The following is a 56075-nucleotide window of genomic DNA, read 5'->3' as shown; positions in this document are numbered from 1 at the left end:
GCCATCGAGACGCCATCCCAGACGCAATCGCCGGCCCGCCGCATGCGCCCGCCCTTCCGACCGGGGCGCGGCCCGGAGGCGCCGCCTTGCAACACCCATAGACGGAGACCCAATGAAGCGCTTTCCCTCCCCCATCCGCGCCCTGCTGATGCTTGCCGTGCCCGCGACGCTGCTCGCCGCCGCCCTGCCTGCCGCCGCCGACACCTACCCCAGCCAGCCGGTGCGGCTGGTGGTGCCCTTCCCGCCGGCCGGTGGCACCGATGTCATGGCGCGCCTGGTGTTCAACAAGGTGGGCATGAGCACGCACTGGAACGTGGTGGTGGAAAACCGCGCCGGCGCGGGCGGCAATATCGGCATGGACGCCGTGGCCAAGGCGCGCCCGGACGGCTATACCCTGGGCATGGGCCAGACCGCCAACCTGGCGATCAACCCCACGCTGTATCCCAAGATGCCGTATGACGCGGTCAAGGACTTCACCCCGGTGGCACTGGTTTCCGCCCAGCCGCTGGTGCTGATCGTGCGCAAGGACGCGCCATACAAGAACCTGGCCGACCTCGTCGCCGCGGGCAAGGCCAGGCAGCTGTCGATGGCCTCGGCCGGCACCGGCACCGTGGGCCACCTGACCGGCGAGATGTTCGCGCGCCGCACCGGCATCAAGATGCTGCATGTGCCGTACAAGGGCGCCTCGCCGGCGCTGACCGACCTGCTGGGCGGCCAGACCGATTTCTACTTCGCCACGCCGCCGATCGCGCTGCCGATGATCAAGGCCGGCAAGCTGCGCGCGCTGGCGGTGACCTCGTCCAAGCGCCTGCCGCTGGTGGCCGACGTGCCCACCGTGATCGAAGGCGGCTACGCCGGCTTCCAGGCCGAAGACTGGAAGGCGCTGGTGGCGCCCGCCGGTACGCCGGCCGACGTGATCAAGCGCGTCAACGAGGAAATCAACAAGGCCATCGCCCAGCCCGATACCATCGCCAAGATGCGCGAGGAAGGCAGCGAGCCGCGCGGCGGCACCCCCGCCGAACTGGCTGCCTTCATCAAGGCCGAGAACACCCGCTGGGGCACCATCGTGCGCCAGTCGGGCGCCAAGGTAGAGTAAGAGGGGCGATTGCGCCGCCGTGCGCGGCGGCTCGCAGCCCCCGGCTCCCTTTTGCTTCAACGAGATCACGCACCATGCAAAAACCGCTACGCCATATCCGCGTGCTCGACCTCACCAATGTGCTGGCCGGGCCGTTCTGCTGTCACCAACTGGCCCATATGGGCGCCGAGGTCATCAAGGTGGAAACACCGGGCACCGGCGACCTGGCGCGCCAGCTCGGCGCGGATGCCGAACTCAACCGCCGGCTGATGGGCGTGTCCTTCCTGGCGCAGAACCCGGGCAAGCGCTCCATCACCGTCAATCTCAAGCATGCGCGCGGCAAGGAAGTGTTCCGCAAGCTGGTGGCCAGCGCCGACGTGCTGGTGGAGAACTTCCGCCCCGGCGTGATGGAACGCCTGGGCCTGGGCTTCGAGGCGCTCAAGCAGGTCAACCCGAAGCTGATCTACTGCGGCATCTCCGGCTTCGGCCAGGACGGCCCGCTGTCCGACCTGCCGGCCTATGACCAGATCATCCAGGGCATGTCCGGGGTGATGAGCATCACCGGCGATCCGCAGACCGCGCCCTACCGCGTGGGCTACCCGGTCTCCGACACCATCGGCGGCATCACCGCGGCCTTTGCCGTGGCCGCCGCGCTGGCGGACCACCAGCGCACCGAGGGCTATTTCATCGATGTGTCCATGCTGGAGGCCACCCTCGCCACCATGGGCTGGGTGGTGTCCAACTACCTGATCGCCGGCAAGACCCCGTCCCCCATGGGCAACGAGAACATGACGGCGAGCCCGTCCGGCGCCTTCCATACCGGCGCGGGGCTGCTCAATATCGCCGCCAACAAGCAGGAACAGTTCGAGGCGGTGTGCCGCGTAGTGGGCCGCCCCGAGCTCGCCACCGATGCGCGCTTTGCCGAGCGCCAGTCGCGCCTGGCCAACCGCGCGGCGCTGACGCGCGAGCTGGAAGCCGAGCTGGCGAAGAAATCCGCCGACGAATGGTGGGCGCTGCTCAACGAAGCCGGCGTGCCCGCCGGCCCGGTCTACAGCGTGCCGCAGACGCTGGACCACCCGCAGATCAGCGGGCGCGGCATGATCGGCGACTTTGCCGACGTCCCCGGCGTGGGCCGCGACATCCGCCTGGTGCGCACCGGCTTCAAACTCAACGGCGAAGCGCCCTCGGTGGATACGCCGCCGCCGGAGCTCGGCCAGCACACCCGCGAGATCCTCGCCCAGCTGGGCTATGGCGAGGCCGATATCGAAACCCTGCAACAGGAGCGCGCAGTATGAGCGACCCCATCAAGCAAGCTGCCGGCGACACCGGCGATCAGGCCGGCATCAACGAAGGCCAGCGCCTGTCCCAGGACTGGTGGCGCACCGAGATCATCGACATGCAGCCCGGCGAGATCCGCTACCGCGGCTACCCCATCGAGCAGCTGATCGGGCAGGTCTCGTTCGCGCAGATGATCTGGCTGATGCTGCGCGGCGAGCTGCCAAGCCGCAAGCAGGGCGAGCTGCTGGATGCCGCGCTGATGTCCGCGGTGGACCACGGCCCGCAGGCGCCCAGCATCGCCATCGCGCGCATGGCCGCCACCTGCGGCGTGGGCCTGAACAATGCGATGGCCTCGGCCGTCAACGTGCTCGGCGACGTGCACGGCGGCGCCGGCGAGCAGGCGGTGGAGCTGTACCAGGACGTGGCGCGGCGCATCGACGGCGGCCTGCCCCAGGCCGAAGCGGTCAAGGCGGCGCTGGCCGACTACCGCGACGCGCACGGCAAGTTCGTCTCGGGCTTCGGCCACCGCTTCCATCCGCTCGATCCGCGCGCGCCGCGCCTGCTGGCCCTGGTGGACCAGGCCGCGCAAGACGGTGTGGTGCCGGGGCGCTTCGCGACCATCGCGCGCGCGGTGGAGGCCGAGCTCGGCGCGGGCCGCAGCAAGCCCATCCCCATGAACATCGACGGCGCCACCGCGGTCATCTACGCCGAGCTGGGCTTCCCGGCGCCGCTGGCGCGCGGGCTGTTCTGCCTGTCCCGCTCGGTGGGCATCCTGGCGCATGCATGGGAGCAGACCCAGCAAGGCGGGCGCAACAAAGGCCCGATCCCGCGCCAGTACATCTGGACCTATGACGGGCACCCGCAACGGGATGTACCGCCGAGGCAGGACTGACTGCGGGTGAGCGCCTGGCGCCTAGCGGCTCGGCACGGGGGAGGAATCGCCCACGTCGCCGGGCACCGGGCGCGTGACCGGCGCCATCCACGACGCCAGCGCGTAGCGATCGCGGCCGAATTCCTTGGCCGCGTACAGCGCACGGTCGGCCGCCGCGAACAAGGCGCGCCACAGGCCTTCCACGCCCGCCGCCCCGCCGCGCAGTTCGGCCACGCCGATGCTGACGCTGGCGAACGCGGCTGGCGCGCCGGGCAAGGGAATCGTGCGGACTTTCTTCAGGATGCGGTTGGCCAGCGCGGTGGCCTGGCTTTCATCGGTATGCGGGCAGAGGATGCAGAATTCCTCCCCGCCGTAGCGGCCGGCCACATCGGAGGCGCGCCGCGAGTTGTCGATGGCCTCGGCGATCAGCTTTAGCACGGTATCGCCTGCGTGGTGGCCGTTGCGGTCGTTGACCTGCTTGAAGTGGTCCACATCGATCACCAGGCAGGACAAGGGCTGGCCGTGCCGCTCCCATGCCGCCACCAGGCTGGTGGCCGCCTTGTCGAGCGCGCCCCGGTTGAGCAGCCGTGTCAGCGCGTCGAGCCGGGCGCCGTTCTCGTTGACGGCAATGACCTGCTCCATCGCCATCAGCGTGAAGCCGAACAAGCCCAGCAGGGTTGCCACCATGGGCGAGAGCAGCAGCATGGCGCTGGCATTGCTGGCGTAGAACGGACCGGAAAACACCATGCCGCCCAGTCCGGCGGCAAGGCCGGTCAGCTGGGTCACCAGGTGGATCAGGGTGGCCACCAGCACCAGTGGCGTGCCGACACTGCGGCGCCCGCCATGGGAATGCAACAAGGTGATTGCCGTCAGCGTCGCCACCAGGGCCAGGCAGCCATAGCCAATCACATGCAGGCGCGCATAGCTGTTGGCCATGCCGGCGGCACCGAGCAGGGCCAGTCCGGCCAGCGACACGCCCAGCGCCAGCGTGCGGTCCCACGACACCAGCCCGTAGTAGACGCGCACGCCGCGATAGATCAGCAGCCGCCCGGCAATAAAGACGGCCGCGCCGCCGGCGCTCACATAGACTTGCCGGTCCGAGGCATTGAGGGCCAGCACCAGCCCGGCGGCGGACAGCAGCAGGTGCCCTGCCGCCCACAGCCGCCCGGCCTCGCTCGGCCGCAGCGCGACCAGCAGGCCCAGCGATATGGCCAGTGTGCTGGCGTACACCACCACCATGACAACAACTACCGCTTGCTGGTCTAACTGCACGGGAGTCCTTTGAAGATGCCGTGTTGCCGTTGACGTTGACGACGTTGGCAGCGCTCCCGTCACGGCGGGCGCAGTCCCGGCTGCGTGGGCCAACTTCGCAAACGCGCGTGATAACGTTACCGGCCCTTAGCTGGCACCCCCGACAAGCCGGGCATGGGATGATTCCGACATCGATATTGACCCGCCGCAAACCGGCGGCTGTCCGCCAGCGTCCTAGGGGTTGACCCGGATGGCCCCCCGCGAGCGGATCCTGCGAAGCCCCGGATTCCGTCAGGCAGCCGGGCGCATGCCGCGCTCAGACGGCATAGGGAAAGGTGCCGCCCAGCGCGAGCGTCAGGTCGCGTGCGGCAAGCAACACATGCGGGCGGAAACCCTCGTCGAAGCGCGGCGTCGGGCAGGTCAGGGTCAGCGCGCCCTTCAGTTCGCCGTCCGGCCCGAACACCGGCGAGGAGACGCCGGCGATATCCGCCACGCGGTCACCGACCATCGCGGCCACGCCTTCGTCGCGGATCTTCTGGTAAAGCTCGCCGCGCGCGCCGCTGAACGCGCGCAGCACACGCCCGCCGGCGCCGCGGTTGCGCGGCAGCAGGTCGCCCGCCTTGGCATGATCGCGCACCGGCTGCGGCGAATCGATACGGTACAGGCAGAGACGATGCTCGCCCTGATCGATATGGAAGGCCGCGCTTTCGCGCGTGGCCTGCACCAGCTGGCGCAGTACGGGCATCACCACCAGCTCCAGCGAAAACGAAGCGGAATAGACCGCGTGCAGGCGCGCGACCTCGGGCCCCAGGCCATAGCGGCCATCGCTCTGGCGCTGCACCAGGCGGGCATGCTCGAGCGAGGCCAGCAGGCGCAGCAGCGTGCTCTTGTACAGGCCCGAGCGCTGCGCCAGCTCGACCAGGCTTAGCGTGGTGTCGCCCAGCCGGAAGGCGGACAACACGAACAAGGCGCGGTCCACGGCGACGGCACCGCCCTCGGCGGCATGCTTGTCGGCTTCGGAGAGTTGGGCGGCTTTACGGGGCATCGGTCGGACAGTGGGCAGGGAGGAAGCAGGGAAGAAGCAGGAAGGAAAGCTGGCGCCAGGGACCGGATGGCACTGGCCCTTTTTGCATTGCGGTTCCACGGTATAGAACGGCATTGCTATTGTCAATGCGGCCATGCCGGCCGTTGCGCGCCGGCGGACCTCTCTTTTGTTGCGGATGCACATGACGGCAAGCCCGCCGCCCCGCCCTTGCATTGTCCCCTGAGTGATCTAGAGTGATGTGATGCATCAATTCGCCCCGGCCGCGGGGGCCAGCCAGGCCACGGTGTGTACGCGATGCACTACGTCTCGACGGAGTGATCCAGCAATGGTTGGATTGAACGCACTGATCCGGGCTCGCCTTCAGCTTGCGCAAATCAAAGTCCTCCACCTCCTCCGCCATGCCAGCCGCGCCTGCCCCGCCAGAGCCAGCGGCAGTATCCGGCAGTACGACATTCCTGGCGCCGCCCGCTCGCCGCGCCTGCCGCGCAGCCATCGGCGGCGCATGGGCCTGGGCCGCGAACCCTAGTCAGAGGCCGCCTTTCCAGGCCCGCTTCCGAACCCGCTTCGGAGCCCGCTTCGGAGCCCGCTCCCGGCGAAGACGACCGACAACACCGGCAACCGCCTGCGAGCGGATGCCCGGCGCCGCCGGTTGCCGCCTGGACGACTGTCGCGCGGCCGATCCGGCCGCCCGGCCACCGCCGTGGCTCTTGCCTGCCGATGCCCGGACGCTGGCGCACGTGGGTCCTCATTCTGCCAGCCGACCCCAGCCAACCCTAACGAACCCGAGGTTTCCTCATGCGCAACGAGCGGATTCCATTTCGTTATCCCGGCGCTGCGGCGATTGCCGCCCTCATTGCGGCATGCGGGCAGAAGCCGGCGGCGCCGCCGCCGCCGCCGCTCGAGGTGGGCGTGGTGACGGTCAGGACCAGCACCGTGCCCGTGACGGTGGAACTGCCCGGGCGCACGAGCGCCTTCCTGGTGGCGCAGGTGCGCGCGCGCGTGGACGGCATCGTGCTGCGGCGCGAGTTCACCGAAGGCGCCGACGTCAAGGCCGGCGAACGCCTCTACAAGATCGATCCGGCCCCCTATATCGCCACACTCAACAATGCCAAGGCCGCGCTCGCCAAGGCCCAGGCCAACGTCGCCACGCAGAACGCGCTGGCCAGCCGCTACAAGGTGCTGGTGGCCGCCAACGCGGTCAGCAGGCAGGACTATGACAACGCCGTGGCCGCGCTGGGCCAGGCCGTGGCCGACGTGGCCGCCGGCAAGGCCAGCGTGGAGACCGCCCAGATCAACCTCGGCTATACCGACGTGATCTCGCCCATCACCGGCCGCAGCGGCCTCTCGCAGGTCACGCCGGGTGCCTACGTGCAGGCCAGCCAGGCAACCCTGCTCACCACCGTGCAGCAGCTCGACCCGGTCTACGTCAACCTGACGCAATCGAGCGTGGAAGGCCTGCGGCTGCGCCGCCAGATCCAGGAAGGCAAGCTGCAGACCAGCGGCATCCACGCCGCCAAGGTCACGCTTCTGCTGGAGGACGGCCGGACCTACTCCGAGCCCGGCCGGCTCCAGTTCTCCGACGTAAGCGTGGACCAGACCACGGGGTCGGTCACGGTGCGCGCGATCTTCCCCAACAAGGACCGGGTGCTGCTGCCGGGCATGTTCGTGCGCGCGCGCATCGACGAAGGCGTCAACGACAGGGCCATGGTGGTGCCGCAGATCGGCATCACCCACGACCAGAAGGGCCAGCCCGTGGCGCTTGTCATCGGCCCCGACAACAAGGTGGCGCTGCGCCAGCTCGTCACCGCCGGCACCTACGGCAATGGCTGGGTGGTGGAAAGCGGCCTGCAGCCGGGCGACCGGGTGATCGTCAACGGCGTGGAGAAAGCCAAGCCGGGCGCGACCGTGAAGCCGGTCGAGACCAAGGTGCCCGCGCCAGCGGCCTCGGACGCACAGGCGCAGCCACCGCAGGCACCGCAGCCAACTCAGGCACCGGCCTCCGCGCCGCCGGCCCCGCCCGCCTCCGCGCCGGCACCTGCCGCGGCATCCGCGCCCGCCGCGCAATAAAAGGGAGCCGGCGCCATGGCAAAGTTCTTCATCGACCGGCCGATCTTCGCCTGGGTGATCGCCATCATCCTGATGCTGTCGGGCCTGGCGGCGACGGTGACGCTGCCGATCGCCCAGTACCCGACCATCGCGCCGCCGGCCATCCAGATCAGCGCGACCTACCCCGGCGCATCGGCCAAGACGGTGGAGGACACCGTCACGCAGGTGATCGAGCAACAGATGAGCGGCCTGGACCACCTGCTCTACCTGGCCTCCACCAGCGACGATTCGGGCACCGCCACCATCACCCTGACCTTCGCCGCCGGCACCAACCCCGACATCGCGCAGGTGCAGGTCCAGAACAAGCTGCAGCTCGCCACGCCGTTGCTGCCGCAGGTGGTGCAGCAGCTCGGCACCAAGGTGACGAAATCGAGCAGCAGCTTCCTGCTGATCCTGGCCTTCGTGTCGCAGGACGGCAGCATGAACCGCTACGACCTGACCAACTACGTGGCCTCGAAGATACTGGACCCGATCAGCCGCATCGACGGCGTGGGCACGGTAACGCTGTTCGGCTCGCAGTTCGCCATGCGGGTCTGGCTCGATGCCACCAAGCTCAACAACTACAGCCTGACCCCGCTCGACGTGAAGGCCGCCGTGCTTGCGCAGAACGTGCAGGTGGCCGGCGGCAGCCTGGGCGGCACGCCTTCCGTGCCCGGGCAGATGCTGCAGGCCACCATCACCGAAGCCACGCTGCTGCAGACGCCGGACCAGTTCGGCAACATCCTGCTCAAGGTCAACACCGACGGCTCCCAGGTGCGCCTCAAGGATGTGGCCCGCATCGAGCTGGGCGGCGAGACCTATAACTTCGACACCAAGTACAACGGGCAACCGACCGCGGCCTTCGGCATCCAGCTGGCCACCGGCGCCAACGCGCTGAATACCGCCAAGTCCATACGCGCCAAGATTGCCGAGCTGCAGCGCTACGCCCCGAACGGGCTGGCGGTGGAATACCCGTACGACATCACGCCGTTCGTCACGCTGTCCATCGAGGAAGTGATCAAGACGCTGATCGAGGGCATCGTGCTGGTGTTCCTGGTCATGTACCTGTTCCTGCAGAACCTGCGCGCCACGCTGATCCCCACCATTGCCGTGCCGGTGGTGCTGCTGGGCACGTTCGCGGTGATGTCGGTGGTGGGCTTCTCGATCAACACGCTGTCCATGTTCGGCCTGGTGCTGGCCATCGGCCTGCTGGTCGACGATGCCATCGTGGTGGTGGAAAACGTCGAGCGGGTGATGGCCGAAGAAGGACTGTCCCCGCGCGACGCCACGCGCAAGGCCATGGACCAGATCACCGGCGCGCTGGTGGGCGTGGCCCTGGTGCTGTCCGCGGTGTTCGTGCCGGTGGCGTTCTCGGGCGGTTCGGTGGGCGCCATCTACCGGCAGTTCTCGCTGACCATCGTGGCCGCCATGATCCTGTCCGTGCTGGTCGCCCTGATCCTCACACCGGCGCTGTGCGCCACCATGCTCGAACCGATTCCCAAGGGCCATCATGACGAGAAGACCGGCTTCTTCGGCTGGTTCAACCGTAATTTCGCCAGGGGCCAGCAGAAGTACCACGGCGGCGTGATCCATGTGATCCGGCGCTCCGGGCGCTGGCTGGTCATCTACGTGCTGGTGATCGTGGCGGTGGGCTACCTGTTCCTGCGCCTGCCCAAGGCCTTCCTGCCCGAGGAAGACCAGGGCACGATGTTCGTGCTGGTGCAGGCACCGGTGGGCTCCACGCAGGAACGGACCGCCAAGGTACTGGCGGACGTGCAGGACTACCTGCTGACGCAGGAGAAGGACGTGGTGGAGGCGGTGCTGACCGTCAACGGCTTCAGCTTCGCGGGCCGCGGCCAGAACTCCGGCCTGGTGTTCGTGCGCATGAGAGACTTCAAGGAACGCGAATCCGCCAACCTGAAGGCGCCGGCGCTGGTGGGCCGCATCTTCGGGCACTTCGCGTCCTACAAGGACGCCAATATCTTCCCGCTGAATCCGCCCTCGATCCCGGAGCTCGGCACCGCAGCCGGCTTCGACTTCGAGTTGCAGGACCGCGCCGGCGTCGGCCACGAGAAGCTGATGGAAGCGCGCAACATGCTGCTCGGGATGGCGGCCAAGGATCCGTTGCTGGCGCAGGTACGCCCCAACGGCCTGAACGACACGCCGCAGTTCAAGGTCAGTATCGACCGCGAGAAGGCCAATGCGCTGGGCATCGACGCCATCAACATCGACCAGACCTTTTCCACGGCCTGGGCCTCGCAGTACATCAACAACTTCCTCGATGTCGACAACCGCATCAAGAAGGTCTACATCCAGGGCGAAGCACGCTTTCGCATGAATCCCGAGGACCTCGGCGCCTGGTATATCCGCAACCAGTCCGGCGGCATGGTGCCGTTTGGCGCGTTCGCCACCGGCAAGTGGATCTACGGCTCGCCCAAGCTGGAACGCTACAACGGCATTCCGGCCGTCGAGATCCAGGGCGCCGCCGCGCACGGCAAGTCGACCGGCCAGGCCATGCAGGCCATCGAAGCCATCGCCGCCAAGCTGCCGGCCGGCATCGGCTACGAATGGACCGGCCTGTCCTACCAGGAAATCCAGTCCGGCTCGCAGGCGCCGATCCTGTACGGCATTTCCATCCTCTTTGTGTTCCTGTGCCTGGCGGCGCTGTATGAAAGCTGGTCGATCCCGTTCTCCGTGATCATGGTGGTGCCGCTCGGCGTGCTTGGCGCATTGCTGGCGGCCACCCTGCGCGGGCTGGAAAACGACGTGTTCTTCCAGGTCGGCCTGCTGACCACCGTAGGCTTGTCGGCCAAGAACGCCATCCTGATCGTGGAGTTCGCGCGCGACCTGCGCGACCAGGGCATGAGCACGCTGGATGCCGCGGTGGAAGCCGCGCGCCAGCGGCTGCGCCCGATCCTGATGACCTCGCTGGCGTTCATCCTCGGCGTGATGCCGCTGGCCGTGAGCAACGGCGCCGGCTCGGGCAGCCAGCACGCCATCGGCACCGGCGTGATCGGCGGCATGGTGACCGCCACCTTCCTGGCCATCTTCATGATCCCGATGTTCTTCGTGGTGATCGGCAAGTTCAGCAAGGTGAAGGCGAAGCCCGGTTCGCACCCCGCGGCCCCGGCGGCGCCGGACGACCCGGGCGGCGGCAGCGACGGCGGCGGCGCGCCGCGGGAGGGCCACTGACATGCGCAGGCACGCACTGATGACGGCCGCCGCGGCCATCCTGGCCGCCGGCTGCACGCTCGCGCCGAAGTACGAGCGCCCCGCGGCGCCGGTGGCGCCCGCCTTCCCCAGCGGGGGCGTCTACGACCAGCAGCCAGGCCCGGCGCAGGACAGCACCGGCGGCACCGTGAGCGCGGGCGCCACGCCGGCGCCGGAGATCGGCTGGCGCGACTTCTTCGCCGATACGCGCCTGCAGCGCATCCTCGAACTGGCGCTGAAGAACAACCGCGACCTGCGCGTCTCGGTGCTCAATATGGAAGCCGCGCGCGCCCAGTACCAGATCACGCGCGCCGCCCTGTTCCCCGCGCTGGACGCGGTGGCCTCGGGCAGCCGTGCGCGCACGCCCGAGAATCTTTCCATCGCCGGCAGGACCATCAGCAGCGAATATTCGGTCGGGCTGAGCGCGTCGTGGGAGATCGATTTCTTCGGCCGCATCCGCAGCCTCAAGGACCAGGCGCTGGCGCAATACCTGGCGCTGGCGCAAACCCGCAAGGCGGCGGAGATCGCGCTGCTGTCGTCGGTCGCGGACCAGTACCTCGCCATGCTTGCCTTCGACGACGCGCTCACCGTCACGCGCAATACGCTGGTGAGCGCGCAGGAGTCGTTCCGCATCACCAAGCTACAGTTCGAGGTCGGTACCGGCTCGGAGCTGGACCTGCGCCAGGCCGAAGGCGTGGTCGAACAGGCCAGCGCCAACCTGGAGTCGCAAAGCCGCCTGCGCGCGCAGGCGGAAAATGCCCTGGTGCTGCTGGTGGGCGAACCGCTGCCGGGCGACCTTCCTCCCGGCCTGCCGCTCAACAGTCAGGCCTTGCTGACGGATATCCCCGCGGGGCTGCCGTCGGACCTGCTGACACGGCGCCCCGACATCGCCGCCGCCGAACAATCGCTGCTGGCCGCCAACGCCAATATCGGCGCGGCGCGCGCGGCCTTCTTTCCGCGGGTCGTGCTCACCGGCAGCGCCGGCACGCTCTCGCCCACGCTGGGCGGCCTGTTCAAGCCCGGCTCCGGCGCCTGGTCGTTCGCCCCGCAGATCACCCTGCCGATCTTCGAAGGCGGCCGCAACATCGCCAACCTCGACCTGGCCCAGGTGCAGAAGCGCATCGAGATCGCCAACTACGAGAAGGCCATCCAGAGCGCCTTCCGCGAAGTCTCCGACGGCCTGGCGGCGCGCGGCACCTTCGACAGGCAGATCCGCTCGCTGGAGCGCTTCACCGGCTCGCAGGAACGCCGGCTGGCATTGTCCGACCTGCGCTACCGCAACGGCGTCGACAGCTACCTGGCCGTGCTGACCGCGCAGACCGACCTCTACAACGCGCAGCAGTTGCTGATTACCGCGCGCCTGCAGCGGCTGACCAACCTGGTGGACCTGTACCAGTTTCTCGGCGGCGGGTGGATCGAACGGGCCGGCGACGCGCCACGGCCAGCGGATGCGCCGGCGGACTACAGCAGCGCGCAGGCGCAGGGGACGTCCACAGCGCCTTAGAAGCGGGGAAGATGTCCGTGCCGGTCCGCGCGCCGCGGGCTTTGAGGCTCCGGGGCCGCGCCTGCCGCAGACCTAGAGGCGCTGGCAGCTATAGGCCTCGGTCCGGTACGGAAAGGCCACGCTGGCCTTGCCGGCCAGTGCCGGGCTGCCGTCGATCACGGCCTGCAGCCGCGCCCGCACCGCGTCCTGTCCGGCGGCGGGCAGCGAGGCGATGAAACTGACCGACATCACCCGGTCGATGATCACTTGCTGCGCCGGCCCGACATGCTCGTAAGGCAGGCTGGCCAGGCCCAGTTCGCCAAACCCTGGGGCGGGAAACACCGCCTTCCAGTCGCCTTTGTAGAAGCGCGGGGCGTCGCCCTCGTAAGGCGTCATGATGGCGGTCAGCTGCGCCACCCAGTCGACCGACTCATCGCGCACGTTCCACACCAGGCCAAGCTTGCCGCCCGGCCGCAGGACGCGTGCGATCTCGGCCATGGCGGCGTGGTTGGCGAACCAGTGGAAGGCCTGCGCGCAGACCACGGCGTCGACGCTGGAATCCGGCAGCGGGATGGCCTCGGCGGTGCCCTCGAGCGCCTGCACGGCCGGCAGCGCGGCGCTGAGCTGGGCGCGCATGGCGGCAACCGGCTCGACGGCGACGACCGTGGCCCCGGTGGCCTGCAGCAGACGGCTGAACTTGCCGGTGCCGGCGCCCAGGTCCAGCACGGTCCTGCCTGCGCGCAAGCCGAGTTCCTGGTCCAGCCAGCCCGCCAGCGCGGGCGGATAGTCCGGGCGTCCGCGGGCGTAGGTATCGGCCTGGCTGGAAAAGCCCTGGGCGGCGGCGTGGTGGATGTCGGTCATGGGTGCGCGGTCTCCGGATGCGGGGAAATGGGCGCTCCGGGCCGAATGCGCTGCGAGGACGGCCCGGGAAGCGGCGGCGCCGGGCGGCGCGCGGTCAAAACCCGGGGAGTCTTGCCGTCGCGGCGGCGGCAAGCCGAGAAATTACGCCGTTCAGGCCGCAATCGCAAGGGCCGGCCGGGTTTTGCGGCGCGCGCATCTCGTGCTACCGTAGCGCAGACTGCATCGGAAGCCCGTGGCTGACCGCCCCCAATTGGACCTCGACAACCTGTTCTTCATTGGTTTCATGGCAGCCGGCAAGTCCACCATCGGCAGGAAGGTGGCGCGCCGGCTCGGACGGCCTTTTTTCGATTGCGACCACGAAATCGAAGCACGCTGCGGCGTGCGCATCGCGACGATCTTCGAGCTGGAGGGCGAGGAAGGCTTCCGCGAGCGCGAAACCCGCATGCTCGACGAGCTGACCCGGCACCGGGGCATCGTGCTGGCCACCGGCGGCGGCGCGGTGCTGCGCGCGGAAAACCGCGCGATGCTGCGCTCGCGCGGCTGCGTGGTCTACCTCAGCGCCTCGTCCGCCGAACTATGGCATCGCGCGCGCCGCAACCAGAACCGGCCGCTGTTGCGAGGCGCCAATCCGCGCGCCACGCTCGAAGCCCTTTACCTGCTGCGCGACCCGCTCTATCGCGAGACGGCGCACCTGGTCATGCCTTCTCACGGCGATAGCGTGGCGAATGCAGCCACCAGGGTGATCGAGCGGCTCGGGCTCGGGCTCGACGGCCAGGCCGGATTGCCGCACACGGATCCGGAGCCAGGCTGACCCGCCGGCGCCGGCGCCGGGAGAGGCCGCCCCGGGGGCATCCATCAATGCTGCATGCCCCAGCGCCGCACCGTCACGCGCTCGAGCGTGCGGAACACCAGGTTCTCCACCAGCAGGCCGATCAGGATCACCATGGCCAGGCCGGCGAAGACGCGGTCGGTGTACAGCTCGTTGCGGTTCTGGAAGATGTACCAGCCCAGCCCGCCCTTGCCCGACGACGCGCCGAACACCAGTTCCGCCGCGATCAGCGTGCGCCAGGCGAAGGCCCAGCCGATCTTCAGGCCCGACAGGATGGCCGGCAGCGCCGCCGGCACCAGGATCAGCAGCACGTAGCGCAACCCGCGCAGGCCGTAGTTGCGCCCGGCCATGCGCAGCGTGGCCGGCACGCCGCGAAAGCCCGCATAGGTATTGAGAGCGAGCGGCCACAGCACCGAGTGGATCAGCACGAACACCAGGCTCTTGCTGCCGAGCCCGAACCACAGCAGCGCCAGCGGCAGCAGCGCGATGGCCGGCAACGGATTGAACATGGACGTGAGGGTATCCAGTACATCGCGGCCAAGCTCGGTGGAAACGGCCGCCGTGGTCAGCACGAAGGCCAGCACGATGCCGCCGGCATAGCCCTGCAGCAACACGGAGAGCGACACGCCCGCCTTGGACAGCAGCTCCCCGTTGCCGATGCCTTCGGCAAACGCGCGCGCGGTGGCAAGGAAGGTGGGCAGCAGCAGGTCGTTGTCCTGCACGCGGGCGATGGCCTCCCACAGGCAGGCCAGCACCACCAGGATCAGGGTCTTGCGCAGCCAGCCCTGCTGCCACAGGCGCTGCGGCCAGGGCAAGGCGCGCGCCACCGGCAAGGCGGTGAAGGGTTCGAGCTTGCGCTCGTATTCGGGGCGCACCACGGTGGTGGCGGCGAGGCTTGGGGTCGCTTGGCTCATGATCGGTCCTGGCGGGCGCTCAGCGCGCCTGCGCGGTGCGTGCCGGCGCGCTCGCCGCATGCGGCGCTTCGTCGAACAGCAGGTGGTGGATGCGCTGGGCGGTGGCCTGGAATTCCGCGCCGCCCTGGCTGGCGAGGTCGTACTGGTGGCTGTTCAGCTCGGCCCGCACGCGGCCCGGATGCGGCGACAGCAGCAGGATGCGGCTGCCCACCACCAGCGCTTCCTCGATGGAGTGGGTGACGAACAGCAGCGTGAAGGCCGCGTCCTGCCACAGCGCCAGCAACTCTTCCTGCATGCGCCGGCGCGTGAGCGCGTCGAGCGCGGCGAAGGGCTCGTCCATCAGCAGTACCTTGGGCCGCATTGCCAGCGCGCGCGCGATGGCCACGCGCTGCTTCATGCCGCCCGACAAGGTATGCGGGTAGGCATCGGCAAACTGCGCCAGCCCTACCTTCTCGAGAAAATGCAGCGCGCATTCCGAGGCCTCGCGGCGCGACATGCCGCGCGAACGCACCAGCGGGAACATTACGTTCTGCCGCACGGTCTTCCACGGCGGCAACTGGTCGAACTCCTGGAACACCACGATGCGGTCCGGGCCCGGCGCGCGCACCGGCACGCCGTCGAGCCGGATCTCGCCCTCGCACGGCGGCACGAAGCCGGCCACCGCCTTGAGCAGCGTCGACTTGCCGCAGCCCGACGGGCCCAGCAGCACGAAGCGGTCCGCCGCGTGCACGTCGAAGCTGACCTGGTGGGTGGCGCGCACCACGCGCTCGGGGGTGCGGTACTCGAGCGAGACACCGTCGACCTGCAACAGCGGCGCGGCGCCCGTGGTCGCGCGGGTGGAAACCACGCGCAGAGGCTGCACGGACATATCAGCTACCTTGTGCGGTGACCGGATCCTGGAAGAAATAGTCCTGCCAGGATTTCGGCTGATTGCGGATGGCGCCTACGCGGTGCATGAACTCGGCCAGCGCGAAGGTGTTCTGCGGCGCCACCTTGAACTGCACCTGCGGGTTCTTCAGGATCCTGACCAGCAGCGCGCGGTCGATCTTGGCCTTGTTGACGCGGATATACAGGTCGGCCGCCGCTTCCGGATTGGCGGTGGCGAACTTCGCGGCTTCGGCCAGCGCGTCGACGAAGGCGCGGTAGGTCTTGGGGTTGTCGTTACGGAATTTCTCGGTGGCGTACAGCACCGTGGCCGAGCTCGGGCCGCCCAGCACGTCGTACGAATTCAGCACGATGCGCGCGTTGGGATTGCCGGCCAGTTCCTGTTCCTGGAACGGCGGGTTGCCGAAGTGGCCGCTGATCTCGGTACCGCCGGCGATGATGGCGGCAGCCGCGTCCGGGTGCGGCACGGCCACCGTCCATTTGTCCAGGCGATTGAATTCCTTGTCGCCCCACTGCTTGGCCGCGGCCAGTTGCAGTACGCGCGACTGCACCGAGACCGACACCGCCGGCAGCGCGATGCGGTCCTTGTCGGTAAAGTCCGCGATGGTCTTCACCTTGGGATTGTTGCTGACCAGGTAGTAGGGAAAGTTGCCCAGCGACGCCACGCCCTTCACGTTCTGCTTGCCGTGCGTGCGGTCCCACACCGTCAGCAGGGGCCCCACGCCGGCGCCGGCGATGTCGATGGCGCCCGACAGCAGCGCATCGTTGATGGCCGCGCCGCCCGAGAGCTGGGTCCACTCCACCTTGATGTCCACGCCCTGCTGCTTGCCGTGCTTCTCGATCAGTTGCTGGTCGCGCGCCACGTTGAGCAGCAGGTAGACCACGCCGAACTGCTCGGCGACGCGGATCTTGCCTTCGGCATGGGCCGCGCCCGTGACCGCCATGCCGGTGGCCAGCGCCAGCGCGACGGCGCCGCGCTGCCAGCGGGCGGGAAAGAAGCGGGAACGAAACAGGGACATGCGGGACACTCCGTTGGATTCTGGACAGGAAGACCGGGTAAGGAAGACGACGGCGCCGCCTGGGCGCCGGCATCGGGGAAAGGCTCAGACCGGCAGGTCGCCCTCGATGGTGGTGCGGTACATCACGCGGCGCATCTCCGGCGGGCAGCCGGCGGCCAGGTGCAGCAGCGAGCGGTTGTCCCAGAACACCAGGTCGTGCGCCTGCCATTGATGGCGGTAGATATGCTCGGGCTTCACGCTGTGCGCGAACAGTTGCGCCAGCAGGTCGCGGCTTTCATCTTCCGGCAAACCTGCGATGCGCGTGGTGAAGTGCTCGCTGACAAAGAGCGCGCGGCGGCCGGTTTCCGGATGCGTGCGCACCACCGGCTGCAGCACCGGCGCCACCTGCGCGATCTGCTCCGGCGTCAGGTTGGGCCGCCACGGGCTGCGCTGCTGCAGCTCGGCGTACTTGGCCAGGTAAGTGTGCTCGGCCTTGCGCCCTTCCACCGCCGTCTTCAGGTGCGCGGGCAGGGTGTCCCACGCCACATGCATATTGGCAAACAAGGTATCGCCGCCTTCGGCGGGCAGTTCCTGCGCATGCAGCAGCGAGCCGAGGCTCGGCTTCTCCTTGTACGAGAGATCGGAATGCCAGAAATGCCCCGCATCACCCAGGCCGATCGGCTTGCCGTCCTTGAGCACGTTGGAGACGATCAGGATTTCCGGATGTCCGGCCAGCTGGAACTGATGCAGCACATGGATCTGCAGCGGGCCGAAGCGGCGGCTGAAGGCGATCTGCTGGTCGGGCGTGATGCGCTGGTCGCGAAACACCACCACGTGGTAGTCGAGATGCGCGCGATGGATGCGTGCGAAGTCCTCGGCCGAGAGCGGCGCGGACAGGTCCAGGCCGACGATCTCGGCGCCCAGCGGGGCATCGAAGGGACGGATCTCGAAAGTGCCGGGGCGGGCTGAAAGCGCTGCGCTGGCTGGCGTGCTCGGCGCGGTGTGGGTTCCAATCGTCATGACGGGCTCGGGGGTACGAAAGTGCGGTCTGATCTATGCGGATCTATGCGGATCTATGCGGACCGGTAGGTGCGGTGCCATGCTCCGGCAAAAGGAGTGCCCCGCACTGCTTGGTTTCAAGCCTTGCACTTTAGTGACCACCGGGTAGTGCGGTCAACGAAGGATAGTGGCGGGTCTTATCTGTTTATCGCATATCGCCTGGCCGATACGCTCAGGATCCCCCGACCTTGCCGTCCACCACGAAGCCATCGCGATTGGGCATGCGCACGCGCGGCAACGAGCGCGCGTCCAGCACGGCGTCGCCCCGCACGATCCCGTTCAGGTAGAGCAGGTAGGCCGTCACCGAATAGACTTCCTCCGGCTTCAGGCTCTGCGGCGCGTTGTAGGGCATGGCCCGGTTGATGAAATCGAACACCGTGGTCGCATACGGCCAGAAGCTGCCGATGGTCTTCAGTGGCGGCTTGCCTCCCTCCTGCGCGTTGTTCAGCGTCCCCTGCCCGCCGACCAGCGCGTCTGCCGGCTTGCCTTCTCCCTTGAGGCCGTGGCACGCGGCGCACTGGCTCTCGTACACCTGCTTGCCGCGCAGGACCGTGCCGCTGCCGGGCGGCAGTCCGGCGCCGTCCGGGGTGACATCGATATTCCAGGCCGCCAGGTCATGCGCGCTGGCGGGCTTGCCGAGATTGTAGGTTTGCGCGTGCGCGCCGCAAGCGGCGAGCGCGAGCAGCCACGCGGCGAGCCGCGGGTGCGATGACTCAGGCGCGTGCATTGGCGACCCTCCCGTCGGCGGACACGCGCCAGGCCTGGATCGCGTTGTAGTGATAGGTGGACTCGTAGCCGCGCTGCGCGACCAGTTGATCGGGCAAGGGCTGCACGTTGCCGGCCTCGTCGACGGCGCGGCTCTGCAGCACCGCGGGGCCGCCATCCCAATGCCACGGCAGGCGAAAGCGCGTGAGCGCGCGGTCCAGCACGGGATCCTGCAATTGCGCCTGGCTCCAGCTGCGCCCGCCGTCGACGCTGACATCGACGCGCTTCACGCGGCCGTGGCCGCTCCACGCCAGGCCGGAGATCTCGTAGAAGCCCTTGTCGCGCAATTGATGGTCGGGTGCGGGAAAGGTGATGACGGACTTGACGTCCATCAGGAAGGTGAACTGGCGCGCGCTGCCGTCGGGCAGCGAATCGGTGTACTTGGAGGTCTCCTCGCGCGTCATGAACGGCGCGCGGCCCAGCTTCAGGCGGCGCAGCCACTTGATGCTCATATTGCCTTCGAAGCCGGGCAGGAACAGCCGCAGCGGATAGCCATGCTCGGGCCGCAGCATCTCGCCGTTCTGCGCGTAGACCAGCAGCGCATCCTGCTGCAGCTTGGCCAGCGGCACGCTGCGTGTCATGGACGCGGCATCCGCGCCTTCAGCCAGGACCCAGGCGGCCTCCGGCCGCACGCCCACTTCTTCCAGCACCACCGAGAGTGGCACGCCGGTCCATTCGCAGCATGACAACAGGCCATGGCTGAGCTGCACCGAGGAGGCGCTGGGCGCGCGCCACTCGCGGCCGGTATTACCCGAGCACTCCAGGAAATGGATGCGCGACACCGAAGGCAGGCGCACCAGGTCCTCCATGGTGAAGATGCGCGGCCGGTCGACCAGGCCATGCACGGCAAGCCGGTGCTGCGCCGGATCGATCAGCGGGATGCCGGCGTGGTGGCGCTCGAACACCAGCCCGGTCGGCGTGATGATGCCGCGCAGGTCCTGCAGCGGCGTCATCGACGAGTTGGCGCCGGGCATCGGTGCCGCGCCGCGGTTGCGGCGGATCACGTTTTTCTCGAAGTCCGAGGGCTGGCCGTAGGCGCGCCACAACACCGGCTCGCCGGGCGTGCGCGACCATGGCGGCACGCTCAACGCCTGCGCCTGCGCCTGCGCCGCCGCGGGCGCGCCGGCGGCAAGCGCGCCGGCGCCCAGGGCACCGGCCGCGCCAAGGCCTGCGCCGTGCCGCAGGAAGCGGCGCCGCGCGAGCTGCGGGGGCATTTTCTTGTTGTTCTCGTTGGTCATTGGCTTTGCTCTTGCGCGTGGGCTCGTGTCGGCGGCGCATCGGAAATGGCGCACTCTAAGCCAGCGCGCACCCGCGCGGAAGGAAGGAAAACGCATGCGCATATGCGCTGCGCCACCGCGCCGCGCCGCACCGGTGCATATGCGCGCAGCCGATAACCAAAGCCAAAAACATTCCTTCTGCCGCGCCGCGGGCGCCGCGTATCTTGGGAGCCGTCGATGAACTTCTCACTGCTTTGCACAGGAACCCGAACACAATGGCACTCACGCGACGAAGCCTGCTTAAACGCCTTGCCTGGTCCGGCCTCGGTGCCGCCGCCGCGTCCAGCCCGCTGAGCGTATTCAGCGCCACCGGCGCCGCCCGCCCGGAAGTGATCCGCATCGGCGTGGCGCAACCCGCCACCGGCACCCCGCCCAGCTTCGCCGGCAGCTCGATGGCCATCGCGCATGCGCGCGGCTGGCTGGAAGAAGCGTTCAAGCCAGCCGGCACGCGCGTCGAGTGGTTCTTCTTCAAGGGCGCGGGCCCGGCGGTGAATGAAGCGCTCAGCACGAAGCAACTGGATTTCGCCATGCAGGGCGACCTGCCCGCCATCGTGGCGCGCGCGGCGGGCCTGAAGACACGGCTGATACTGGCCACCGGCGTGCGCACCAATATCTATATCGGCGTGCCGCCGGACTCACCGCTCAAGACCGTGGCGGACCTGCGCGGCAAGCGCGTGTCGCTGTTCAAGGGCACCAATATGCATCTGCCGGCGCTGCGCCTGCTCGAGGCCAACGGCCTCGGCGAGAAGGACCTGCGCCTGCTCAACCTGGACACCGCCAGCTATCTCGCCGCGCTCACCACGCGCGACCTGGATGCCGCCATCGGCGCGATGGACATCCTGCGCCTGCGCGACAAGGGCGCGGTGCGCATCCTCTATTCGAGCAAGAACCAGTCACCCGTCTATACGCGCCAGAGCCATGTGCTGGTAACCGACGACTTCGCCGGCAAATACCCGGAGGCCACCCAGCACCTGGTCAAGGCCGCGGTGCAGGCCGCGCGCTGGTCCTCCGACGAGAAGAACCGCGAAGACGTGCTGCGCACCTGGGCACGCGCCGGCACGCCGTACGAACACTGGAAGGAAGACTATGAAGGCGAGCCGCTGCGCGTGCGCCTGAACCCCAATTTCGATCCCTTCCTGGTGGGCCGCTACAAGGATGCCACCGAGCAGGCCTACCGGCTGCGCCTGTCGCGCGCCAAGTTCGATGTGGACCAGTGGATCGACACGCGCTTCCTCAAGGCCGCGCTGGACGACCTGAGCCTGCAGAGCTACTGGCCGGTCTACCAGCCCAACGGCAAGATCCTCGGAGCCTGACGCAATGGCGGCCAACGAGACCCTGACGCTGCCCGGGCAGGCCGGCGCGGCCTCCGTAGCGGATATCGAGCCAGGGCGCGCCTGGCGCCCCGGGCGGCAACACCTGGCGTGGCTGCTGGCCTGGCCGTTGCCGCTGGCGCTGCTGCTGGCCTGGTACGTGGCGGCACGCTTCGAATGGATTCCCCCGCAGGTACTGCCCGCGCCCGACGCGGTGTGGCACACGCTGAGCGATCTCTACGCGAGCGGCGAGCTGCAGGCCAACCTGGCCGTGAGCGCGGTGCGCGTGGCCGGCGGCTTTGCCCTCGGCCTGGCCGGCGGCCTCGCGCTGGGCGTGGCGATGGGCCTGTCGCCGAACTTCCGCGACTACGTCTATCCCACCTTCAAGGCCTTCAGCCAGGTGCCGGTGCTGGGATGGCTGCCACTGCTGATGCTGCTGGTGGGCATCGACGAGGCGCTCAAGATCATCCTGATCGCCAAGGCCTCGCTGGTGCCGATCGCGCTCAATACCTACAAGGGCATCCAGAACGTGCCCACGCGCTATATCGAGGTGGCGCGCGTGCTGCGCTTCACGCGCTGGCAGATGTTGTCGCGCGTGGTGTTCCCCGCGGCCGCCGCGCCGATCTGGAACGGCATCCGCTACGGCCTCACGCATGCATGGCTGGCACTGGTGGTGGTGGAGCTGCTGGCCTCGTCCGAGGGGCTGGGCTACATGATCGTGTACGGCCGCCAGCTGTTCCAGCTCGACATGGTGATCGCCGCGGTGATCGTGGTGGGGGTGGTCGGCTTCGCGCTGGACAAGGCGCTGGCACTGGCCGAGGCGGCGGTGCTGCGCTGGCGCAAGCCCGGTCTCTGAAGCAACCGAAGCGAAGGACCCAAGATGACAGAATCGTTTGCGCGCACCCTGCGCACCCTGCGCATTCCCCGGCCGCTGCGCGGCTGGATCCTGCCGCTTGCCCTGGTGGTGCTGTGGTGGGCCGCGGTGCGCTTCGGCTGGAGCACCTCGCCGCTGCTGGTGCCGGTCTCCAAGGTATGGGACACGGCGGTGCAGCAGGTGCGCAGCGGCGCCCTGTTCGACGCGCTGCGCGCCAGCCTGTGGCGCGACCTCGCCGGCTTCGCGCTGGGCGCCAGCGTTGGCCTGCTGTTCGGCGCCGCGCTGGGGCTCTCGCGCCTGCTCGAGCAGGTGGCCGGGCCGACCTTCCACACCGTCAAGCAGATCTCGCTGTTCGCGTGGATCCCGCTGATCTCGGTGTGGTTCGGGCTTGGCGATACGGCCAAGGTCGTGTTCCTCTCGCTGGCGGCCTTCTTTCCGGTGGTGCTCAACACCTTCGAGGGCATCCGCGGCGTGCCGGCCGATCTGCTGGAAGTGGCGCGCGTGCTGAAGTACTCGCGCTGGCAGGTGCTGCTGCGCGTGGTGCTGCCGGCGGCCTCGCCGTCGATCTTCGCCGGCATCCACCTGGCGCTGATCTATGCGTGGCTGGCCACGCTCGGCGCCGAGTACCTGCTGGTGGCCGGCAAGGGCATCGGCAACACCATGGTCGACGGCCGCGAGAACTTCTGGATGGACCTGGTGCTGTTCGGCGTGATCGTGGTGGGGCTGGTCGGCTTCACGCTGAACTGGCTCGCCAGCCGCATCGAGGGTCGCCTGCTGGCATGGCGCGGCCGCTCCGTCGCGGCATTCTAGGAGGCACGATCAGAGAGATCCCGGAGGCGTTGCGCGGCCTTGCCGCACCCGCCTGCACTGTCAGCGGCCGCGCGCCTGGCCGGGCCCGCTTCGCTTCTCTCTGATCGCGCCGCCCACCCAATTCCTCTTCGCACTACCGAACACTTTTCCGGAGAACCACATGGCCCACGCCGGCACGCTCAGCATCGAGCACCTGCGCAAGCAATACCAGGTCAAGGGCGCGCCCCTGCCTGTTCTTGAGGACATCACGCTGTCGATCGCCCCGGGCGAGTTCGTCAGCATCGTCGGCGCCAGCGGCTGCGGCAAATCCACCCTGCTGCGGCTGGTGGTCGGCCTGGAGGAGGACTACAAGGGCGAGATCCTGCTCGACGGCAAGCGCGTGGCCGGCACCAGCCTGGACCGCGGCATCGTGTTCCAGGAGCACCGGCTGTTCCCGTGGCTGACGGTGGAGCAGAACATCCGCATGGCCCTGCTCAACGCCAACCTCACCGAGACCGACAAGCGCCGCACCGTGCGCGAGCATATCGAGCTGGTGGGCCTTGCCGGCTTCGAGACCGCCTTCCCGCACCAGCTCTCCGGCGGCATGTCGCAGCGCGTGGCGATCGCGCGCGCACTGGTCACGCGCCCCGAGATCCTGCTGCTCGACGAGCCGTTCGGCGCGCTCGACGCGCTCACCCGCGCCTATCTCCAGCAGGAGCTGCACCGCATCTGGCAGGCCGAGGGCATCACCATGATCCTGGTCACCCACGACGTGGAGGAAGCCATCTACCTGGGCGACCGCGTGGTGGTGATGGAGCCGCGCCCGGGCCGCATCCGGCGCATCCTGCCGGTGCCGCTGGCACACCCGCGCGACCGCGCCTCCGCGTCCTTCGCGCGCGTCAAGGACGATGTGCTGCAGGAGTTCACCGGGCGCCCGGCCGATCTCGCCGAAGCGCCGATCAAGCGCGAGCCGGATGTGGACGCCACCCGGCTGCCGCCCCATATCCGCTTCGCGATCTGACGTACCCGCCGCACGCAAGATACCCACAGGAGAATCTCATGACCCAGCAGCAAGCCGCAACGCAAGTCGAACTCGACATCCACCCGGTAGCCGGGCGCATCGGCGCGGAGATCCGCGGCCTGCGCCTGGCGCCGGATCTCGATTCCGCCACCTTCGGCGCCGTGCGCGCGGCCCTGCTGCGCCACAAGGTACTGTTCTTCCGCGGCCAGGATCACCTGGACGATGCCGCGCAGGAAGGCTTCGCCAGCCGCTTCGGCACGCCGGTGCCCCATCCCACCGTGCCTTCGCGCGACGGCACGCGCTTCCTGCTCGAACTCGATTCCGAGCACGGCGGGCGCGCCAACTCGTGGCATACCGACGTCACCTTCGACCTGGCCTATCCCCAGGTTTCGGTGCTGCGCGGCGTGACCATCCCGGCCGCCGGCGGCGACACCGTATGGGCCAACACGGCCGCCGCCTACCAAGATCTGCCCGAAAGCCTGCGCGAGCTGGCCGACCGCCTGTGGGCGCTCCACACCAACGACTACGACTACGCCGCCACCCGCAACACGGTCAGCACCGAAGCCATCAAGCGCTACCGCGAGGTCTTCACCTCGGCCATCTACGAAACCGAGCACCCGGTGGTGCGCGTGCACCCGGAAACCGGTGAACGCACGCTGGTGCTGGGGCACTTCGTCAAGAAGCTGCTGGGCTATTCGGCCTCCGACTCGCAACACCTGGTGGCCGTGCTGCAGGACCACGTGCACCGGCTGGAGAACACCGTGCGCTGGCGCTGGCGCGCGGGCGACGTGGCGATCTGGGACAACCGCGCCACCCAGCACTACGCCATCAACGACTACGGCGATGCCAAGCGCGTGGTGCGGCGGGTCACCATTGCCGGCGATGTGCCGGTCAGCGTGGACGGCCGGCACAGCATATCGGTCAAGTCGGGTGCCCCGAAGCACGGCGAATCCGCCAACCATGCGGGGGCCGCCCGCGCCGCTGCGTAAGCGGCCCGGACCGATCCCGGAGTCATCGATGAGCCAGACAACACCGCGGCGCCAGCTCAGCCTGGGCGCCTTCCTGCAAGCCACCGGCCACCACGTGGCCGGCTGGCGTCACCCCGGCGCCGAGCCCGATGCCGGGCAAAGCCTGGCCCACTATGTGCGGCTGGCACAGCGCGCCGAGGCCGCCGCCTTCGACACGATATTCCTGGCCGACGGCGTGGCGATCCGCACGCTCGACGACACCACCCTGCCGCGCAGCGCGCGTGCCGCCACCTTCGAGCCGCTCACGCTGCTGTCGGCGCTGGCGGCGGTGACGCAGCGCATCGGCCTGGTGGCGACCGTCTCCACCACCTACAACGAGCCCTTCCACGTGGCGCGCAAGTTCGCCTCGCTCGACCACCTCAGCGGCGGGCGCGCCGGCTGGAACGTGGTCACCTCGTGGTCCGACGCGGAAGCACGCAACTTCAGCCTCGACAAGCATCCCGAGCACGCCGACCGCTACGCGCGCGCCGAGGAATTCGTCGACGTGGTGACGGGCCTGTGGGACACGTGGGAAGACGACGCCTTTCTCTACGACAAGGACAGCGGCCTGCATTTCGACGCGGACAAGCTGCGCGCGCTCGATCACCATGGCAGGCACTTCCAGGTGCGCGGCCCGCTCAACGTCTCCCGCCCGCCGCAGGGCCATCCGGTGATCGTACAGGCCGGTTCGTCCGAGGCCGGCCAGGAACTGGCCGCGCGCACCGCCGAAGTCATCTTCACCGCGCAGCAATCACTCCAGGACGCGCGCGCGTTCTACCAAGGTCTCAAGGGCCGGATGGCGCGTTATGGCCGCTCGCCCGACCAGCTCAGGATCATGCCCGGCGTGTTCCCGGTGATCGGCCGCAGCGAGGCCGAGGCAAAGGAAAAGTTCGAGGAGCTGCAGAGCCTGATCCACCCGGCCGTCGGCCTCGCCCTGCTATCGCAGAACCTCGGCGGCGTGGATCTGTCAGGCTACCCGCTCGACGGCCCGCTACCCGACGACCTGCCCGAGCCCAACGGCGCCAAGAGCCGCTTCCAGCTGGTGACGGGCCTGGCCCGCAAGGAGGGGCTGACGATCCGACAGCTCTACCTGCGCGTGGCCACCGCGCGCGGGCACTGGTCCATCCACGGCACGCCGCAGAGCATCGCCGACCAGCTCCAGGCATGGTTCGAAGGCGGCGCCGCCGACGGCTTCAACATCATGCCGCCGTGGCTGCCGGGCGGACTCGATGACTTCATCGAACTGGTGTTGCCCGAACTGCGCCGCCGCGGGCTGTTCCGCGAGCGCTACGAAGGCACCACGCTGCGCGAGCACCTGGGGCTGGCGCGGCCGGTGCATCCGCGCGCGGCGGCGCAACAGCGGGCGGCGTAGGAGGCCGGTTCAAGAAGCGCCGGGCGTCGTTGCGCGGCCTTGCCTTGCCCGCTCTCCTGGCCGGGACCGCTTCGCTTCATCCAGGACAAGCTCCAAGGCAGGAAAGGCGGAAAAGCCGGAAAAGGCGGCGAACGCCGCCGTCCGTCCCCGGAAACGACAAAGGCGGCCCGCAGGCCGCCTTTGTCGCTACACCGGGAGGAAGACTCTCAGTGCACCATCATGTTGCTGTTCATGTTGTGCATGATCCACAGCGAACCGGCGACCACGATCACCAGGATCAGCGCGGTGAAGGCCAGGGCCATCACGTTCCAGCGCTGCTCCGAGGAGCGGTCCATGTGCAGGAAGTACACCAGGTGCACGACGATCTGCACCACGGCCAGGCCGAGGATGACGGCCAGCGTGGTGGCGCCGTCCAGCGTGCCGCCCATCACCAGCTTGAACGGGATGACGGTCAGGATGACCGCCAGCACGAAGCCGATGACATAGCCCTTGACGCTGCTGTGGCTGGCGCCGCCGGCGCTGGTGCCATGCGCGCCGTGGCCGGCGGTCGAGACGTTGCTGTGTTCCATTACATCGCTCCCATCAGGTAGACCACGGTGAACACGCCGATCCAGACGATGTCCAGAAAGTGCCAGAACAGCGCGAAGCAAGCCAGGCGCTTGTTCATGGTCGGCGTCAGGCCCTTGCGGGCGATCTGCCAGATCAGCACGGCCATCCACAGCAGGCCGCTGGCCACGTGCAGGCCGTGGGTGCCGACCAGCGTGAAGAACGACGACAGGAAAGCGCTGCGGCCAGGGCCCGCGCCTTCGGCGATCATGTGATGGAACTCGTTGATTTCCATGCCGATGAAGGCCACGCCGAACAGGAAGGTGATGGCCAGCCAGAACTGCAGGCGGGCCTTCTGGCCGTTGTGCAGGGCGACCATCGCCATGCCCGAGGTCAGGCTGGAGAACAGCAGCAGGAAGGTCTCGACCAGGACGTAGTTCAGTTCGAACAGTTCCTTGCCCGAGGGGCCGCCCGCCACTTCACCGCGCAGCACCGCGAAGGCGGCGAACAGACCGGCGAAGATGATGCAGTCGCTCATCAGGTAGACCCAGAAGCCGAACACGGTGTTGGCGCTGGTGTCGTGATGGGCGTGGTCGTGCGAATGGTCATGGGCATGCGCCGGGGCGGCATGCGCGGAATGACGGTCTAGGACTTGTGTAGACATAGGTTTCAGGCCTGCGACGCGACGCGCTGGAAGTGAGTCTTTTCGACTGCCTCGACTTCGCGTGCGGGCACGTAGTAGTCGATATGGTCGTCGTTGCTGCGGAAGATGAAGGACACGATCATGCCCACCAGGCCCACGACGGCCAGCCACCAGATATGCCACGTGGCCGCGAAGCCCAGCACGAAGCTGAACGCGCCCATGTAGAAGCCGGCGCCGGTGTTCTTCGGCATGTGGATCTGCTCGTAGTGCGCTTCCTGCTTGGGCAGCTCGCCACGGGCCTTCATGTCGGCGAAGGCGTCCAGGTCACGCACCACCGGGGTGTGCGCGAAGTTGTAGAACGGCGGCGGCGACGAAGTGGCCCACTCGAGCGTGCGGCCATCCCACGGGTCGCCCGTGACGTCGGCCAGCGCCTTGCGGTTACGCACGCTCACCACGATCTGCAGCACCTGGAACACGATGCCCAGGCCGATCAGCGCGGCGCCGGCCACGGCCGTGTACAGGAACGGGTTCCAGGCCGGGTTGTCGGTGTGGTTCAGGCGACGGGTCATGCCCATGAAGCCGAGCACGTACAGCGGCATGAAGGCCACGTAGAAGCCCACCAGCCAGCACCAGAAGGCGCACTTGCCCAGGCGCTCGTCGAGCTTGAAGCCGAAGGCCTTCGGGAACCAGTAGGTGATGCCGGCCAGGTAGCCGAACAGCACGCCGCCGATGATCACATTGTGGAAGTGGGCGATCAGGAACAGGCTGTTGTGCAGCACGAAGTCGGCTGCGGGCACGGCCATCAGCACGCCGGTCATGCCGCCGATCACGAAGGTGACCATGAAGCCCAGCGTCCACAGCACCGGCGTGGTCATGCGTACGCGGCCGCGGTACATGGTGAACAGCCAGTTGAAGATCTTCACCCCGGTCGGGATGGAGATGATCATGGTGGTGATGCCGAAGAACGCGTTCACGCTGGCGCCGGAGCCCATCGTGAAGAAGTGGTGCAGCCAGACCAGGAACGACAGCACCATGATGGCCGCGGTCGCGTACACCATGCCCTTGTAGCCGAACAGCTTCTTGCCGGAGAACGTCGAGATGATCTCGGAGAAGATACCGAACGCCGGCAGGATCAGGATGTACACCTCGGGGTGGCCCCAGATCCAGATCAGGTTCACGTACATCATGGCGTTGCCGCCCATCTCGTTCGTGAAGAAGTGCATGCCGAGATAGCGGTCAAGACCCAGCAGGCCCAGCGAGACGGTCAGCACCGGGAAGGCGGCGATGATCAGCACGTTGGTGCACAGCGCGGTCCAGGTAAACACCGGCATGCGCATCAGGGTCATGCCCGGGGCGCGCATCTTGAGGATGGTGACCAGGAAGTTCACGCCGGTGAGCAAGGTGCCCAGGCCCGAGATCTGCAAGCTCCACAGGTAGTAGTCCACCCCCACGCCAGGGCTGAACTGCAGGCCCGACAGCGGCGGATAGGCCAGCCAGCCGGTGCGCGCGAACTCGCCGACGCCCAGCGAGACGTTGACCAGCATGGCGCCGGCCACGAACAGCCAGAAGCTCAGCGTGTTGAGGAACGGGAAGGCCACGTCGCGCGCGCCGATCTGCAGCGGCACGACCAGGTTCATCAGGCCCGTCATCAGCGGCATGGCCACGAAGAAGATCATGATCACGCCGTGGGCGGTGAAGATCTGGTCGTAGTGCTCGGGCGGCAGGATGCCCGGCGAGCCGTTGGTGGACAGCGCCAGTTGCGTGCGCATCATGATGGCGTCGGCAAAGCCGCGCAGCAGCATGATCATCGCCACGGCGGAATACATGATGCCGATCTTCTTGTGGTCGACCGAGGTGAACCATTCATTCCACAACCAACCCCACTTGCGGGTATAGGTAATCAGCGCGAACAGCGCCAGACCACCCAGTGCCACCATCGACAACGTGCCCATGACGATGGGCTCGTGGAACGGAATGGCATCCAAACTCAATTTGCCAAACATCTTTACTCCTAGGAATTCGAGCCCGGCGCCGGCAGGGCGGGCGCGGCCATGGACACCTGGCTGGTGCCGAGGGTGTTGCGCGAGGTGCAGACAGGACCGAACGAGGTACCGTTTCCGGCGATGGCGCCGCCGGTGCCGTCCATGTACTTGTGCAGGATGCCGTGGAACAGCTGCGGATCGACCTTGGCGAACATCGCCACGGGTTCCTTCTCGCTGGGCTTGGCCAGTTGTTCGTAGTCAGCCAGGGTCAGCTCGCGCGACGAGGCGCGTACCTGCTTGACCCATTGCTCGAAGTCGAAGTTCGACACGGCCTTGGCCTTGAACTTCATGCCCGAGAAGCCGCCGCCGCTGTAGTTGGCGGACATGCCGTCGTAGGTGCCGGCTGCGTTGGCGATCAGGTGCAGCTTGGTCTCCATCCCGGCCATCGCGTAGATCTGGCTGCCCAGTTGCGGGATGAAGAACGAGTTCATGATCGAATCGGACGTGATCTTGAAGTTCACCGGCGTATTGACCGGGAACGCGATCTCGTTGACGGTGGCGATATGCAGTTCGGGGTAGATGAACAGCCACTTCCAGTTCAGCGCCACGGCCTCGATGGTGATCGGCTTGACGTCGGATTCGATGGGCTTGTACGGGTCCAGGTCGTGCGAGGACTTCCACGTGATGATGCCCAGCACCAGGATGATCAGGCACGGGATCAGCCACACCACCACCTCGATACCGGTGGAGTGGGACCAGTTCGGTTCGTAGCGGGCGTTCTTGTTGCTGGCCCGGTATTTCCAGGCGAAGGTGAATACCAGGACGATCACCGGCACCACCACCAGCAGCATCAGCCAGGTCGCGATCAGGATGATGGATTTCTCGTCGGCGCCGATCTGGCCCTTGGGATCTAGCACGGTCATGTTGCAGCCGGCCAGCAACAGGCCGCCGCAGGGCAGGAACCGCGTCCAACGCGGAAGTTTGGGTATCTTCATGTCACGACTGGTTGTGTAGGCCACGGAACGACGGCGCGGCGCAGTTTTGCCGCCTAGGCGCGAGCGAAAGGCAGCCTTAAGGCTTGGGGGAAAACGGGAAACCTGGTTAAGCGACCTGCTTGCCCGGCGAGGCGCCAATCAACGGCAGACTGGCTTGATCCTTGTAGGACGGGGCTAGCAGGCTGGCTCGGTCCTTGTAGGACGGAGCACCGTGGGACTGCGGCGGTCCACACAGAAGGATGCCGCGCTCGCGATACCCATCACGCCTGCCGGTGCGGCAAACGTGGTTTCTGGCTGAGAATCGCGGTACGTCAGACATCGTGGCCGCGAATCTACCGCATTGCAGCAACGAGGGTAAACCCGGAACCTGGAACACACTGTTCGGTTAATCGGACAATGCACCATCTTTCGCGATCACGCCGCCAACGGCTCGCTTGTCAGAAAATTCTGCGAGTGCGTCAAGGTGTCGCAGGGTGCGCACCCTTGAAAGCAGTTGCACAAATCACAACGTGCGCGCGGCGTCGCGCGCCGGCGCCGGCGGCCCACGCTCTGACCCCCGGCGACCCCGGCAGTTCTATCCAAATGCAATAAGCTTCGTTCCCCTCGCGCCGCGATTTCGCAACCATGGGGCCGGCCCGGATCCCTCCCGATCCCCGACCCCACCCGGAGAAAATCGCATGACCCTGTTGCGCAACTGGCCCCGCCGCCTTGGCCTCGCCCTGTCCTTCGCCGCCCTCTCCTGCGCCGCCCTGTCCTGGTCCGCGACCGCTGGCGCCGCCGAACAGTCCGTGCGCGTGGGCTACCAGAAAGCCGGCCTGCTCGCCGTGCTCAAGGCCCAGGGCTCGCTCGACAAGAAGCTCGCGCCGCTGGGCTACAAGGTGGAGTGGAAGGAATTCCCCGCCGGCCCGCAGCTGCTCGAGGCGCTCAATGCCGGCAGCATCGACTTTGGCTACACCGGCGCGCCGCCCGCCGTGTTCGCCCAGGCCGCCCGGGCCAACTTCGTCTACGTCGGCGCGGAGCCCGGCGGCAAGACCAACGAGGCGCTGTTCGTGCTGGACAAATCGCCGGTGCGCACCGTGGCCGATCTCAAGGGCAGGCGCGTCGCGCTGCAAAAGGGTTCCAGTTCCAACTACCTGCTGGTGCAACTGCTCAAGAAGAACGGCCTGAGCCTGCAGGACATCCAGCCGATCTACCTGCCGCCCGCCGATGCGCGCGCCGCCTTCGAAAGCGGCAACGTGGACGCCTGGGTGGTGTGGGATCCGTACTATGCGCTCGCGCAGAAGGCGCTCAAGGTGCGCACCATCGCCGACTACGAAGGCGTGCCCTCGCCCTTCAACTTCTACGAAGCCGCCGGCGGCTTCGTCAAGGCACAGCCCCAGGTCGTCAACGCCATCCTCGAACAACTGCGCACCACCGGCCTGTGGGTGGCGAAGAACCCCGGCGAGACCGCCGCCCTGCTCGCCCCCGCCGTGGGCCTGGACGTGCAGGTGGTGGAGGCCTGGCTCAAGCGCGTGCCCTACGGCGCGATCCCGGTCACGCCGGAAGTGGTGGCCGTCCAGCAGCAGGTGGCCGACCTGTTCCACCAGCAAAAGCTGATTCCCGCCGCCCTCCAGGTCAGGGACAACGTCTGGCAGGCCACCTTCCCGCTCGCCAGCCAATGACCCCGGCCAGCCGCCGGCCGGGCATGGCGGCCGGCGCCGGGTGCGATCACCGGCCGCCGCCATGGCAAGCGCCAACCCGCGCTGCTACCATGCCCGCTCCCGGGCGGCGTCCAGCCACCAAGTCATCCAAGAAGTCATCCGCGACGTAATCCACGACGTCTTCCACGACGTAATCCACCTGGAAATCCAACAAGAAAAGACTATGAAAATCGAGACGATTGCAGTCCACGGCGGCTACTCCCCCGACCCCACCACCCGCGCGGTGGCCGTGCCGATCTACCAGACCGTGGCTTACGCCTTCGACAATGCGCAGCACGGCGCCGACCTGTTCGACCTCAAGGTGCCCGGCAATATCTACAGCCGCATCATGAACCCCACCAACGACGTGCTCGAGCAGCGCCTGGCCGCGCTCGAGGGCGGCGTGGGCGCGCTGGCGCTGGCGTCCGGCATGGCGGCCATCACCTACGCCATCCAGACCATCGCCGAAGCCGGCGACAACATCATCTCGGCCAGCCAGCTCTACGGCGGCACCTACAACCTGTTCGCCCACACGCTGCCGCTGTCCGGCATCGAGACACGCTTCGCCGACGGCCGCAACCCCGCCGCCTTCGGCGACCTCATCGACGAGCGCACCAAGGCCATCTTCGTCGAATCGGTCGGCAATCCGCTCGGCAACATCGTCGACATCGCCGCCATTGCCAAGGTGGCCCACAACCACGGCATCCCGCTGATCGTCGACAACACCGTGCCGTCGCCCTACCTGTGCCGGCCCTTCGAGCATGGCGCCGACATCGTCGTGCACTCGCTCACCAAGTACCTGGGCGGCCACGGCAACAGCGTGGGCGGCGCCATCGTCGACAGCGGCAAGTTCCCCTGGGCCGAGCACAAGGCGCGCTTCAAGCGCCTGAACGAACCCGATGTGTCCTACCACGGCGTGGTCTACACCGAAGCGCTCGGCGCCGCTGCGTACATCGGCCGCGCGCGCGTGGTACCCCTGCGCAATACCGGCGCCGCGCTGTCGCCGTTCAACGCCTTCCTGATCCTGCAAGGCATCGAGACCCTGGCCCTGCGCCTGGACCGCATCACGGAAAACGCGCTGGCCGTGGCGCGCCACCTCAAGGCCAGCCCCAAGGTCGAATGGGTCAACTTCGCCGGCCTGCCCGAGCACCCGGACCACGCCCTGGTGCAGCGCTACCTCGGCGGCCGCGGCCCCGGCATCCTCTCCTTCGGCCTCAAGAGCGGCGGGCGGGAAGCCGGCGCACGTTTCCTCGATGCGCTGCAGTTGTTCACCCGCCTGGTCAACATCGGCGACGCCAAGTCGCTGGCCACGCACCCCGCATCCACCACGCACCGCCAGCTCGACGCAGCGGAACTGAAGGCCGCCGGCGTGAGCGAAGACATGGTGCGCCTGTCGATCGGCATCGAGCATATCGACGACCTGCTGGAAGACCTGGACCGCGCGCTGGCAGCTGCCTGACGCCGCTGCCGGTCCGCCCCCTCTCCCGCCCGGCGGGAGAGGGCCGGGGAAGCGGCCAGGCGCATCGCCTGCCTGCATCGCCTGCTTATTCCCCGACGTAATATCACCATGCGCATTAACTCGTTCCTTGCGCATAAGACCCCCACTACAATGAGCCCCTTGCCTGTTCGCGCCAAGCGCGCCCAGGCCCGCTACATACCAACGACAAGGGGAGCTTTGATGAAATTGGGTCTAGGAATTCGACTGATCGGCGCGGTGCTCGCGCTGGGCGTGATCCAGACGGCCGGCGCGGCCGATCCGGACAAGAAGGAAATCCGCTTCGGCGCCACCGCCGGCCCGTACTCCGACCAGATCCGCTACGGCATCAAGCCCCTGCTGGAAAAGAAAGGCTACAAGGTCACCATCGTCGAGTTCAGCGACTACGTGCAGCCCAACCTGGCGCTGGCCGATGGCGCCATCGACGCCAATGCCTTCCAGCACGTGGCCTACCTGAAGAAATTCTCCGGCGACCGCAAGCTGCAGCTGTCGGAAGTCGTGCAGGTGCCCACCGCCCCCATCGGCATCTACAGCCGCAAGCACAAGACCCTGACCGAAGTGAAAGCGGGCGCCACCGTCTCGCTGCCCAACGATCCGTCCAACCTGGCGCGTGCCATCGCTATCCTGCAGCAGACCGGCTGGGTCACGCTGAAGCCCGGCACCGACCCGATCCGTGCCAGCGAGCGCGACATCGAAACCAACCCGAACAAGCTCAAGCTGATCCAGCTCGAGGCCGCGCAGCTGCCGCGCTCGCTCGACGACGTGGACTACGCCTTCGTCAACGGCAACTTCGCCCTCTCCTCCGGCCTCAAGCTGACCGAAGCCCTGGCGCTGGAGAAGATCCCCGACTACTACATGAATCTGGTGGCCGTGCGCACCGCCGACGTGAGCAAGCCCTTCGTCAAGGACATCCGCGATGCCTACCAGTCGCCTGAGTTCAAGGCGACCACGCAGCAGCGCTTCGCGGGCTTCCTGCCGCCGTCGTACCAGCGCTGAGATGCGAGGCCTCACGGCCTCGCCCGAGAAAGAAAGGACGAGAGAAGGCTGTCAACCTGCGTCGACTGCGTGCTCGTCCGATGGATCGACCCACTTCGGTCTGGCGTCGATGACCGCGACAGTGCTGCCTACCCGGCAAGGGGTGGTGTCGGCATGGGCAACGATGGAACTGGACATAGGCTTCGCGCAATTCGGGCTTAAAGCCTGCCGACGTCGATCACGGCCTGCGCGAATGCCTGAGGCGCTTCCTGTGGGAGGTTATGGCCGATGCCCCCCGTGATAGTCCTGTGCTCGTATTTCCCGGTGAACTTGCCCGCATAGGCGCTCGGCGCCGGGTGCGGTGCGCCGTTGGTATCGCCTTCCATGGTGATGGTCGGCACACCAATGGACGGCGCCAGGGAAAGTCGCTGCTCAAAGGCGTCATACTTTGCTTCGCCAGAGGCAAGACCTTGCCGCCAGCGATAGTTGTGGACGGCAATGGCGACATGGTCTGGATTGTTGAAGGCCGATGCACTCCGCTCAAACGTGGCGTCATCGAACTTCCATCCCGGTGAGGCTTGCCTCCAGATCAGCTTGGCAAAATCGTGCGTATATTGTTCGTAGCCGGCCCGCCCGCGATCGGTTGCAAGGTAGAACTGGTACCACCACTGGAACTCTGCCTCGGGCGGCAGCGGCAACGCACCGCCTTTCTGGCTCCCGATCAGGTAGCCGCTTACCGACACCAGCCCCTTGCAACGCTCCGGCCACAGCACCGCGATGATATCGGCGGTGCGCGCCCCCCAATCGAACCCGGCGAGTGTCGCATGCCGGATATTGAGCGCATCCATCAGCGCGACGATATCTGCGGCCACGGCAGTCGGTTGCCCGTTGCGCATCGTCTCTTGCGACAGGAAACGCGTAGTACCGTAGCCGCGCAGATACGGGACAAGCACGCGATACCCGCGCGACGCCAGCAGCGGCGCCACGTCAACGAAACTATGAATATCGTAGGGCCAGCCGTGCAGCAGGATGACCGCGGGTCCGTCGACCGGCCCCGCCTCGGCGTAGCCGACATTAAGCAGCGCGGCGTCGACCTGCTTCATTGACGCAAACGATGTATGGGCACCCGGCAAGGCCGAAGGCACGACCGACGAATTCGGCGAACGTGTCTGGCCCCTGGCGGAACGCGGCACGCCAAACTGGGCAGCGGCAAGCGCCACGGCTGTCATGCCCATGAAGCCGCGACGACGCGAATTGATATTTTCTGACATATTCCTCTCCACCTCGTCAAGCGAGGTCATTGAGCTTTGCGTAGCCCTGATACCTTTGACGGCAAAGCCAAGATCGCTACTCGAACCACGCAACCCTCTCCCCGGCAAGGCATTGGCTAACGGGTGCGTGGAAAGCGCCAGGGCCTAGTTGCGAGCGCCGTCCGTGTAGACGTTCCTCGAATCGACGCGGGCACCATCGGAGAACACGTCGCGCGGTCCGACGCGTGCTCCATCGGTAAAGACATCGCGCGCTCCGATGCGTGCGCCGTCCGTGAAGACATCACGCTGGCCGATACGCGCGCCATCCGTATAGACGTCACGAGGCGAATTGACCGCGGCCACGGCGGCTTGCGAGGCAAAGGTGGCGGCCGTGGCAATCAGCAGGGCGGCACCAGAGAATTGGCTGAGACGTTTCATGAGTAGCTCCTTGAAAACCGGACAGAGAGATGACAGTCAACGACCGGATCCGAGAGGCCTGCAGCAGCAGCGCCACGTTGCGATCGTTACTGCCGTATACGCTGCGCGATCGGAAATCATTCCCGTCGTCAGATCGAAATTTTGATTTGCCGTCATAACGCCACGCGGTCGGGCCGTGCGGTGCAGCACACGGGTCACGACGCGAGGCGGTGATGAATGGGATGTGGAAAGAGCCACACGGAGAGCTGCAGGCGCGGATGGCGGCAAGGAAAAAGACGCGTCTATCTATGGCGATCTGACGGACCCGAGTGGGCCGCGGTTTTCCTTGGGCGGCCGGACCATCAACCCTGGCCTCCAGAGCTTCATGGCCAAGCGCATGGGGGCCAGGACCTTCGAGCTGAAGGCGAGTCACGTATCGTCGATCTCACATTCCCGACGAGACCGGCAGTCTCATTCTGGAAGCTGCCGGACGGGCGCCGGCTTCACGTTCTCCGCATTCATCACAGCCTCGCGTGGTGGCCCGTGCGCTGCGCGGCGCGGCACTATGGCGCCAATTTGAAATTTCAATCCTGCATCGGGAATGCTCCGCGATCTCGCGGCGTATACGCAGTAACGATCGCAACATGGCGCTGCACATAAAGCCTCGCAGGTCCGGTCGTTGAACTGTCATCTCTGTAATCGTTCGCCAAGGAGTCGATCATGAAACGCCTCAGTCAAATTTCCGGTGCTGCCCTGCTGATTGCCACCGTTACCACCTTCGCCTCGCAGGCCGCCGTTGCCGCAGTCACTTCGCCTCGCGACGTCTATACCGACGGCACGCGTATTGGCCAGCGCGATGTCTTCACGGATGGCGCGCGCGTTGGACAACGTGACGTGTTTTCCGATGGTGCGCGGATCAGTTCGAGGGATGGCTATACGGACGGGGCCCGCAACTGAGCACCGGCGGCTTTCAGCGCGCGATAGCAAACATCTTGTGAAGGAACGTCATCATGAAAGACCCTATTCGTATTGTCTGTGCAGCAGTCATCTCGGTAACGGCCCTCATTGCCACTCCAGTGTTCGCGCAGTACGCACAAGTCACAGCCCCTAACGTCACGCGAGCGGATTTGCTCCGTGAAGTCCAGGAACTGGCGGCCCTGGGATACGAGCCAAGCAGAGAAGGCAAATATCCGGCCGATCTGCAAACGGCACTACAGCAACTAGCAAAAACGCACCAGGGAAATACCGGCGCAGCGTTGGTGTCGCAGGCGCCCTCGCGGTAACGTGCTTTGCCTCGAAGAGCGCGGATCCTCGGCTGCCTCGTTCACAATGGCCCCGGAAGGGGACATTAGTGAATGCGGCGGCTTCAATCCACTGGTAGCGTTTGATAGCGCGCGCGATGCCCACGGAAATCAACCTGGACGCGGGGTTGTCACGCCGAGCTTCCATCACTTTGGCGACTGCAACCGGGATACCCGCTCGCCGTGTCCGCTCACTTCGCACATCGGATGCACACCAGGCATCCATGAAACCGACTCAAACTTTTAGTCTGACGTCGGGAATATTTCGCGATAACGGCGCGTATACGGTAGTAACGATCGCAACATGGCGCGGCTCCTGCAGGCCGCACGGATCCGGTCGTTGAAGCTTTTCCATCCATGCCCCAAGGAGCTACTCATGAAACGCCTCGGCCACATCTCCGGCGCTGCCCTGCTGATTGCCACAGCCGCCGCCCTTGCTTCCCAAGCCGCCGGTGCGGCTGTCAATTCGCCCCGCGACGTCTATGCCGATGGCGCTCGCATCGGACAGCGTGACGCATTCACCGATGGCGCCCGCATCGGACAGCGTGACGCATTCACCGATGGCACCCGCATCGGACAGCGTGACGCATTCACCGATGGTGCCCGCATCGGACAGCGCGACGCATTCACCGATGGCGCCCGCATCGGACAGCGTGACGCATTCACCGATGGTGCCTGAAATTCGGCGCTGAATGATCGTATCGACGCCGCTCGAACCCTTGCAGGCATGGATCGCACGGGCACGTCTATTTCTCCCGCAAGCGCTGCCGATCCCTACATCGACGGAACCCATGCCTGACAACGGGCCTCAATCACTCGCCAGACTGGAATGACAGCAATCCTTGCAGCGCTGCGGATGACTCGCGACAACCACCGCGTGTCACCCACAGCTGCTGATGCCACCCGGTGGTCCCGCCGCGATCAGGGAGCCTGCACCTGAACCGGAGCGCCAGGCTTTCCCGAGATCTGCGGGGCTACCACGAGGTAGCGGCGCATGTCCTCTGCGGCGCTTGTTCCCGGCGCAACGACCTGCCGGATCGGCCCGATGGTATTGACGATGGCCGCGCCGGCCGGATTCGTCATGAACACGGCAAGCGGCTCGAGCGGCCCACCGCCGTCAGCTTTGTTCGCAAGCGCCAATACATAAGGTTGCCTCGGCTGAAGGCCGGTCACCGCCGCCTGCAGCACCTGCACCAACCCCTGGTCGAATAACGTAATGCTGCTCGCGGCGGCTGCCTTCCCGCCCGGCTGCCCCTTGTTCGGCGCCAATAGCGTCAGGTGGCTTGCCTGCCCGGCAATGCCAAGCGGCTCCAGGTTCTGCGTTCCATCCCCTTGCGTCACTGCGTTCGGTACATATGCAATCGCCTGCGGTGCCTGGCCTACCGGAACCGTCGCGATCACCTTGTTGCTCAGCGTGTCGATGGCAGCGATGGCATCGGCATTTTCCAGACCCACATACATGCGGCTGCCATCGCCCGAGGGCCAGATGCCGTGAGGCAGGCTCCCCGTTGGAATGGTAGCCACCTGTGAAAAATCATCGGTACGAAAGACCTTTACCTGATTCAACCCGCCCACAGTCACGTAGGCAAAACTGCCCTTGGCATTGCGCGCGAAGTTCACGTGGTTTGTGAGGGGACCGGTTTCGAAGCTCTTGATGCGGGCGAATGGAGGACGTGCGTCAAAGACCTGAACCCTTCCAGTATCCTTGAGTGTGAACCAGACCTGCCTGCCGTCCGGCGTGGCGGCGATATTCGGACAAAACGGGCTGTCCTGCTTCACCGCACCCACGATCTTGTGCTCGGCCAATGAGATCACCTCGGTTTCCGGATTGAATGAAGAGCACACGTAGCCGTACTTGCCATCGGGCGAGAAGATCTGCATGCCAGGTCCGGCGGGCACGACAATACGGGTCTTCTCTTCGAAGGTTTTGGCATCGAGAACCGCAACATAGTTTTCTCCGCGCACGGTAACCCAGACCTCGCTGCCGTCTGGCGTGTAGAACGCCTCATGCGGCGCCCTGCCGACGTAGGTAGCGTGCTTGACCGCATTGGTTTGCGTATCGATGAACGTCACCGAATTTGAACCGATGGAGACAATGGCCAGGGTCCGATGGTCTGGTGAGAAGCCCATGCCATGTACCAGCACCTGTCCACGGTAGAGCGGACTGAAATTTCCGGGCGAAGGATCCCCGAGCCGGATCAGGCCAAGCAGACGATGATCGACCGGGTCCACCACGGAAACCGTGTTCGAAAATTGCTCGGCGGCATAGAGGCGGTCACGGTGGCTGACAGGGATATCCGGTTCGGACTGGGATACGGGGGCCTGCCCAGCCAATGACGGTGCCGCCGCCGCCAGGGCACTGACCGTCAGGACGAGGACAAGGAGCGATTCGAATTTCATCTTGACTCCTGCGACTGCTCTGGTTGGTGGCCATGCACGGGCAAGACGCGCTCACCGCCTTCACGGTGCGCTTCCTCCACAGGCACTGATATGCCGGTCGGCCTGCCGATGTCGGTGGGGGCCGCAACCGGGGGCGGTAGCGGCAGCCCTACCGCCAGACGCATGGCAAGGATCTCCTGCTGCTGCTCAACGATGATCTCCTGCGCCAGACGACGCAGTTGCTCATTGTGGCCAAAGCGCAGATAGGCCTGCGCCATATCGATCGCACCCTGGTGGTGTGGCGCCATCGTGGAGACAAAGTCCCGATCGATATTGCCGCTCGGCGTGATTTCCATGTGCCTCATCATGGCGGTCATGGCCGCGCCGTTTTCGGCCAGGAACGCGCGCTCCCCCTCGTCGTCCGCCGTGCTGCCGGCCGCGCGAGCCGGCATTGCATGGATGGCAAGCGTCAGCCACCCCATCGCCACAAGGCTTGACGCGATTCTGGCAGCGGACATAGTCATTTCGGCAACCCCTCGCAGGAGCCGCCACTCGGAGCGGCATCAATATCTTAGGAGAATATGCAAATGACGCCGCGAGACCAACGGGAATAAAAGCGAAGCCAGCGTGTTTACGAATCAAGACCCCTTGACTAACTACGGCACGCTGCCATGCACCTTGACAACGCCCCCGACACCGAACGGCTCTCGGAAGTCGATATCCAGGCGCATGCCGATGGTCTCCTGCCCCCCGGCAAGGCCGCCAGCCTCCACAGGTATCTTGAAGGCTACCCCAGCGAAGCTGGCAGGATTGCCTTCTACATGCGCCTCAACGAGCAGATCAAACAATCGTATTCTCATCACGACGTTGCGCGGGAAGCTGATTCTCGCTCGGCCAGCAAGCGGCCCGTGAGGTACACCCGCAGGGTTGCCCGCATGCTCGTATCCGGCCTGGTGCTGCTGGCGGCAGTGGGCGGGTGGCTGGCTGGCGCAAGCGCGTCGAACAAGGAGCTGGACAGTGTGGCGGTACTTGCACTGGTCGAGGCAATAAGTGCACCTGCTTATCCCAGTGCGATCGACATGGCCGGAGGCAGGCCCTCGCCCGACCTGAATTCGGTCGGATTCAGTCTTATGAGTCGAAAGCCGGTTCGCATCGGGCCGGTGTCTGAAGTGCTTCAATCGGTCTATGAAGGCCCGAATCAGCGGCGTATCGTCCTGCTGGAGGCCCGCGCCCTGCCTTTTGATCCGGCAACGCCACATTGGTCCGCACGCCGGGTTGGCGATGTTCGTTTGCTGACCTGGAAGACCGGTACCACTCACTACGTGCTCGCCGGTAGCGCCAATACCCCGCGCTTGATGCAGGCGGCCGATCTCATGACTTCGCGCTGACGTCGAGCGCATCGACAAGGACTAGAGTGAGATGGGATCGCCTCGGCAACGACAGTTCCCGACTGGAGCGGGCCATGAAAATCCAGGATGAGTTGGTCGAGCATGTGCCACGGATGCGCAGGTATGCCAGGGCATTGATCCACAATCACGACCTGGCCGACGACCTTGTACAAGACACGCTGGAACGCGCGTTGGGCCGAACCGAGCAGTTCCGTCCAGGTTCTGACTTGCGCGCCTGGCTGTTCTCAATTATGCATAATCTTTTTATCAACCAGATTCGCCGGGCCTCCGAGCGCGTGGTGCACGTATCGGTCGACGATGATTCCGTGGATGAGGGCGAATACGCAGTGCCCCCGGAGCAAATGCGCTCGCTGGAAATTCGCGATCTCGACTACGCGTTGCAGCGCCTGCCTGTGGAACAGCGTGAAGTCGTCCTCCTGGTGGGTCTGGAGGAAATGAGCTACGCCGATGTAGCGATTGCGCTTGATGTCCCGATTGGCACCGTGATGTCCCGCCTGTCGCGTGGCCGGGAACGGTTGCGGGCACTGATGGCGGGCTCGCAATCCAGCGCAAGACTCAGGGTGGTGCAATGAGCGAACAACGGATTTCCATTTCCGAAGACGATCTTCATGCCTACGCCGACGGGGCGCTGTCGGAAGAGCGCCGCGCCCAGGTTGAGCGAGCCCTGGAGCAGGACCCGGCCCTCGCGGCAAGGATCAGTGACTATTTCTCGCTGAACAGTCTGCTCCACGAGCGCTATGACAGGGTCCTGGCCGAGCCGGTGCCCAAACGCCTTCAGCCATCATCTGCAAGGCACCCGGGCCGGGGCGAAGCGGCCAACTGGCCTCGCTTTGCGGGTATCGCCGCCACGCTGGTGCTGGGCATTGCACTCGGTGTCGGGAGTCAGATGATGCCGCGCATGACGGGTCAACTCGCGAGCAATGAGCCGATCGGCAGCCTGCAGGGCCAGGACGGACTTGCACGCAATGCGGCCGTGGCACATGTGGTCTACATGCCCGACGTTGTCCGCCCGGCCGAGATCGGTTCCGATCGTGAGCAGGATTTTGTGCAATGGCTGGCAAACCGACTCGGCACCAACGTGCACCCGCCGGTGCTGACACGGGTCGGCTTCGAACTCGTCGGCGGCCGTTTGCTGCCCGATGCCGGTGGGGGCGTTGCACAATTCATGTATCGCAACGCCAAGGGCGAACGGATCACCCTCTACATATCCCACCGGACCACGAGCGCGAACACCACCGCGTTCCAGCTGTACCAGGACGGACCGGTCAATGTCTTCTACTGGCTGGACGGTGACTTCGGCTATGCCGTCAGCGGCGGAATCGATCACACGGTGCTGCTCGACATCTCGCACGATGTCTATGCCCAACTGACACCTGGAAAGAATGAATAGTCGAGCAGGCTGCGCTCCCTCCGTTCATCCGGCCTGGCCTGCAGGAGCCGACGACGCGCTCATCGTGGCAAGCAGCCTGACAAATGCGAGCGCGGCCATGTTGGTGCTGGCATGCGGGCGTGCACAGTGCAACACGGCATCGACGGTGCCGCCGCGCCTGGACTTTGCCGCTTGCAACGGCCGGTATGTCACGCGTGCCGAGCGCATTTCCGCAGCCGATGCGGGCACCAGCGCGGCGCCAAGCCCGGCCTCGACCAGGGCGAGCATGGTCGGGAGTACGCTCTCCTGATCGATGCGTGGCTGCACGCCGGCCGCATGATAGATCTTCTGGCTCAGGTCGCGAAAATAGGCTGAGCCGACCGCGCTGAATCCAACCATCGGAAGGCGATCCAGCGCCGCTGGCGCCACCGTGGCGTCTGCGGCGAGCGGATGCCCGAGTGGCAACGCCAGCAACATCGGCTCACGATCGGCTTCGAACGCATCGAAATCCGCTTCCACCGTCGGTGTGGACAGGCGCAGCAGCGCCACGTCGAGTTTGCCGGCGCGCAAGGCATCCCACTGCTCGGCTGACGTTGCCTCCGTGAAGTCGAATGCGACGGCAGGATAGGCGCTGCGGTACGCAGACAGTATGCGTGGCAAGAGGCGGTACGCGGCGGTACTTGTAAATCCCAGCGAGATCCGTCCCGTCTCGCCATGCGCTGCCCTGAGCACTGCCTGCCCGGCGGCGTCCGCATCGGCCAGCAGTTGCCTTGCCCGGTCGAAGAGCACCCTGCCCGCCTCCGTCAACTGGACCGACCGCGTCGTTCGCGCAAACAGGTCCGCACCAACGTTGGCTTCCAGTTGTCGGATTTGCTGGCTCAAAGGCGGCTGTGCCATATGGAGCCGCGCCGCGGCACGTCCGAAATGCAGTTCCTCGGCCACCACAACAAAGAGGCGCAACGCGTGCAACGAGAGAGCCATTGATACATAAAAATGAATGAATACTCTGGAATATTATATTGGATCTATCGAATAGACCAGCATAAGATTGCCTTCGATATCCCCTTCAAAGCCCCGCGATTCTTGCCCATAGGAACTCCAACATGAATCCCAAAGCCCTGTTCCGTACCCTGGCGGGAAGTATCGCCGCAGTGTGCTTCAGCGCCCTCCTGCCTTTGCCCGCCATGGCACAACATTCGCAATACCCGGTCAAGCCGATCCATATGGTTGTGCCGTTCGGCGCTGGCAGCGTGACCGACACCCTGGCGCGCATCATTGCAACCAGGCTCAGTGAGGCCTGGGGCCAGCCTGTCGTGGTTGACAACCGGGCGGGCGCCGACGGCAACATCGGCACAGGCTATGTTGCCGCGGCGGAGCGCGACGGCTACACGCTGCTCTTTGGCGCGGCCAGCACCAACGCGATCAATGCCAGCCTCCACACCAACCTCAAGTTCGACCCCCAACGCGACTTCGTGCCGGTGGTCAATGTGGCCAGCGTGCCCAATGTGCTTGTGGTTCCGCCTAGCGTTCCCGCGCGCTCAGTCAAGGAACTGCTGGCACTGCTGCACAGGCAGCAATACAGCTATGCCTCGGGAGGCGCCGGTGGCAGCCAGCACCTGTCGGCCGAATTATTCAAGTCCATGTCGAAGACCGATATCCTTCACGTGCCTTACAAGGGCGGTGCCCCTGCGCTGACCGATCTGCTCGCCGGGCGCGTGCAAATGATGTTCTGCAACCTCCCGCTATGCCTGCCGCATATCCGCTCCGGCAAGCTCATTGCCCTCGGCGTGACCTCGGCGCGGAAATCGCCTCTGCTGCCCGACGTTCCCACGATTTCCGAGTCGGGCCTGCCCGGCTACGTGGTGGAAGGCTGGTTCGGCATGTTTGCGCCAGCCGGCGTGCCCAAACAAGTGGTCAGCCGCATCAATGCGGAAGTTGTCCGCATCCTGAAAGATCCCAAGACACGCGAGCAACTGCTGGCCCAGGGCGCGGAGCCCGTCGGCGATACGCCCGAAGCCTTTGCCGTCTTCGTGGGCAAGGAACATGATCGCTGGGCGGCTGTCATCCGCAATGCCGGCATCACCTTAAACTAGGAGCATCCAGCTCATGCGCGCCCCCAATCGTCTCACCGCCCTTGAGGCGGCCACCCGGATCGAGCGAGGCAACCTTACCGCCGAAACGCTGACGCATGCCTGCCTCGAGCGCATACAGGAACGCAACGGCGCGGTGCAGGCCTTCGTCGCCGTCAATGCCGATCTGGCTCTCTCCCAGGCGCGTGCGGCGGATCGCCGCCCGGGTGGCCCGCTGCGCGGCATTCCTGTCGCCGTCAAGGACATCATCGATACCGTCGGCTACGACACGGCCTACGGCTCGGCAGCGATCTATGCCGGGCATCGCCCTGCAGCAGACGCCGGCTGCGTTGCGTCTGCGCATGAAGCCGGTGCCGTCATACTTGGGAAGGTTGCCACCAGCGAATTCGCCACGCAGACGCCGAGCGCAACGCGCAACCCCCTCGACCTGGAACGCACGCCGGGCGGCTCGTCCAGCGGTTCCGCAGCCGCCGTCGCGGATTTCATGGTGCCGGTCGCGTTCGGTACGCAGACTACCGGGTCGATCACCCGCCCGGCAGCGTACTGCGGCGTGGTCGGCTACAAGCCGACTTTCGGCCTCATCAGTAGTGCCGGCGTGAAGACCCTCAGCCATACCCAGGACACGGTGGGCCTGCTGACCCGCACCGTCGCCGACGCCGCCTTCTTCTGCCTTGGCCCGGCGCAGGCACGCGCCGTCGAACAACCGGGGTTGAGGCCGCGCATTGGCGTGTGCCTGTCGAGTCAGTGGCAGCATGCCAGCCCCGAAACGCACGCCGCCCTCGACGCGATCGCCGCCCGCGCCGAGCGGGCCGGCGCAAGCGTGCTGCGCTGCAGGCTGCCGCAGGAACTGGAAGCCTTGATCGATCTGCAGAGCAGCATGTTCGCCTACGAGGCCAGGCAATCGCTCGCCCATGAACGTACGCAACATCACGAGCAGCTCAGTGCGCGCCTGCAAACGCGCCTGGCCGGTGGGGAGACCGTGAGCACAGAGGCCTACCTGCAAATACGAAGCCGCATGCACGCCGGCACCCGACAAGCCGATGCCATGTTCGGCGATCTCGACGTGCTGCTCTACCCCGCCGCGGACGGCGAAGCCGAGCTGGGCCTGGCAGACTCGGGCTCGCCACGTTTCGGCGCACTCTGGACAGCGCTGCACCTGCCCACGGTTTCATTGCGCATAGGGACTGGCCCCGCCGGGCTGCCAATTGGAGCCCAACTGATCGGACGCTATGCGGATGACGCACGCCTGCTCGCGGTTGCAAGCGCCCTGGCGCGCATTGCAGGCTACGATCAGTAAGCGAAGGGGGTAGGAGAGCGCGCCTTGGGCCGCCCAGCGAAGTAACCAAACAAGCTTCTTGCTGGACAGGCATCCGCCGCTGCGCGCCATGACCCGCAGCAGCGGCCCGCGCGGCTACTTGCTGGCCACCTGCCCGCCAGCCTGCCCGCCAGTCTTTCCGCCGGACTTCCCGCCATCGGCCAGCGTCGACGCCCCGCCCCAGTCCCCGCCCAGCGCCTTCACCAGGAACACTGCGGTCAGCATCTGCTGCCCCCGCAACTGGACGGCGGTGCGCTCGGCGCCCAGCAAACCCTGCTGGGCCGTGATCACGTCCAGGTAGCCGGTGGCGCCGCCGTCGTAGCGGGCCGTGGCCATGTCGAGCACCTTGCTGGCGCTGCCCACGGCGCGCTGCTGCTGGTCGTTGGCGCGCGACAGCGCGGCGAGGCCCGTGATGCCGTCCTCCACTTCCTGCATCGCGGTCAGCACCACGCGGCGGTAGTTGGCCACCGTGCCGTCATAGCCAGCACGCGCGAAGTCCAGGTTGGACCGCAGCTTGCCGCCGTCGAACAGCGTCACCGCCGCCGACGCCCCAAGCGACCACACCAGGCTCGGCAGGTCGAACAGCGAGCCGAACGATCGCGTCTCCGTGCCGATGGCCGAGCCCAGGATCACGCTGGGATAGAACGCTGACTTCGCCACGCCGATCTGCGCATTGGCGGCCGCCATCGCGCGCTCGGCCGAAGCCACGTCGGGGCGGCGCTCCAGCACGTCGGACGGCACGCCGAGCGGCACCGCCGGCGGCACCAGCTCGGCCCCCTCCGGCGCCAGCGTGAACAGCGGCGCGGGCGTGCCGGTCAGCGTGGCGATGGCGTGCTCGAACTGGCCGCGCTGGCGCGCGAGCACGTCCACCTGCGTGAGCGTGGCGTCGAGCAGCGCCTGCTGCTGCGCCAGGTCCAGGCCCGACGCGGCGCCCAGGTCGTGGCGCGCATTGACCAGGTCCAGCGCGCGCCGCTGCAGCGCGATCGAGCGGCGCAGCACGTCGACCTCTACGTCGAGTGCGCGCAGGTTGTAGTAGTTGGCGGCGAGATCCGTGGTCAGCAGCAATCGCACGTTCTCGAAATCGGCGAGCGACTGCTGCGCCGATGCCTGTGCGCTCTCGATCGTGCGCCGCACGCGGCCGGCCAGGTCAAGCTCGTAGCCGACGGTGAACGAGGCCGTGAAGTCGTTCTGCACCGTCGAGTAGTTCGGCGCGGCGTAGTTGGTCAGCGGCCGGTTGGCCGAGATCCGCGCGCGCTGCTCGCGCGCATTGATGCCGATCTGCGGGAACAGCCCGGCGTTGGCGGCATTGGCCTGCGCGCGCGCCTGCAGCAGGCGCGCGTTGGCGGCGGCGAGCGTCGGGCTGGCGGCCAGCGCCTGGCGCTCCAGCGCGTCCAGGCGCGGATCGCCGAAGCGCTCCCACCAGTTGCCCTTGGCCACGCTGTCGCCCGGCGTGCTTTCGCGCCACGGCGGCTCGAGCTTCCATGCCGCCGGCATGTCGGCCTCGGGCTTGCGGTAATCGGGCCCGGCCGCGCAGCCGCCGAGCAAGGCGGCCAGCGCCACGGCCGGTGCGATCGCTTGCGCGCTGCGCCGCAGCCTCATCGCCTGGCCTCCGTGGCGGCGGGCGCGGAGGCCGGTGACGCCGGCGCCAGCGCCACGCGGTCGCCGTCGGCGATCGAGTCCGACGGGTTCAGTACCAGGCGGTCCTGTGCGCCCACGCCGTCGAGGACCTCCACGGTGGCGCCGTAGTAGCGGCCCAGCGTGACCGGGCGCAGCGTCACCTTGCCCTGCGCGTCGACCACGGCCACGCGCGTGCCCTCGGCGCGGAACAGCAACGTGTTGCTCGGCGCCTGCAACGCCTGGCTGCTCTTGAGCGGCAGCGAGACCGTGACGTAGGCCCCGGGCAGCAGCACGCCGTCGCGGTTGGGCAGCGTGACCTCCACCTGCATGGTCCGCGTGGCGGCGTCGATCGACGCAGCGGTGCGCGCCACCTGCCCCTTGAAGGCCTGGCCACGCAGCTCCGCCTGCGTCACCACCACTTCCTGCCCTGCCTTGACGAGATTGGCATAGCTTTGCGGCACGTTCACGTAGACGCGCAGCGGGTCGGTCTGCGAGAGCAGGAACAATTGGCGGTTGCCATCGATCAGGTCGCCCACGTCAACGCTGCGGCGGGTGATGATGCCGGCGAACGGCGCCACCACGCGCTTGAAGCCTTCGAGCTGGCGCAGGCGCTGCACGTTGGCATCGGCCGCGGCCACGTTGGCCACGCCTTGCGTGACCGCGCTGCGGCGCTCGTCGAGTTCCTGCTGCGACACCACGTCCTTCTTGCGCAGCCCCTCCCAGCGCTCTACCGTGCTGCGCGCCAGCGCCAGGCTGGACGCGGCCTGCTCGCGCGCGGCGATGGCCTGGCTGAGCTGCTGGTCGATCTCGGGTGTCTCGACCTCGGCCAGCAGTTCGCCCTTCTCCACATGCGCGCCGATGTCCTTGGTCCAGCGCTTCACATAGCCGTTGGCGCGCGCGGCGATGGGCGCCTGCACGAAACCCTGCAGCGTACCGGGCAGCGCCAGCGACTGGCTGCTGCCGGCCTGCGGCAACGCGGTCAGCACGTACTGCCTGGCGCGCTCTTCGGTGCCCGCGCGCAGGGCCTTGGCGTCGGCATAGCGGCTGATCAGCGTGCGCCCGGCGCCCACCGCCAGCAGCGCCAGCACCACCAGCGCCGCGATACGCGTGCGCCGCGCCACCTCGCGGCGCTTCAAATGCTCGTGCGGATCGTCCCCGCCGGCATCGCCCATGTGCAGGCCCAGCTCTGCATGGCGTTGTTCGGTCATTGCCTCAACCCTCTTGATGTGTGGGAGCCAGCGGCGGATGCGCCCCGCCCCGGTGCGCCTTGCGCCCGGCCAGCCAGCGGTGCACGGCGGCGAACACCACCGGTACGAAGAACAGTGTCGACACGGTGGCGAACAGCAGCCCGCCGATCACCGCGCGGCCCAGCGGCGCGTTCTGCTCGGCGCCCTCGCCCAGGCCCAGCGCCATCGGGATCATGCCGATGATCATGGCCAGCGCCGTCATCAGCACCGGGCGGATGCGGGTGGCGCCCGCCTCCAGCGCGGCCGACAGCGGCGGCACGCCCTCGTCGAGCCGCTGCCGCGCGAACGACACCAGCAAGATACTGTTGGCGGTGGCCACGCCCATCGTCATGATCGCACCGGTCAGCGCGGGCACGCTCAGCGTGGTGCCGGTGATGAACAGCATCCAGGCGATGCCGGCCAGCGCCGCGGGCAGCGCCGCGACGATGACCGCCGCGTCGATCCACGACTGGAAGTTCACCACCACCAGCAGGTACACCAGCACGATCGCCATCGCCAGCCCGACACCGAGGCCGATGAACGACGACTGCATGGTCTGCACCTGCCCGCGCACCACGAGCTGCGAGCCGCGCGGCAGCTTGCCCTGCATCTGGTCCACGAGTTTCTGCACCTTGCCCGCCACGGTGGCGAGGTCGGTGCCCTGCACGCTCACGTAGATGTCGATCGCCGGCAGGATGTTGTAGCGCGACACCACCGCCGGCTGGCGCGACGTGGAGGCCTGCACCAGGTTGCCCAGCAGTTGCGAGCCACCCGGGCTGGTGGCGGCGTTCGCGGGGGCCGCGGGGCTCGCGGCATTCGCGGCGGCGCCCACCGGCAGGTTGAGCAGCGTGTCGAGCGAGTCGATCTTGTACTGCGGCGTCTGCACCGCCACGCTGTAGACGATGCCGTTGCCCGGATTGAGCCAGAACGCCGGCGCGGTCTGCGAGCTGCCGGACAGCGAGATCAGCACGTTCTGCCCGACGTTCTGCGCCGACAGCCCGAGCTGCTGCAGGCGCGTGCGGTCCATGTCCAGGTTGATGGCGGGATAGTCGTTGCGCTGGTGCACGTGCGCGTCGACGGCGCCGGGGATCTGGCGGATCTGCTTGACCAGCTCGCCGGCGAGCTGGGCGTTGGCCTGCAGGTTGTTGCCCGTGAACTGCACGTCGATGGCCGCCGGCAGCCCGAAGTTCAGGATCTGCGTGACGATATCGGCCGGCTGGAAGAAGAACTCCACGCCGGGGAAGCGCCTGGGCAGCTCGGCGCGCAACAGCGAGACGTACTCCTCGGTGGGCCGGTGGCCCTCCCGCAGCGACATCAGGATCTCGCCGTCGAGCGTGCCGATGGTGCCGGCATTGCTGTAGGACAGGTTGATGCCGCTATTGGGCACGCCCAGGTTGTCGAGGATGGTCTCCAGCTCGGCGGGCGGGATCATCTCGCGGATGGCCGCCTCCACCTTGTCGGCCACGCGCGCGGTCTCCTCGATGCGGGTGCCGGTCGGCATGCGCATGTGCAGGCGGATCTGGCCGGCGTCCACGGTCGGGAAGAAGTCGCGCCCGAGGAACGGGATCAGCGCGCACGACAGCACGCAGAAGCCCAGGAACACGGTGGCGAAGCGCTTGCGGTTGGCCAGCTGCGCCGACAGCGCCAGCGTGTAGACGCGCCGCACGTTCTCGAAGCGGCGGTCGAACCCGCGGTACAGCCGCTGCAGCAAGCTGGGCTTGCCGTCGCCGCCCTGCGTGTGCGCGCCGCCCATCAGCAGCATCACCAGCGTCGGCACCAGCGTGCGCGACAGGATATAGGAGGCCGCCATGGCGAACACCACGGCCTCGGCCAGCGGCACGAACAGGAAGCGCGCGACGCCCTCGAGGAAGAACATCGGCACGAACACGATGCAGATGCACAGCGTGGACACGAACGCCGCCACCCCGATTTCTCCGGCGCCGGTGTCGATGGCCTCCAGCAGCGGCTTGCCCAGGTGCAGGTGCCGCTCGATGTTCTCGATGGTGACGATGGCCTGGTCCACCAGGATACCGACCGAGAGCGCCAGGCCCCCCAGCGTCATCAGGTTCAGGGTTTCGCCGAGCGCGTGCAGCATCAGCACCGACGCCAGGATCGACAGCGGAATGGTCAGCGCGATGATCAGCGTGCTGCGCCAGTTGCCGAGGAACAGCAGCACCATGGCGGCGGTCAGGCCGGCGGCGATCAGCGCCTCGAACACCACGCCCTTGACGGCGGCCTTCACGAACACCGACTGGTCGAACAACGGCGTGACCTTCACGTCCGGCGGCAGGATCTGCTGCGCGCGGGGCAGCAGCGCGCGCAGGTTGCTGACGATGTCCAGCGTGGAGGCCTCGCCGTTCTTGAGCAACGACAGCAGCACGCCGCGCTGGCCGTCCTGGCGCACGATATTGGTCTGCGGCGAGAAGCCGTCGCGCACGTAGGCCACGTCGCGCAGGTAGGTGGTGTTGTTGCCGATGGTGCGCACCGGCAGGTCGTTGAGGCCGGCGATCGCGTCGGGCGAGCCGTTCATCTTGACGTTGAACTCGGTCTCGCCGAGCTTGGCCGTGCCCGACGGCAGGATCAGGTTCTGCAGGTTGACCGCGTTGACCACGTCGGCCGGCGCGAGGCCGCGCGCCTGCAGCGCCTGCATGTCGAGGTCCACCGACACCAGCCGGCTCTTGCCGCCGTACGGGAACGGCACCGCCACGCCGGGGATGGTGATGAGCTGCGGGCGCAGCAGGTTCACGGCGGCGTCGAACAGCGACTGCTCCGGCAGCGTGGGGCTGGACAGGCCGAGCTGCACCACCGGGATGCTCGAGGCCGAGTACTTGATCACCAGCGGCGGCGTGATGCCGGGCGGCAGCTGCCGCAGCTGCGACTGCTCCACCGCCACCACCTGCGCGATCGCCGTCTGGATGTTGGCGGTGGGCTGGAAGAAGATCTTGATGATCGCCACGCCGTTGAGCGACGTCGACTCGATGTGCTCGATGTCGGAGACGGTAGTGGTCAGGCTGCGCTCGTTCTGCGCCGAGATGCGCTGGCCCATCTCCTGGGGCGACAGGCCGTTGTAGTTCCAGATGATGCTGATGACCGGGATGTTGATTTCCGGAAAGATGTCGGTCGGCATCTTCAGCAGCGCGAAGGGCGTGGCGAGCACGATCAGCATCGCCATCACGATAAAAGTGTACGGGCGACGCAGCGCCAGCTGGACCATGGACACGAGGCGGGTCTCTTGTGGAAAGGACGACGGAAAGAACGACGGAATGAACGACGGAAAGAACGGCAGGATCGCTGCAGATCGTCGACACCGCCACCGGACCAGGGCGCGCGGGCGGCATGCGGTGGCGAGGACGTTTGCCCGAGCCCGCAGATGCGCTCATTGCGTCGACAGTGGACGAATATAGCACGGCGTTTGCGGCGCGGCAGGCCTTCGCTGGCAAACGCCGATGGCCGCTTTCAAAGGTGTTGCGCGCAGTGCAAATACATTCACGCAGACATTTATCGGGTGCGCGAATGCATGGACATTACCCCCTCACCCGCCCTGCCGGACGCATAAGCAACTGCGGCATTATTCGTTCCCTGCCGGCCGGCGCTCGCCTACCCTTCTGCGCTTATCGACGGACAATGCAGGAACGGCAATGGCGCAAGAACTCGACAAACAGCGGCGCACGGTGGTCAGCAGCGTGCTCGCGGCCGGGGCGGCTGCCCTGCTCGGCTTGGCGCAGCCGGCCCGCGCGCAAGCGCAAAAGCACACGCTGCGCATCGGCTACCAGAAATCCTCCACGCTGATGATCCTGCTGAAATCGCGCGAGACGCTGGAAAAGGCGCTGGCGCCGCTCGGCGCAACGGTGCAGTGGTACGAATTCACCTCCGGGCTGCCGCTGCTGGAGTCGCTCAATGTCGGCAACCTGGACCTCAGCGCCGACGTGGCCGACGCGGTGCCGCCCTTCGCCCTGGCCGCCGGCGCCAGCCTGACCTACTACGCGATCGAGACCCCGTCGCCCGAGGCGCAGGCCATCGTGGTGCGCCAGGATTCGCCGATCAGGGAAATCGCCCAGCTCAAGGGACAGCGCATCGCCTTCGCCAAGGGTGCCGGCGCACACTACCTGCTGCTCGAGGCCCTGGCCAGCGCGGGCCTGTCGATCCGCGACATCGAGCCGGCTTACCTCAGCCCGGCCGACGCGCGCGCCGCCTTCGAGCGCGGCAGCGTGGCCGCCTGGGTGATCTGGGATCCGTTCCTGGCCGCCGTGCAGCGCCAGGCCAGCGCGCGCATCCTGCGCGACGGCAAGGGCCTGGCGAGCTACCGGCGCTTCTATCTGGCCGCCACGCCATACGCCCAGAAGCACCCGGAAGTGCTAGCGGCGGTCTACGACGAACTGCGCCGCGCCGGCGAATGGATCAAGCAGAACCCCGCAGCCGCGGCGCAATGGCATGCGCCGCTGATCGGGCTGGACGCGGCCACGGTGGAAGCGGCCAACCGGCGGCGGACTTACCAGGTCCAGACCGTCGACGCCGCATCGCTGGAAGAGCAGCAGCGGATCGCCGATGCATTTGCCAGCCAGAAGATCCTGCCGCGCAAGGTGGTGGTGGCGGATTCGCCGGTCTGGAAAAGGGCCTGAGCGGCCTGGGTCCGCGCCAAGCCTTGCCGCCGGCGCCGCGCGCGCCACTTCCGGCGCCGGCCGGTGGGCATCCCGGATCTGGCGTATAGTCGGTTGGCATCAATCTACCGGATGCAACCTTCCATGCCACCCAAGACCGGGCAGGCCGAGCCTGCTGCGCTGCGCATCGGCATCGTCGTCTACGACGGCTTCCAGGCCATGAACCTGGCGGTCAGCTCGGTGCTCGAGTTCGCCAACCTCACCGCCGGCCGCCCGCTCTACGCGCTCTCGCTGCTCTCGGAGCACGGCGGCCCCGTGCTCACCTCGGGCGGCTTCGCCGTCACCACGAAGCCGTTCGACGACACGCCTTTCGACACGATCCTGGTGGTGGGCGACAACGAAATCCTGCCCACCAGCCCCGGCATGGTCAGCTTCCTGCAAAAGGCGGCGCAATCCTCGCGCCGCATCGGCGCCACCTGCACGGGCGCCTTCAACCTCGCCGAGGCCGGCCTGCTCGACGGCCGCCGCGCCACCACCCACTGGTTCTTCGCCAGCCACCTGCGGCGCGCCCATCCCAAGGTGAAGCTGGAGGAAGACCGCATCTTCATCATCGACGGCCCGGTCTGGACTTCCGCGGGCATGACGGCCTGCATCGACCTGGCGCTAGCGCTGGTGGAAAAGGATGCGGGCGCCGAGGTCGCGCGCCAGGTGGCGCGCAAGCTGGTGGTCTATCACCGCCGCGCGGGCGGGCAATCGCAGTTCTCGGCGCTGCTCGAGCTGGAGCCCAAGTCGGACCGCATCCAGCTGGCGCTGGACTTCGCCCGGCAGAACCTGCATGCGGAACTCTCGGTGGAACAACTGGCGCAGGCCGCGCACCTGAGCCCGCGCCAGTTCAGCCGGGCTTTCCGCGAAGAGACCGGGCAGACGCCGGCCAAGGCGGTGGAGCACCTGCGCGTCGAAGCCGCGCGGCTGATGATGGAGTCGGGCCGGCATCCGATCGACGTGGTGGCAAGGGACACCGGCTTCGGCGACCGCGAACGCATGCGGCGCGCATTCCTGCGCGCCTTCGGCCAGCCGCCGCAGGCGATCCGGCGCATGAGCCGCACGGAAGCGGAGCCCGCCCCGGCCTGACCGGCGCGCCGGGGCCGGGCGACAGGCCTAGCCGTGATTCGCCGCGAACCGGTCCGTGGCGGCGAGTAGCTGGTCGAGGATGCCAGGCTCGGACCATGCATGGCCAGCGCCTTCGATCAGGTGGAAATCGGCTGTGGGCCAGGCCTGGTGCAGCGCGTAGGCGTAGCGTGCCGGGCAGGGCATGTCGTAGCGGCCATGCACGATCACGCCGGGAATGCCGGCGAGCCGGTGCGCGTCGCGCAGCAACTGTCCCTCCTCCAGCCAGCCGCCGTGGACGAAATAGTGTGTCTCGATGCGGGCGAAGGCCAGGGCAAAATGCGCGTCGCCGTGCGTGGCCGAGAAGGCGGCGTCCGGCAGCAGCGTGATGGTCTCGCCCTCCCACAGGCTCCACGCCACCGCGGCCTCCAGCTGCTTCGCGGTATCGCTGCCGGTCAGCAGCTTGCGGTAGGCGCCCAGCATGTCGCCGCGCCCGGCCTCCGGCACGAGCGCCTGGAAGCGCGCCCACTTTTCCGGGAACATCTCCGAGACGCCAAACTGGTAGTACCAGGCCAGTTCCGCCTTGCTCAGGGTATAGATGCCGCGCAGCACCAGCTCGCTGACCCGCTCCGGGTGGCGCTGCGCATAGGCCAGCGCCAGCGTCGAGCCCCAGGAGCCGCCGAACACCAGCCATTGCTCGGCACCGGTCAGCCGGCGCAGGCGCTCGATATCCTCGACGAGGTGCCAGGTGGTATTGGCCTCGAGGCCGGCATGCGGGGTCGAGCGGCCGCAGCCGCGCTGGTCGAACAGCAGCACATCGTAGCGCGCGGGGTCGAACAGCCGGCGATGCTCGGCCGAGATGCCGCCGCCGGGCCCGCCATGCAGGAAGAGCGCCGGCTTGCCGCCCGGCGTGCCTACCCGCTCGTAATAGATGACGTGGCCATCGCCGACATCGAGCGTGCCGCTCGCGTAGGGTTCGATGGGCGGATAGAGCGTGCGCAGTGCGGTCATGGCGGTTTCCGGGAAGGCAGGTATCTGCACGGATTGTAGTCTGCTCCGGGCCTGCTTCGGGTCAGCGCCGGGTCAACTCCGGGTCAACTCCGGGCCAGCTCCGGACCGGCTCGGTAGTGGGCACGCCCAGGCGGGCGGCACGCGCCAGCCCGTCCGAAGCCGCGTCGATGCCGACCATGGCGCCCATCTCCAGGTGCCTGGCCTGGCGCATCACCTTGATCATGAGGTCGGTGCCGATATTGCCCGAGCCGATGATGGCCACCTTGTGCCTGCCGCTCGTTCTCATGTCCATGCCGGTTCTCCCCGCCGCCTCAGCGGCCCAGTGCCTTCGCGGTCTTGCCGCCGATGCCGAACTGCGTGTTCGGCACCTCGGTGATCATCACGCGCACGGTCTCGACCGGCGCGCCGATCG

At 67.1% G+C, this 56075-nt stretch carries 49 protein-coding genes and 1 pseudogene (1 of these 50 cut by a window edge); 25 read left to right on the top strand and 25 right to left on the bottom strand.

Translation table 11 applies throughout. The features are described 5' to 3' along the window. The first annotated feature begins 112 nt into the window (after positions 1–112). The 3 genes from AC1DKV_RS01280 (at position 113) to AC1DKV_RS01270 (ending at position 3245) form a co-directional block, all read left to right on the top strand. A complete protein-coding gene (locus AC1DKV_RS01280) occupies positions 113–1096 on the top strand; it encodes a Bug family tripartite tricarboxylate transporter substrate binding protein (protein ID WP_441615082.1) in 984 nt (327 codons plus the stop codon). Positions 1097–1170: 74 nt separating this feature from the next. Next, on the top strand, positions 1171–2370 hold the full coding sequence (locus tag AC1DKV_RS01275; protein WP_441615084.1) for a CaiB/BaiF CoA transferase family protein: 1200 nt from the start codon (positions 1171–1173) through the stop codon (positions 2368–2370). Continuing rightward, the gene (locus AC1DKV_RS01270; RefSeq protein WP_441615086.1) at positions 2367–3245 is read left to right on the top strand and encodes a citryl-CoA lyase; all 879 of its coding nucleotides are present in this window, start codon (positions 2367–2369) and stop codon (positions 3243–3245) included. The genes AC1DKV_RS01275 and AC1DKV_RS01270 overlap by 4 nt, the downstream gene beginning before the upstream one ends. Positions 3246–3266: 21 nt before the next feature. Here the strand turns inward: AC1DKV_RS01270 and AC1DKV_RS01265 are convergent, their stop codons facing one another. Then, positions 3267–4496 (bottom strand): GGDEF domain-containing protein, encoded by a 1230-nt coding sequence (locus tag AC1DKV_RS01265; protein ID WP_441615088.1) that lies wholly within the window; start codon positions 4494–4496, stop codon positions 3267–3269. Positions 4497–4791: 295 nt separating this feature from the next. Then, positions 4792–5520, bottom strand: a complete 729-nt coding sequence (locus AC1DKV_RS01260) for an IclR family transcriptional regulator (protein ID WP_441615090.1) — start codon at positions 5518–5520, stop codon at positions 4792–4794. 795 nt (positions 5521–6315) lie between these two features. Here AC1DKV_RS01260 and AC1DKV_RS01255 point away from each other — a divergent pair. The 3 genes from AC1DKV_RS01255 to AC1DKV_RS01245 are packed head-to-tail and all read left to right on the top strand — an operon-like array spanning position 6316 to position 12319. Beyond that, complete coding sequence (locus AC1DKV_RS01255; RefSeq protein WP_441615091.1) at positions 6316–7587, top strand: efflux RND transporter periplasmic adaptor subunit; 1272 nt, start codon at positions 6316–6318, stop codon at positions 7585–7587. 15 nt (positions 7588–7602) lie between these two features. Beyond that, the gene (locus tag AC1DKV_RS01250; protein WP_441615093.1) at positions 7603–10797 is read left to right on the top strand and encodes an efflux RND transporter permease subunit; all 3195 of its coding nucleotides are present in this window, start codon (positions 7603–7605) and stop codon (positions 10795–10797) included. A 1-nt stretch (position 10798) separates the two neighbouring features. Further along, entirely contained in the window at positions 10799–12319 is a 1521-nt protein-coding gene (locus tag AC1DKV_RS01245) for an efflux transporter outer membrane subunit (RefSeq protein WP_441615095.1), read from the top strand. A 72-nt stretch (positions 12320–12391) separates the two neighbouring features. Here the strand turns inward: AC1DKV_RS01245 and AC1DKV_RS01240 are convergent, their stop codons facing one another. After that, positions 12392–13159 (bottom strand): class I SAM-dependent methyltransferase, encoded by a 768-nt coding sequence (locus AC1DKV_RS01240; protein ID WP_441615097.1) that lies wholly within the window; start codon positions 13157–13159, stop codon positions 12392–12394. A gap of 283 nt (positions 13160–13442) precedes the next feature. On the opposite strand from AC1DKV_RS01240, the gene AC1DKV_RS01235 reads away from it, so the two are divergent. Then, the gene (locus AC1DKV_RS01235; protein ID WP_441615115.1) at positions 13443–13970 is read left to right on the top strand and encodes a shikimate kinase; all 528 of its coding nucleotides are present in this window, start codon (positions 13443–13445) and stop codon (positions 13968–13970) included. Between the two features lie 44 nt (positions 13971–14014). On the opposite strand, the gene AC1DKV_RS01230 is transcribed toward AC1DKV_RS01235, so the two are convergent. From AC1DKV_RS01230 to soxC, 6 genes are all read right to left on the bottom strand, one after another. Further along, positions 14015–14902, bottom strand: a complete 888-nt coding sequence (locus AC1DKV_RS01230) for an ABC transporter permease (RefSeq protein WP_441615099.1) — start codon at positions 14900–14902, stop codon at positions 14015–14017. A 19-nt stretch (positions 14903–14921) separates the two neighbouring features. Beyond that, the gene (locus AC1DKV_RS01225; protein WP_441615101.1) at positions 14922–15770 is read right to left on the bottom strand and encodes an ABC transporter ATP-binding protein; all 849 of its coding nucleotides are present in this window, start codon (positions 15768–15770) and stop codon (positions 14922–14924) included. 1 nt (position 15771) lies between these two features. Continuing rightward, a complete protein-coding gene (locus tag AC1DKV_RS01220) occupies positions 15772–16806 on the bottom strand; it encodes an ABC transporter substrate-binding protein (protein ID WP_441615103.1) in 1035 nt (344 codons plus the stop codon). Between the two features lie 84 nt (positions 16807–16890). After that, positions 16891–17805: a TauD/TfdA dioxygenase family protein gene (locus AC1DKV_RS01215; RefSeq protein WP_441615105.1), complete on the bottom strand. Its 915-nt coding sequence runs from the start codon at positions 17803–17805 to the stop codon at positions 16891–16893. Between the two features lie 211 nt (positions 17806–18016). After that, positions 18017–18571 (bottom strand): c-type cytochrome, encoded by a 555-nt coding sequence (locus tag AC1DKV_RS01210; RefSeq protein ID WP_477137352.1) that lies wholly within the window; start codon positions 18569–18571, stop codon positions 18017–18019. Next, positions 18558–19847 carry a sulfite dehydrogenase gene (soxC, locus tag AC1DKV_RS01205; RefSeq protein WP_477116008.1) on the bottom strand — a complete coding sequence of 430 codons (1290 nt, stop codon included), beginning with the start codon at positions 19845–19847 and terminating at the stop codon, positions 18558–18560. Before soxC ends, AC1DKV_RS01210 begins: the two co-directional genes overlap by 14 nt. A gap of 254 nt (positions 19848–20101) precedes the next feature. On the opposite strand from soxC, the gene AC1DKV_RS01200 reads away from it, so the two are divergent. The 6 genes from AC1DKV_RS01200 (at position 20102) to AC1DKV_RS01175 (ending at position 26259) form a co-directional block, all read left to right on the top strand. Beyond that, positions 20102–21199 carry an ABC transporter substrate-binding protein gene (locus tag AC1DKV_RS01200; protein ID WP_441614342.1) on the top strand — a complete coding sequence of 366 codons (1098 nt, stop codon included), beginning with the start codon at positions 20102–20104 and terminating at the stop codon, positions 21197–21199. A 4-nt stretch (positions 21200–21203) separates the two neighbouring features. Beyond that, positions 21204–22052 carry an ABC transporter permease gene (locus tag AC1DKV_RS01195; protein ID WP_441614340.1) on the top strand — a complete coding sequence of 283 codons (849 nt, stop codon included), beginning with the start codon at positions 21204–21206 and terminating at the stop codon, positions 22050–22052. A gap of 24 nt (positions 22053–22076) precedes the next feature. Next, complete coding sequence (locus tag AC1DKV_RS01190) at positions 22077–22880, top strand: ABC transporter permease (RefSeq protein WP_441614338.1); 804 nt, start codon at positions 22077–22079, stop codon at positions 22878–22880. Between the two features lie 160 nt (positions 22881–23040). Beyond that, positions 23041–23880, top strand: coding sequence for an ABC transporter ATP-binding protein (locus tag AC1DKV_RS01185; protein ID WP_441614336.1), 840 nt, complete (start codon positions 23041–23043; stop codon positions 23878–23880). A 38-nt stretch (positions 23881–23918) separates the two neighbouring features. Continuing rightward, positions 23919–24869 (top strand): TauD/TfdA dioxygenase family protein, encoded by a 951-nt coding sequence (locus AC1DKV_RS01180; RefSeq protein WP_441614334.1) that lies wholly within the window; start codon positions 23919–23921, stop codon positions 24867–24869. Positions 24870–24897: 28 nt separating this feature from the next. After that, the gene (locus tag AC1DKV_RS01175; RefSeq protein WP_441614332.1) at positions 24898–26259 is read left to right on the top strand and encodes an LLM class flavin-dependent oxidoreductase; all 1362 of its coding nucleotides are present in this window, start codon (positions 24898–24900) and stop codon (positions 26257–26259) included. Positions 26260–26465: 206 nt separating this feature from the next. On the opposite strand, the gene AC1DKV_RS01170 is transcribed toward AC1DKV_RS01175, so the two are convergent. From AC1DKV_RS01170 to cyoA, 4 genes are read right to left on the bottom strand one after another with little or no spacing between them, the layout of a single operon-like run. Continuing rightward, positions 26466–26828, bottom strand: a complete 363-nt coding sequence (locus AC1DKV_RS01170) for a cytochrome o ubiquinol oxidase subunit IV (protein WP_441614330.1) — start codon at positions 26826–26828, stop codon at positions 26466–26468. Then, positions 26828–27469 (bottom strand): cytochrome o ubiquinol oxidase subunit III, encoded by a 642-nt coding sequence (gene cyoC / locus AC1DKV_RS01165; RefSeq protein WP_441614328.1) that lies wholly within the window; start codon positions 27467–27469, stop codon positions 26828–26830. The genes AC1DKV_RS01170 and cyoC overlap by 1 nt, the downstream gene beginning before the upstream one ends. A 5-nt stretch (positions 27470–27474) precedes the next feature. Further along, the gene (gene cyoB / locus AC1DKV_RS01160) at positions 27475–29451 is read right to left on the bottom strand and encodes a cytochrome o ubiquinol oxidase subunit I (protein WP_441643235.1); all 1977 of its coding nucleotides are present in this window, start codon (positions 29449–29451) and stop codon (positions 27475–27477) included. Positions 29452–29459: 8 nt separating this feature from the next. Beyond that, positions 29460–30425, bottom strand: coding sequence for a ubiquinol oxidase subunit II (cyoA, locus tag AC1DKV_RS01155; RefSeq protein WP_441614324.1), 966 nt, complete (start codon positions 30423–30425; stop codon positions 29460–29462). Between the two features lie 677 nt (positions 30426–31102). Between cyoA and AC1DKV_RS01150 the strand changes: the two genes are divergently transcribed. From AC1DKV_RS01150 to AC1DKV_RS01140, 3 genes are all read left to right on the top strand, one after another. Continuing rightward, positions 31103–32086, top strand: a complete 984-nt coding sequence (locus AC1DKV_RS01150) for an aliphatic sulfonate ABC transporter substrate-binding protein (protein WP_441614322.1) — start codon at positions 31103–31105, stop codon at positions 32084–32086. A gap of 202 nt (positions 32087–32288) precedes the next feature. Continuing rightward, positions 32289–33563: an O-acetylhomoserine aminocarboxypropyltransferase/cysteine synthase family protein gene (locus tag AC1DKV_RS01145; RefSeq protein WP_441614320.1), complete on the top strand. Its 1275-nt coding sequence runs from the start codon at positions 32289–32291 to the stop codon at positions 33561–33563. A 219-nt stretch (positions 33564–33782) separates the two neighbouring features. After that, a complete protein-coding gene (locus AC1DKV_RS01140) occupies positions 33783–34595 on the top strand; it encodes a MetQ/NlpA family ABC transporter substrate-binding protein (protein WP_441614318.1) in 813 nt (270 codons plus the stop codon). Between the two features lie 197 nt (positions 34596–34792). On the opposite strand, the gene AC1DKV_RS01135 is transcribed toward AC1DKV_RS01140, so the two are convergent. Next, positions 34793–35845, bottom strand: a complete 1053-nt coding sequence (locus AC1DKV_RS01135) for an alpha/beta hydrolase (protein ID WP_441614366.1) — start codon at positions 35843–35845, stop codon at positions 34793–34795. 144 nt (positions 35846–35989) lie between these two features. After that, positions 35990–36262, bottom strand: coding sequence for a hypothetical protein (locus AC1DKV_RS01130; RefSeq protein ID WP_441614316.1), 273 nt, complete (start codon positions 36260–36262; stop codon positions 35990–35992). Between the two features lie 699 nt (positions 36263–36961). On the opposite strand from AC1DKV_RS01130, the gene AC1DKV_RS01125 reads away from it, so the two are divergent. Then, entirely contained in the window at positions 36962–37198 is a 237-nt protein-coding gene (locus tag AC1DKV_RS01125; protein WP_441614315.1) for a hypothetical protein, read from the top strand. Positions 37199–37251: 53 nt separating this feature from the next. Continuing rightward, complete coding sequence (locus tag AC1DKV_RS01120; RefSeq protein ID WP_441614313.1) at positions 37252–37524, top strand: DUF4148 domain-containing protein; 273 nt, start codon at positions 37252–37254, stop codon at positions 37522–37524. A gap of 388 nt (positions 37525–37912) precedes the next feature. On the opposite strand, the gene AC1DKV_RS01115 is transcribed toward AC1DKV_RS01120, so the two are convergent. The 3 genes from AC1DKV_RS01115 to AC1DKV_RS01105 all read right to left on the bottom strand — a co-directional run bounded on the left by AC1DKV_RS01115 (position 37913) and on the right by AC1DKV_RS01105 (position 40439). After that, on the bottom strand, positions 37913–38335 hold the full coding sequence (locus tag AC1DKV_RS01115; RefSeq protein ID WP_441614311.1) for a hypothetical protein: 423 nt from the start codon (positions 38333–38335) through the stop codon (positions 37913–37915). 128 nt (positions 38336–38463) lie between these two features. Further along, positions 38464–39942 (bottom strand): YncE family protein, encoded by a 1479-nt coding sequence (locus AC1DKV_RS01110; RefSeq protein ID WP_441614309.1) that lies wholly within the window; start codon positions 39940–39942, stop codon positions 38464–38466. Beyond that, the gene (locus AC1DKV_RS01105) at positions 39939–40439 is read right to left on the bottom strand and encodes a DUF305 domain-containing protein (RefSeq protein ID WP_441614307.1); all 501 of its coding nucleotides are present in this window, start codon (positions 40437–40439) and stop codon (positions 39939–39941) included. Before AC1DKV_RS01105 ends, AC1DKV_RS01110 begins: the two co-directional genes overlap by 4 nt. A gap of 153 nt (positions 40440–40592) precedes the next feature. Between AC1DKV_RS01105 and AC1DKV_RS01100 the strand changes: the two genes are divergently transcribed. The 3 genes from AC1DKV_RS01100 to AC1DKV_RS01090 all read left to right on the top strand — a co-directional run bounded on the left by AC1DKV_RS01100 (position 40593) and on the right by AC1DKV_RS01090 (position 42720). After that, positions 40593–41309 (top strand): anti-sigma factor family protein, encoded by a 717-nt coding sequence (locus AC1DKV_RS01100; RefSeq protein WP_441614305.1) that lies wholly within the window; start codon positions 40593–40595, stop codon positions 41307–41309. Between the two features lie 74 nt (positions 41310–41383). After that, positions 41384–41902: an RNA polymerase sigma factor gene (locus AC1DKV_RS01095; RefSeq protein WP_441614303.1), complete on the top strand. Its 519-nt coding sequence runs from the start codon at positions 41384–41386 to the stop codon at positions 41900–41902. Beyond that, positions 41899–42720 carry an anti-sigma factor family protein gene (locus AC1DKV_RS01090; RefSeq protein WP_441614301.1) on the top strand — a complete coding sequence of 274 codons (822 nt, stop codon included), beginning with the start codon at positions 41899–41901 and terminating at the stop codon, positions 42718–42720. The genes AC1DKV_RS01095 and AC1DKV_RS01090 overlap by 4 nt, the downstream gene beginning before the upstream one ends. A 24-nt stretch (positions 42721–42744) precedes the next feature. Here AC1DKV_RS01090 and AC1DKV_RS01085 read toward each other — a convergent pair whose 3' ends face one another. Beyond that, on the bottom strand, positions 42745–43668 hold the full coding sequence (locus tag AC1DKV_RS01085; RefSeq protein WP_441614299.1) for a LysR substrate-binding domain-containing protein: 924 nt from the start codon (positions 43666–43668) through the stop codon (positions 42745–42747). 134 nt (positions 43669–43802) lie between these two features. Between AC1DKV_RS01085 and AC1DKV_RS01080 the strand changes: the two genes are divergently transcribed. Both AC1DKV_RS01080 and AC1DKV_RS01075 read left to right on the top strand, forming a co-directional pair. Further along, a complete protein-coding gene (locus AC1DKV_RS01080; RefSeq protein WP_441614297.1) occupies positions 43803–44792 on the top strand; it encodes a tripartite tricarboxylate transporter substrate binding protein in 990 nt (329 codons plus the stop codon). Between the two features lie 13 nt (positions 44793–44805). Then, positions 44806–46086 carry an amidase gene (locus AC1DKV_RS01075; RefSeq protein WP_441614295.1) on the top strand — a complete coding sequence of 427 codons (1281 nt, stop codon included), beginning with the start codon at positions 44806–44808 and terminating at the stop codon, positions 46084–46086. Between the two features lie 114 nt (positions 46087–46200). On the opposite strand, the gene AC1DKV_RS01070 is transcribed toward AC1DKV_RS01075, so the two are convergent. Genes AC1DKV_RS01070 through AC1DKV_RS01060 form a run of 3 tightly spaced genes read right to left on the bottom strand, consistent with a single transcriptional unit; the run spans position 46201 to position 52167 of the window. After that, positions 46201–47703, bottom strand: a complete 1503-nt coding sequence (locus AC1DKV_RS01070) for an efflux transporter outer membrane subunit (protein WP_441614293.1) — start codon at positions 47701–47703, stop codon at positions 46201–46203. After that, on the bottom strand, positions 47700–48929 hold the full coding sequence (locus tag AC1DKV_RS01065) for an efflux RND transporter periplasmic adaptor subunit (RefSeq protein ID WP_441614292.1): 1230 nt from the start codon (positions 48927–48929) through the stop codon (positions 47700–47702). Before AC1DKV_RS01065 ends, AC1DKV_RS01070 begins: the two co-directional genes overlap by 4 nt. A gap of 4 nt (positions 48930–48933) precedes the next feature. Further along, positions 48934–52167: an efflux RND transporter permease subunit gene (locus AC1DKV_RS01060; RefSeq protein WP_441614290.1), complete on the bottom strand. Its 3234-nt coding sequence runs from the start codon at positions 52165–52167 to the stop codon at positions 48934–48936. Between the two features lie 418 nt (positions 52168–52585). Between AC1DKV_RS01060 and AC1DKV_RS01055 the strand changes: the two genes are divergently transcribed. Both AC1DKV_RS01055 and AC1DKV_RS01050 read left to right on the top strand, forming a co-directional pair. Continuing rightward, positions 52586–53566, top strand: a complete 981-nt coding sequence (locus tag AC1DKV_RS01055; protein ID WP_441614288.1) for an aliphatic sulfonate ABC transporter substrate-binding protein — start codon at positions 52586–52588, stop codon at positions 53564–53566. Between the two features lie 123 nt (positions 53567–53689). Next, entirely contained in the window at positions 53690–54676 is a 987-nt protein-coding gene (locus tag AC1DKV_RS01050; protein WP_441614286.1) for a GlxA family transcriptional regulator, read from the top strand. 27 nt (positions 54677–54703) lie between these two features. Here AC1DKV_RS01050 and pip read toward each other — a convergent pair whose 3' ends face one another. From pip to AC1DKV_RS01035, 3 genes and pseudogenes are all read right to left on the bottom strand, one after another. Continuing rightward, complete coding sequence (pip, locus tag AC1DKV_RS01045) at positions 54704–55663, bottom strand: prolyl aminopeptidase (RefSeq protein WP_441614284.1); 960 nt, start codon at positions 55661–55663, stop codon at positions 54704–54706. A gap of 112 nt (positions 55664–55775) precedes the next feature. Then, positions 55776–55955 (bottom strand): annotated as a pseudogene (locus tag AC1DKV_RS01040) (acetaldehyde dehydrogenase (acetylating)); the annotation flags it as partial. Between the two features lie 19 nt (positions 55956–55974). Beyond that, positions 55975–56075, bottom strand: the 3' portion of a protein-coding gene (locus tag AC1DKV_RS01035; protein ID WP_441614282.1) for a 2-hydroxymuconate tautomerase. The gene runs 91 nt beyond the window's last position; 101 of the gene's 192 nt are visible here — the last part of the coding sequence; the start codon falls outside the window, past its right edge; the stop codon is at positions 55975–55977.

The organism is Cupriavidus sp. 05T41, assembly GCF_056396525.1.
Note: the sequence above shows the minus strand (reverse complement) of the source record. Positions and strands in the feature narration are given on the sequence as shown.

Excerpts from the sequence above, each read along its gene's own strand:
- AC1DKV_RS01280 (WP_441615082.1), top strand. The coding sequence starts at position 113 with ATGAAGCGCTTTCCCTCCCCCATCCGCGCCCTGCTGATGCTTGCCGTG.
- AC1DKV_RS01275 (WP_441615084.1), top strand. The coding sequence starts at position 1,171 with ATGCAAAAACCGCTACGCCATATCCGCGTGCTCGACCTCACCAATGTG.
- AC1DKV_RS01270 (WP_441615086.1), top strand. The coding sequence starts at position 2,367 with ATGAGCGACCCCATCAAGCAAGCTGCCGGCGACACCGGCGATCAGGCC.
- AC1DKV_RS01260 (WP_441615090.1), bottom strand. The coding sequence starts at position 5,520 with ATGCCCCGTAAAGCCGCCCAACTCTCCGAAGCCGACAAGCATGCCGCC.
- AC1DKV_RS01255 (WP_441615091.1), top strand. The coding sequence starts at position 6,316 with ATGCGCAACGAGCGGATTCCATTTCGTTATCCCGGCGCTGCGGCGATT.
- AC1DKV_RS01250 (WP_441615093.1), top strand. The coding sequence starts at position 7,603 with ATGGCAAAGTTCTTCATCGACCGGCCGATCTTCGCCTGGGTGATCGCC.
- AC1DKV_RS01245 (WP_441615095.1), top strand. The coding sequence starts at position 10,799 with ATGCGCAGGCACGCACTGATGACGGCCGCCGCGGCCATCCTGGCCGCC.
- AC1DKV_RS01240 (WP_441615097.1), bottom strand. The coding sequence starts at position 13,159 with ATGACCGACATCCACCACGCCGCCGCCCAGGGCTTTTCCAGCCAGGCC.
- AC1DKV_RS01235 (WP_441615115.1), top strand. The coding sequence starts at position 13,443 with ATGGCAGCCGGCAAGTCCACCATCGGCAGGAAGGTGGCGCGCCGGCTC.
- AC1DKV_RS01230 (WP_441615099.1), bottom strand. The coding sequence starts at position 14,902 with ATGAGCCAAGCGACCCCAAGCCTCGCCGCCACCACCGTGGTGCGCCCC.
- AC1DKV_RS01225 (WP_441615101.1), bottom strand. The coding sequence starts at position 15,770 with ATGTCCGTGCAGCCTCTGCGCGTGGTTTCCACCCGCGCGACCACGGGC.
- AC1DKV_RS01220 (WP_441615103.1), bottom strand. The coding sequence starts at position 16,806 with ATGTCCCTGTTTCGTTCCCGCTTCTTTCCCGCCCGCTGGCAGCGCGGC.
- AC1DKV_RS01215 (WP_441615105.1), bottom strand. The coding sequence starts at position 17,805 with ATGACGATTGGAACCCACACCGCGCCGAGCACGCCAGCCAGCGCAGCG.
- AC1DKV_RS01210 (WP_477137352.1), bottom strand. The coding sequence starts at position 18,571 with ATGCACGCGCCTGAGTCATCGCACCCGCGGCTCGCCGCGTGGCTGCTC.
- soxC (WP_477116008.1), bottom strand. The coding sequence starts at position 19,847 with ATGACCAACGAGAACAACAAGAAAATGCCCCCGCAGCTCGCGCGGCGC.
- AC1DKV_RS01200 (WP_441614342.1), top strand. The coding sequence starts at position 20,102 with ATGGCACTCACGCGACGAAGCCTGCTTAAACGCCTTGCCTGGTCCGGC.
- AC1DKV_RS01195 (WP_441614340.1), top strand. The coding sequence starts at position 21,204 with ATGGCGGCCAACGAGACCCTGACGCTGCCCGGGCAGGCCGGCGCGGCC.
- AC1DKV_RS01190 (WP_441614338.1), top strand. The coding sequence starts at position 22,077 with ATGACAGAATCGTTTGCGCGCACCCTGCGCACCCTGCGCATTCCCCGG.
- AC1DKV_RS01185 (WP_441614336.1), top strand. The coding sequence starts at position 23,041 with ATGGCCCACGCCGGCACGCTCAGCATCGAGCACCTGCGCAAGCAATAC.
- AC1DKV_RS01180 (WP_441614334.1), top strand. The coding sequence starts at position 23,919 with ATGACCCAGCAGCAAGCCGCAACGCAAGTCGAACTCGACATCCACCCG.
- AC1DKV_RS01175 (WP_441614332.1), top strand. The coding sequence starts at position 24,898 with ATGAGCCAGACAACACCGCGGCGCCAGCTCAGCCTGGGCGCCTTCCTG.
- AC1DKV_RS01170 (WP_441614330.1), bottom strand. The coding sequence starts at position 26,828 with ATGGAACACAGCAACGTCTCGACCGCCGGCCACGGCGCGCATGGCACC.
- cyoC (WP_441614328.1), bottom strand. The coding sequence starts at position 27,469 with ATGTCTACACAAGTCCTAGACCGTCATTCCGCGCATGCCGCCCCGGCG.
- cyoB (WP_441643235.1), bottom strand. The coding sequence starts at position 29,451 with ATGTTTGGCAAATTGAGTTTGGATGCCATTCCGTTCCACGAGCCCATC.
- cyoA (WP_441614324.1), bottom strand. The coding sequence starts at position 30,425 with ATGAAGATACCCAAACTTCCGCGTTGGACGCGGTTCCTGCCCTGCGGC.
- AC1DKV_RS01150 (WP_441614322.1), top strand. The coding sequence starts at position 31,103 with ATGACCCTGTTGCGCAACTGGCCCCGCCGCCTTGGCCTCGCCCTGTCC.
- AC1DKV_RS01145 (WP_441614320.1), top strand. The coding sequence starts at position 32,289 with ATGAAAATCGAGACGATTGCAGTCCACGGCGGCTACTCCCCCGACCCC.
- AC1DKV_RS01140 (WP_441614318.1), top strand. The coding sequence starts at position 33,783 with ATGAAATTGGGTCTAGGAATTCGACTGATCGGCGCGGTGCTCGCGCTG.
- AC1DKV_RS01135 (WP_441614366.1), bottom strand. The coding sequence starts at position 35,845 with ATGTCAGAAAATATCAATTCGCGTCGTCGCGGCTTCATGGGCATGACA.
- AC1DKV_RS01130 (WP_441614316.1), bottom strand. The coding sequence starts at position 36,262 with ATGAAACGTCTCAGCCAATTCTCTGGTGCCGCCCTGCTGATTGCCACG.
- AC1DKV_RS01125 (WP_441614315.1), top strand. The coding sequence starts at position 36,962 with ATGAAACGCCTCAGTCAAATTTCCGGTGCTGCCCTGCTGATTGCCACC.
- AC1DKV_RS01120 (WP_441614313.1), top strand. The coding sequence starts at position 37,252 with ATGAAAGACCCTATTCGTATTGTCTGTGCAGCAGTCATCTCGGTAACG.
- AC1DKV_RS01115 (WP_441614311.1), bottom strand. The coding sequence starts at position 38,335 with ATGGGTTCCGTCGATGTAGGGATCGGCAGCGCTTGCGGGAGAAATAGA.
- AC1DKV_RS01110 (WP_441614309.1), bottom strand. The coding sequence starts at position 39,942 with ATGAAATTCGAATCGCTCCTTGTCCTCGTCCTGACGGTCAGTGCCCTG.
- AC1DKV_RS01105 (WP_441614307.1), bottom strand. The coding sequence starts at position 40,439 with ATGTCCGCTGCCAGAATCGCGTCAAGCCTTGTGGCGATGGGGTGGCTG.
- AC1DKV_RS01100 (WP_441614305.1), top strand. The coding sequence starts at position 40,593 with ATGCACCTTGACAACGCCCCCGACACCGAACGGCTCTCGGAAGTCGAT.
- AC1DKV_RS01095 (WP_441614303.1), top strand. The coding sequence starts at position 41,384 with ATGAAAATCCAGGATGAGTTGGTCGAGCATGTGCCACGGATGCGCAGG.
- AC1DKV_RS01090 (WP_441614301.1), top strand. The coding sequence starts at position 41,899 with ATGAGCGAACAACGGATTTCCATTTCCGAAGACGATCTTCATGCCTAC.
- AC1DKV_RS01080 (WP_441614297.1), top strand. The coding sequence starts at position 43,803 with ATGAATCCCAAAGCCCTGTTCCGTACCCTGGCGGGAAGTATCGCCGCA.
- AC1DKV_RS01075 (WP_441614295.1), top strand. The coding sequence starts at position 44,806 with ATGCGCGCCCCCAATCGTCTCACCGCCCTTGAGGCGGCCACCCGGATC.
- AC1DKV_RS01070 (WP_441614293.1), bottom strand. The coding sequence starts at position 47,703 with ATGAGGCTGCGGCGCAGCGCGCAAGCGATCGCACCGGCCGTGGCGCTG.
- AC1DKV_RS01065 (WP_441614292.1), bottom strand. The coding sequence starts at position 48,929 with ATGACCGAACAACGCCATGCAGAGCTGGGCCTGCACATGGGCGATGCC.
- AC1DKV_RS01055 (WP_441614288.1), top strand. The coding sequence starts at position 52,586 with ATGGCGCAAGAACTCGACAAACAGCGGCGCACGGTGGTCAGCAGCGTG.
- AC1DKV_RS01050 (WP_441614286.1), top strand. The coding sequence starts at position 53,690 with ATGCCACCCAAGACCGGGCAGGCCGAGCCTGCTGCGCTGCGCATCGGC.
- pip (WP_441614284.1), bottom strand. The coding sequence starts at position 55,663 with ATGACCGCACTGCGCACGCTCTATCCGCCCATCGAACCCTACGCGAGC.